This is a genomic window from Tropicimonas sp. TH_r6 (assembly GCF_033101155.1).
Taxonomy (GTDB): domain Bacteria; phylum Pseudomonadota; class Alphaproteobacteria; order Rhodobacterales; family Rhodobacteraceae; genus Tropicimonas.
The window spans coordinates 57672-115342 of record NZ_JAWMPX010000010.1 but is presented as its reverse complement, the minus strand read 5'-3'; the positions used below and the strand labels follow the sequence as shown (position 1 = coordinate 115342).

52 protein-coding genes and 1 pseudogene (2 of these 53 cut by a window edge) are annotated in these 57671 nt (G+C 62.4%); 23 read left to right on the top strand and 30 right to left on the bottom strand.

Annotated features, from left to right (window positions below):
• Positions 1-225 carry the 5' portion of a hypothetical protein gene (locus R3X27_RS11925; RefSeq protein ID WP_317709086.1) on the bottom strand. It extends 93 nt beyond the left edge of the window, so 225 of the gene's 318 nt are visible here — the first part of the coding sequence; its start codon is at positions 223-225; its stop codon lies beyond the left edge, outside the window.
• Between the two features lie 306 nt (positions 226-531).
• Between R3X27_RS11925 and trpA the strand changes: the two genes are divergently transcribed.
• The 10 genes from trpA to R3X27_RS11875 all read left to right on the top strand — a co-directional run bounded on the left by trpA (position 532) and on the right by R3X27_RS11875 (position 12999).
• On the top strand, positions 532-1323 hold the full coding sequence (trpA, locus tag R3X27_RS11920) for a tryptophan synthase subunit alpha (protein ID WP_317709085.1): 792 nt from the start codon (positions 532-534) through the stop codon (positions 1321-1323).
• A 142-nt stretch (positions 1324-1465) separates the two neighbouring features.
• Positions 1466-2635, top strand: coding sequence for an alpha-hydroxy acid oxidase (locus R3X27_RS11915; protein WP_317709084.1), 1170 nt, complete (start codon positions 1466-1468; stop codon positions 2633-2635).
• Positions 2636-3040: 405 nt separating this feature from the next.
• On the top strand, positions 3041-5005 hold the full coding sequence (gene acs / locus R3X27_RS11910; RefSeq protein WP_317709083.1) for an acetate--CoA ligase: 1965 nt from the start codon (positions 3041-3043) through the stop codon (positions 5003-5005).
• Positions 5006-5010: 5 nt separating this feature from the next.
• On the top strand, positions 5011-5688 hold the full coding sequence (locus R3X27_RS11905) for an adenylate kinase (protein ID WP_317709082.1): 678 nt from the start codon (positions 5011-5013) through the stop codon (positions 5686-5688).
• A gap of 175 nt (positions 5689-5863) precedes the next feature.
• Positions 5864-6124 carry a DUF4212 domain-containing protein gene (locus R3X27_RS11900; RefSeq protein ID WP_317709081.1) on the top strand — a complete coding sequence of 87 codons (261 nt, stop codon included), beginning with the start codon at positions 5864-5866 and terminating at the stop codon, positions 6122-6124.
• Positions 6125-6142: 18 nt separating this feature from the next.
• Positions 6143-7951, top strand: coding sequence for a sodium:solute symporter family protein (locus R3X27_RS11895; RefSeq protein WP_317709080.1), 1809 nt, complete (start codon positions 6143-6145; stop codon positions 7949-7951).
• Between the two features lie 118 nt (positions 7952-8069).
• Positions 8070-9905 carry a DUF294 nucleotidyltransferase-like domain-containing protein gene (locus R3X27_RS11890; RefSeq protein ID WP_317709079.1) on the top strand — a complete coding sequence of 612 codons (1836 nt, stop codon included), beginning with the start codon at positions 8070-8072 and terminating at the stop codon, positions 9903-9905.
• A 55-nt stretch (positions 9906-9960) separates the two neighbouring features.
• The gene (locus R3X27_RS11885; RefSeq protein WP_317709078.1) at positions 9961-10488 is read left to right on the top strand and encodes a hypothetical protein; all 528 of its coding nucleotides are present in this window, start codon (positions 9961-9963) and stop codon (positions 10486-10488) included.
• The gene (locus tag R3X27_RS11880) at positions 10485-10901 is read left to right on the top strand and encodes a response regulator (RefSeq protein WP_317709077.1); all 417 of its coding nucleotides are present in this window, start codon (positions 10485-10487) and stop codon (positions 10899-10901) included. Before R3X27_RS11885 ends, R3X27_RS11880 begins: the two co-directional genes overlap by 4 nt.
• Positions 10894-12999 (top strand): exonuclease domain-containing protein, encoded by a 2106-nt coding sequence (locus R3X27_RS11875; RefSeq protein ID WP_317709076.1) that lies wholly within the window; start codon positions 10894-10896, stop codon positions 12997-12999. Before R3X27_RS11880 ends, R3X27_RS11875 begins: the two co-directional genes overlap by 8 nt.
• Before the next feature lie 225 nt (positions 13000-13224).
• Here R3X27_RS11875 and idi read toward each other — a convergent pair whose 3' ends face one another.
• Entirely contained in the window at positions 13225-13758 is a 534-nt protein-coding gene (idi, locus tag R3X27_RS11870; RefSeq protein ID WP_317709075.1) for an isopentenyl-diphosphate delta-isomerase, read from the bottom strand.
• An 849-nt stretch (positions 13759-14607) separates the two neighbouring features.
• Here idi and R3X27_RS11865 point away from each other — a divergent pair.
• From R3X27_RS11865 to R3X27_RS11850, 4 genes are all read left to right on the top strand, one after another.
• Positions 14608-15210 (top strand): VPLPA-CTERM sorting domain-containing protein, encoded by a 603-nt coding sequence (locus R3X27_RS11865; protein ID WP_317709074.1) that lies wholly within the window; start codon positions 14608-14610, stop codon positions 15208-15210.
• 737 nt (positions 15211-15947) lie between these two features.
• A complete protein-coding gene (locus tag R3X27_RS11860) occupies positions 15948-17114 on the top strand; it encodes a hypothetical protein (protein ID WP_317709073.1) in 1167 nt (388 codons plus the stop codon).
• 48 nt (positions 17115-17162) lie between these two features.
• The gene (locus R3X27_RS11855; protein ID WP_317709072.1) at positions 17163-18503 is read left to right on the top strand and encodes a GSCFA domain-containing protein; all 1341 of its coding nucleotides are present in this window, start codon (positions 17163-17165) and stop codon (positions 18501-18503) included.
• 62 nt (positions 18504-18565) lie between these two features.
• The gene (locus R3X27_RS11850; protein ID WP_317709071.1) at positions 18566-19165 is read left to right on the top strand and encodes a superoxide dismutase; all 600 of its coding nucleotides are present in this window, start codon (positions 18566-18568) and stop codon (positions 19163-19165) included.
• Positions 19166-19361: 196 nt separating this feature from the next.
• On the opposite strand, the gene R3X27_RS11845 is transcribed toward R3X27_RS11850, so the two are convergent.
• Genes R3X27_RS11845 through R3X27_RS11835 form a run of 3 tightly spaced genes read right to left on the bottom strand, consistent with a single transcriptional unit; the run spans position 19362 to position 21411 of the window.
• A complete protein-coding gene (locus R3X27_RS11845; RefSeq protein WP_317709070.1) occupies positions 19362-20153 on the bottom strand; it encodes a metal ABC transporter permease in 792 nt (263 codons plus the stop codon).
• Complete coding sequence (locus R3X27_RS11840) at positions 20153-20917, bottom strand: metal ABC transporter ATP-binding protein (protein ID WP_317709069.1); 765 nt, start codon at positions 20915-20917, stop codon at positions 20153-20155. Before R3X27_RS11840 ends, R3X27_RS11845 begins: the two co-directional genes overlap by 1 nt.
• A complete protein-coding gene (locus tag R3X27_RS11835) occupies positions 20914-21411 on the bottom strand; it encodes a Fur family transcriptional regulator (RefSeq protein ID WP_317709068.1) in 498 nt (165 codons plus the stop codon). Before R3X27_RS11835 ends, R3X27_RS11840 begins: the two co-directional genes overlap by 4 nt.
• A 75-nt stretch (positions 21412-21486) precedes the next feature.
• Between R3X27_RS11835 and R3X27_RS11830 the strand changes: the two genes are divergently transcribed.
• The 5 genes from R3X27_RS11830 to R3X27_RS11810 all read left to right on the top strand — a co-directional run bounded on the left by R3X27_RS11830 (position 21487) and on the right by R3X27_RS11810 (position 27338).
• Entirely contained in the window at positions 21487-22482 is a 996-nt protein-coding gene (locus R3X27_RS11830) for a zinc ABC transporter substrate-binding protein (protein WP_317709067.1), read from the top strand.
• Positions 22483-22756: 274 nt separating this feature from the next.
• Positions 22757-23875, top strand: a complete 1119-nt coding sequence (locus R3X27_RS11825; RefSeq protein ID WP_317709066.1) for an ABC transporter ATP-binding protein — start codon at positions 22757-22759, stop codon at positions 23873-23875.
• Between the two features lie 82 nt (positions 23876-23957).
• Positions 23958-25031, top strand: a complete 1074-nt coding sequence (locus R3X27_RS11820) for an ABC transporter substrate-binding protein (RefSeq protein ID WP_317709065.1) — start codon at positions 23958-23960, stop codon at positions 25029-25031.
• Between the two features lie 82 nt (positions 25032-25113).
• Positions 25114-26415, top strand: coding sequence for an ABC transporter permease (locus R3X27_RS11815; RefSeq protein ID WP_317709064.1), 1302 nt, complete (start codon positions 25114-25116; stop codon positions 26413-26415).
• An 11-nt stretch (positions 26416-26426) separates the two neighbouring features.
• Positions 26427-27338, top strand: a complete 912-nt coding sequence (locus R3X27_RS11810; protein WP_317709063.1) for an ABC transporter permease — start codon at positions 26427-26429, stop codon at positions 27336-27338.
• A gap of 30 nt (positions 27339-27368) precedes the next feature.
• Here R3X27_RS11810 and R3X27_RS11805 read toward each other — a convergent pair whose 3' ends face one another.
• The 3 genes from R3X27_RS11805 to R3X27_RS11795 are packed head-to-tail and all read right to left on the bottom strand — an operon-like array spanning position 27369 to position 29672.
• The gene (locus R3X27_RS11805) at positions 27369-28094 is read right to left on the bottom strand and encodes a lysophospholipid acyltransferase family protein (RefSeq protein ID WP_317709062.1); all 726 of its coding nucleotides are present in this window, start codon (positions 28092-28094) and stop codon (positions 27369-27371) included.
• Between the two features lies 1 nt (position 28095).
• Positions 28096-28998, bottom strand: a complete 903-nt coding sequence (locus tag R3X27_RS11800) for a cell division protein FtsX (RefSeq protein WP_317709061.1) — start codon at positions 28996-28998, stop codon at positions 28096-28098.
• Positions 28995-29672 (bottom strand): cell division ATP-binding protein FtsE, encoded by a 678-nt coding sequence (locus R3X27_RS11795; RefSeq protein WP_317709060.1) that lies wholly within the window; start codon positions 29670-29672, stop codon positions 28995-28997. Before R3X27_RS11795 ends, R3X27_RS11800 begins: the two co-directional genes overlap by 4 nt.
• 182 nt (positions 29673-29854) lie before the next feature.
• Here R3X27_RS11795 and R3X27_RS11790 point away from each other — a divergent pair.
• Both R3X27_RS11790 and R3X27_RS11785 read left to right on the top strand, forming a co-directional pair.
• Positions 29855-29950: pseudogene (locus tag R3X27_RS11790) on the top strand (zinc-ribbon domain-containing protein); the annotation flags it as partial.
• A gap of 357 nt (positions 29951-30307) precedes the next feature.
• On the top strand, positions 30308-31162 hold the full coding sequence (locus R3X27_RS11785) for a hypothetical protein (protein ID WP_317709127.1): 855 nt from the start codon (positions 30308-30310) through the stop codon (positions 31160-31162).
• 28 nt (positions 31163-31190) lie between these two features.
• Here the strand turns inward: R3X27_RS11785 and R3X27_RS11780 are convergent, their stop codons facing one another.
• From R3X27_RS11780 to R3X27_RS11690, 19 genes are all read right to left on the bottom strand, one after another.
• Positions 31191-31379 (bottom strand): DUF3329 domain-containing protein, encoded by a 189-nt coding sequence (locus tag R3X27_RS11780; protein WP_317709059.1) that lies wholly within the window; start codon positions 31377-31379, stop codon positions 31191-31193.
• Between the two features lie 94 nt (positions 31380-31473).
• The gene (locus tag R3X27_RS11775) at positions 31474-32490 is read right to left on the bottom strand and encodes an ABC transporter permease (protein ID WP_317709058.1); all 1017 of its coding nucleotides are present in this window, start codon (positions 32488-32490) and stop codon (positions 31474-31476) included.
• Between the two features lie 19 nt (positions 32491-32509).
• Positions 32510-34039, bottom strand: a complete 1530-nt coding sequence (locus tag R3X27_RS11770; protein ID WP_317709057.1) for a sugar ABC transporter ATP-binding protein — start codon at positions 34037-34039, stop codon at positions 32510-32512.
• 108 nt (positions 34040-34147) lie between these two features.
• Positions 34148-35089, bottom strand: coding sequence for a substrate-binding domain-containing protein (locus R3X27_RS11765; RefSeq protein WP_317709056.1), 942 nt, complete (start codon positions 35087-35089; stop codon positions 34148-34150).
• A 686-nt stretch (positions 35090-35775) separates the two neighbouring features.
• Entirely contained in the window at positions 35776-37155 is a 1380-nt protein-coding gene (locus tag R3X27_RS11760) for a MarR family transcriptional regulator (RefSeq protein WP_317709055.1), read from the bottom strand.
• Between the two features lie 124 nt (positions 37156-37279).
• Positions 37280-38935, bottom strand: coding sequence for a peptidoglycan-binding protein (locus R3X27_RS11755; RefSeq protein ID WP_317709054.1), 1656 nt, complete (start codon positions 38933-38935; stop codon positions 37280-37282).
• Between the two features lie 67 nt (positions 38936-39002).
• Positions 39003-40223 carry a phenylacetate--CoA ligase family protein gene (locus tag R3X27_RS11750; RefSeq protein ID WP_317709053.1) on the bottom strand — a complete coding sequence of 407 codons (1221 nt, stop codon included), beginning with the start codon at positions 40221-40223 and terminating at the stop codon, positions 39003-39005.
• A gap of 167 nt (positions 40224-40390) precedes the next feature.
• Positions 40391-41002: an acetate uptake transporter gene (locus R3X27_RS11745; protein ID WP_317709052.1), complete on the bottom strand. Its 612-nt coding sequence runs from the start codon at positions 41000-41002 to the stop codon at positions 40391-40393.
• Between the two features lie 348 nt (positions 41003-41350).
• Complete coding sequence (locus tag R3X27_RS11740) at positions 41351-42310, bottom strand: acetyl-CoA carboxylase carboxyltransferase subunit alpha (protein ID WP_317709051.1); 960 nt, start codon at positions 42308-42310, stop codon at positions 41351-41353.
• A 136-nt stretch (positions 42311-42446) separates the two neighbouring features.
• Positions 42447-42836, bottom strand: a complete 390-nt coding sequence (locus tag R3X27_RS11735; protein WP_317709050.1) for a hypothetical protein — start codon at positions 42834-42836, stop codon at positions 42447-42449.
• A 90-nt stretch (positions 42837-42926) separates the two neighbouring features.
• Positions 42927-44321 carry a dihydrolipoyl dehydrogenase gene (lpdA, locus tag R3X27_RS11730; protein ID WP_317709049.1) on the bottom strand — a complete coding sequence of 465 codons (1395 nt, stop codon included), beginning with the start codon at positions 44319-44321 and terminating at the stop codon, positions 42927-42929.
• A 197-nt stretch (positions 44322-44518) separates the two neighbouring features.
• Entirely contained in the window at positions 44519-45100 is a 582-nt protein-coding gene (locus R3X27_RS11725; protein WP_317709048.1) for a DUF924 family protein, read from the bottom strand.
• A gap of 34 nt (positions 45101-45134) precedes the next feature.
• A complete protein-coding gene (locus R3X27_RS11720) occupies positions 45135-46439 on the bottom strand; it encodes an MFS transporter (protein WP_317709047.1) in 1305 nt (434 codons plus the stop codon).
• 348 nt (positions 46440-46787) lie between these two features.
• On the bottom strand, positions 46788-47606 hold the full coding sequence (iolB, locus tag R3X27_RS11715) for a 5-deoxy-glucuronate isomerase (RefSeq protein ID WP_317709046.1): 819 nt from the start codon (positions 47604-47606) through the stop codon (positions 46788-46790).
• 10 nt (positions 47607-47616) lie between these two features.
• Positions 47617-48522 (bottom strand): myo-inosose-2 dehydratase, encoded by a 906-nt coding sequence (gene iolE, locus R3X27_RS11710; protein ID WP_317709045.1) that lies wholly within the window; start codon positions 48520-48522, stop codon positions 47617-47619.
• Positions 48523-48562: 40 nt separating this feature from the next.
• Positions 48563-50458: a bifunctional 5-dehydro-2-deoxygluconokinase/5-dehydro-2-deoxyphosphogluconate aldolase gene (locus R3X27_RS11705; protein ID WP_317709044.1), complete on the bottom strand. Its 1896-nt coding sequence runs from the start codon at positions 50456-50458 to the stop codon at positions 48563-48565.
• 18 nt (positions 50459-50476) lie between these two features.
• Entirely contained in the window at positions 50477-51265 is a 789-nt protein-coding gene (locus R3X27_RS11700) for a TIM barrel protein (RefSeq protein WP_317709043.1), read from the bottom strand.
• Between the two features lie 129 nt (positions 51266-51394).
• Positions 51395-52405, bottom strand: coding sequence for an inositol 2-dehydrogenase (gene iolG / locus R3X27_RS11695; RefSeq protein WP_317709042.1), 1011 nt, complete (start codon positions 52403-52405; stop codon positions 51395-51397).
• Between the two features lie 69 nt (positions 52406-52474).
• A complete protein-coding gene (locus tag R3X27_RS11690) occupies positions 52475-53293 on the bottom strand; it encodes a MurR/RpiR family transcriptional regulator (protein WP_317709041.1) in 819 nt (272 codons plus the stop codon).
• Between the two features lie 336 nt (positions 53294-53629).
• Between R3X27_RS11690 and R3X27_RS11685 the strand changes: the two genes are divergently transcribed.
• Both R3X27_RS11685 and R3X27_RS11680 read left to right on the top strand, forming a co-directional pair.
• Positions 53630-53842: a DUF1127 domain-containing protein gene (locus R3X27_RS11685; protein WP_317709040.1), complete on the top strand. Its 213-nt coding sequence runs from the start codon at positions 53630-53632 to the stop codon at positions 53840-53842.
• Positions 53843-54052: 210 nt separating this feature from the next.
• Positions 54053-55051, top strand: coding sequence for a LacI family DNA-binding transcriptional regulator (locus R3X27_RS11680; RefSeq protein WP_317709039.1), 999 nt, complete (start codon positions 54053-54055; stop codon positions 55049-55051).
• Positions 55052-55141: 90 nt separating this feature from the next.
• On the opposite strand, the gene R3X27_RS11675 is transcribed toward R3X27_RS11680, so the two are convergent.
• The 3 genes from R3X27_RS11675 to R3X27_RS11665 all read right to left on the bottom strand — a co-directional run.
• On the bottom strand, positions 55142-56278 hold the full coding sequence (locus tag R3X27_RS11675) for a Gfo/Idh/MocA family oxidoreductase (protein WP_317709038.1): 1137 nt from the start codon (positions 56276-56278) through the stop codon (positions 55142-55144).
• Between the two features lie 117 nt (positions 56279-56395).
• A complete protein-coding gene (locus R3X27_RS11670; protein WP_317709037.1) occupies positions 56396-57289 on the bottom strand; it encodes a TIM barrel protein in 894 nt (297 codons plus the stop codon).
• Positions 57290-57323: 34 nt separating this feature from the next.
• A protein-coding gene (locus tag R3X27_RS11665) for a Gfo/Idh/MocA family oxidoreductase (protein WP_317709036.1) crosses the window boundary here: on the bottom strand, positions 57324-57671 show its final stretch. The gene runs 747 nt beyond the window's last position; only the last 348 of its 1095 coding nucleotides appear in the window; its start codon lies beyond the right edge, outside the window; the stop codon is at positions 57324-57326.

Genomic DNA, 57671 nt, shown 5'->3' with positions numbered 1-57671 from the left:
CTGGGTCATCAGCAGGGTCCAGCTCCCGGTATCGGGCGATGCCCAGATCTCGACGAGGCGGTCCTGCGAGTGCAGGCCGATCCCGGCCTGTTCCTCGTCATATTTCACCGCGAGATTCTCGGTGACATTGTCGCGCGCGGCGCATTGGATCCCGGAGGCAAGGGCGGGCGGGGCTGTGGCGGCCATTCCGAAGACAAGGGCGGCGGCGAGGTGGCGCTTGAACATGTGACTCTCCTATCCGTTCAAAAAGACGGGGCGGAGAGGCGCTGGAGCGCGTCCTGCCCCCGGGCGGCAGGCCCATACGGGAAACCTGATCGGCAAATCCCGTTTTTCAAAGCTTTCTGGCGTGCGATCGCAGGGCGATTTTGCGCGAGAATTGGCCATTTGCGCAAAAAGCAGTCGATTCTGTCGGGTCCTGTGCAAGCTCCGGGCAGCGCGACAATGCAGGTGCAGCATTTCAGGAGCGGCTTGCCGGCTTGATCTTCGCGCGCGCATCCGGCAAGGGTTGCCGGACCATTTGCGAGGACCGACATGACCCGGATCGACGATACATTCGCGCGGCTCAAGGCCGAGGGAAAGAAGGCTTTCGTGGCCTATGTGATGGCGGGCGATCCCGACTACGAAACATCGCTTGAGGTCGTGAAGGGGCTTCCGGGCGCTGGCGTGGACATCATCGAACTGGGCATCCCCTTCACCGATCCGATGGCAGACGGCCCGACGATCCAGCTTGCCGGCCAGCGTGCGCTGGAGGCGGGCATGACTCTGGAGAAGACGCTCCGACTCGCAACCGAATTCCGCAAGACGGATAACGAGACGCCTATCGTCGCGATGGGCTATTACAACCCGATCTACAATCGCGGTGTGGATCGCTTCCTTGAGGATGCGAAGGCGGCTGGAATCGATGGGTTGATCGTGGTCGACCTGCCGCCCGAGGAGGATGACGAGCTTTGCATCCCTGCCCAGGCCGCCGGGCTGAACTTCATCCGCCTCGCCACGCCGACGACGGATGACAAACGTCTTCCGACCGTCCTGCAGAACACCTCCGGCTTCGTCTATTACGTGTCGATCACGGGCATCACCGGCGCCGCCGAGGCGCAGGCCAGCGATGTCGCCCCCGAGGTGACGCGGATCAAGGCGCAAACCGACCTGCCGGTCATCGTCGGCTTCGGTGTGAATTCGCCAGAGAAGGCCGAAGCGATTGCCGGTGTTGCCGACGGCACCGTTGTCGGCTCCGCCATCGTCAAGCTCATCGGCGAGGGCCGGCCTGTCCCCGAGACCCTGGCCTTCGTGAAGAGTCTCGCCGATGGGGCCCATCGCGGCTGAGCGCTCCTGCGCTGCGGTTTTATTCGATCATCTGCGCTGATGTGACAGCCTGCCCGAATGGCTATTCGGGCAGATCGGGAATTGCTGCTAACCGGGCAAGTTGGTAAGGAAATGTAACCAATACCCCCGGGAGGCTCTCGACATGTCTGTCATCACCACCATCGACGATCTCAAGGCCATCTATCGGCGCCGCGTGCCGAAAATGTTCTACGATTACGCCGAATCGGGAAGCTGGACCGAGCAGACCTTTCGCGAGAACAGTTCCGACTTCGAGGAAATCCGCCTGCGCCAGCGCGTTGCGGTGGACATGACCAACCGCTCGACCGCTGCCGAGATGGTTGGACAGCCGGTCTCGATGCCGGTGGCTCTGGCGCCGGTCGGCTTGCTGGGGATGCAGCATGCCGATGGCGAGATCGCCGCTGCCCGCGCCGCCGAGCGCTTCGGCGTGCCCTTTACGCTGTCGACCATGTCGATCTGCTCCATTGAGGCCGTGGCGGAGAACACGACCAAGCCGTTCTGGTTCCAGCTTTACACGATGACGGATGCCGATTTCGTCGGCCGCCTGATCCAGCGGGCCAAGGATGCCGGCTGTTCGGCGCTTGTGATCACGCTCGACCTGCAGATGGCCGGGCAGCGCCACAAGGATCTCAAGAACGGCCTCTCCGCCCCGCCCAAGCCGACCCTGAAGAACTGGATCGACCTGTCGATGCGCTGGAGCTGGGGGCTCGGCATGCTGGGCACGAAGCGGCGCGAGTTTGGCAATATCATCGGCCATGCAAAGGGGCTGGACGACCCGACGCAGCTCTATGAGTGGACCGCCAAGCAGTTCGACCACGCGCTGGACTGGAACAAGGTCGCCAAGCTCATCGAGAAGTGGGACGGCAAGGTGATCCTCAAGGGCATTCTCGACCCAGAAGATGCGCGCATGGCCGTGAAGGTCGGCGCGGATGCGATTGTCGTCTCCAACCACGGTGGCCGCCAGCTCGACGGTGCGCTGAGTTCGATTCGCATGTTGCAGCCGATTCTCGACGAGGTTGGTGGCGAGATCGAGGTGCAGATCGACAGCGGCATCCGTTCGGGTCAGGACGTGCTCAAGGCGCTCGCGATGGGCGCGGATTCCACCTATATCGGCCGTGCCTATGTCTATGGGCTGGGCGCCAATGGCGAACAGGGCGTGATGGAAGCGCTGGAGGTGATCCGCAAGGAGCTGGACACCACCATGGCGCTGTGTGGCCGACGCAATGTCAGCGACCTGGACCGTGACATGCTGCTCATCCCGGAAGGGTTCGAGGGGCGCTGGCAACACGGTTAAGGCGACTCGGTTTCGGGCGAGGCCAACTTGGATGAGCAAGAATATTGCGTTTGAGCTGGCCCCCGGCAAACATGTCGCACCGGTCGATTGGGTCTTTTGCGGAAGATTTCGTCCAATCCGGACAGATTCGTGATCACTTGTTTTCAGGGGCTGCCTCACTGGCAAGCCCCTGTTTTTTAATGTGTTTGCGGTCACGATTGAAAACTAATTTACAGATGACGCAAGTGTCAGGTTAACGGCTTCACAGAAAAATCTCTTTTCTGAAAAGACTTACCCGTTTTTTGACGAAAAGCGTTACAGTGCAGTCAAGCCGCGGCCGGGGAGGGACGTGTCTTGTTGGTGCAATGCGCCGAAAGAGCAGTTTCTCCCGTAAGGTTGCAGAAGCCAATACAGGGAGGGAGATCCATGACTGCTAAATCGAAGGCCGCCGAGGTTGGCGCCATCCCCGCCGACTTCAAGAAAAACGCTCATATCGACGAAGCGAAATACGAGGAGATGTATGCCGCCTCGATCAACGACCCCGAAGCGTTCTGGGGCGAGCATGGCAAGCGCCTCGACTGGATCAAGCCTTATACCAAGGTCAAAAATACCTCCTTCGAACCGGGCAATATCGACATCAAATGGTTTGAGGACGGCACGCTGAACGTCGCCGCCAACTGCATCGATCGCCACCTCGCGAAGCGCGGCAACCAGACCGCGATCATCTTCGAGCCCGACGATATCCACGAGCCGGCGCAATACATCACCTATCGCCAGCTGCATAACCAGGTTTGCAAGCTCGCCAACGTTCTGGAAGATCTCGGCATCCGCAAGGGCGACCGCGTCGTCATCTATCTGCCGATGATCCCGGAAGCCGCCTACGCGATGCTCGCCTGTGCCCGTATCGGGGCCGTGCATTCGATCGTCTTCGCCGGCTTCTCTCCCGATGCGCTGGCTGCACGTGTCAACGGCTGCGACGCCAAGCTGGTCATCACCGCCGACTACGCTCCGCGCGGCGGCCGCAAGACCCCGCTCAAGTCCAATACCGATGCAGCACTCCTGCACTGCATTCACGATCCGTCGGTCCTCATGGTGCGCCGCACCCGCGAGCAGACCACCTGGGTCGATGGGCGCGACTACGATTACGGCGAGCTGATGCTCGAGGCCGACGATCACATGACGCCGGCTGAGATTGGCGCCGAGGATCCGCTCTTCATCCTCTACACCTCCGGCTCCACCGGTCACCCCAAGGGCGTGGTGCATACCTCTGGCGGGTACCTTGCCTATGCGGCGATGACCCATGAATACACCTTCGACTATCATGACGGTGACGTCTTCTGGTGCACCGCCGATGTCGGCTGGGTCACCGGCCACAGCTATATCATCTACGGCCCGCTGGCGAATGGCGCCACGACCGTGATGTTCGAAGGTGTGCCGACCTACCCCGATCCCGGCCGGTTCTGGGAAGTGGTCGAGAAGCACAAGGTCAACCAGTTCTACACCGCGCCGACCGCCATTCGCGCGCTGATGGGCAAGGGCACCGAATGGGTCGAGAAGCACGACCTCTCCTCGCTCAAGCTGCTGGGCTCCGTCGGCGAGCCGATCAACCCGGAAGCCTGGAACTGGTACAACGAGAATGTCGGCAAGGGGAAATGCCCGATCGTCGACACGTTCTGGCAGACCGAGACCGGCGGCCACATGATCACGCCGCTGCCCGGCGCGCATAAAGCCAAGCCTGGCGCGGCGACCAAACCCTTCTTCGGCGTCCAGCCGGTCATCCTCGACCCGCATTCCGGCGCCGAGGTCTCCCAGACCGAAGCCGAGGGTGTTCTGTGCATTCGCGACAGCTGGCCCGGCCAGATGCGCGGCGTCTGGGACGATCACGGTCGCTTCGAGAAGGCCTATTTCTCGGACTACAAAGGCTATTATTTCTCGGGTGACGGCTGCCGCCGCGATGCCGACGGTTATTACTGGATCACCGGTCGCGTCGATGACGTCATCAACGTCTCGGGTCACCGGATGGGCACGGCGGAAGTCGAGTCGGCGCTGGTTGCACATGCCAAGGTCGCGGAGGCCGCAGTTGTCGGTTACCCCCACGATATCAAGGGTCAAGGCATCTATTGCTACGTGACGCTGATGAACGATGTCGAGCCGACGGACGAGCTTCTCAAGGAGCTCAAGATGTGGGTGCGCCACGAAATTGGCCCGATCGCCAGCCCCGATGTCATCCAGTGGGCCCCTGGCCTGCCGAAAACCCGCTCGGGCAAGATCATGCGTCGCATCTTGCGCAAGATTGCCGAGAACGACTACGGATCTCTTGGTGATACATCGACGCTCGCTGATCCCAGTGTTGTCGATGATCTCATCGAAAACCGTATGAACAAGGGATAATCGGCATGACCGACGCACAAACCCCGCCCGTCCTTATCCTTCTCGGCCCTCCGGGCGCCGGGAAGGGGACGCAAGCCCGGATGCTCGAAGAGAAATTCGGGCTGGTTCAGCTCTCCACCGGCGACCTTCTGCGGGGCGCAGTGGCGGCCGGGACGGAAGCTGGCAAGGCCGCGAAGGCCGTGATGGAGGCGGGGCAGCTCGTCAGCGACGAGATCGTTATCGCGGTCCTCAAGGACCGGCTCGGCGACGACGACACCCGTAACGGCGTCATCCTCGACGGCTTTCCGCGCACCACGGCCCAGGCCGAGGCGCTGGACGGTCTGCTGGCCGCATCGGGTCAGAAGATCAACGCCGCGATCTCGCTTGAGGTCGAGGACGAGGCGATGGTCGAACGGATTTCCGGTCGCTACACCTGCGCCAAATGTGGCGAAGGCTACCATGACAGCTTCAAGACGCCGGCGGTGGACGGCACTTGCGACAAATGCGGCTCGACCGAGTTCAAGCGTCGCGCCGACGACAACGCCGAGACCGTGCGGTCGCGTCTTGTCGCCTATCACGAGCAGACCGCTCCGCTGATCGACTTCTATCAGGGCCGCGGCGTTCTCAAGGAGGTGCCCGCCATGGGCGCCATCGAGGAGATCGCCGGCGCGCTCAACGCAATCGTAGGCCAGGCCAAGACCTGATCTGACGACTCACTGACAGAGATTGTCGGGCAGGCTCCTGTCTGCCCGTCAGAGCGGGTGTGCCTTCGCGCCCGTTCACAGAACCGGACCGCCCAAGACATGGTTCGGAGAAAAAGACCGCGGCGCGCGGGAGGCACGTCGTGCGGAAAAGGGAAACCAACTCGGGAGGACCGAAATGTCGGACAAACCTGAAACCAATGCGTATTGGGCGACGAACATCAAGATCGTCACCTGGTGCCTCGTACTCTGGGCCCTCGTGTCCTTCGGCTTCGGCATTCTGCTGCGGCCGATGCTTTCCGGGATCGCCGTCGGCGGATCGGATCTGGGCTTCTGGTTCGCCCAGCAAGGCTCGATCCTTGTCTTCCTGGCGATCATTTTCTTCTACGCCTGGCGCATGAACAAGCTCGATGCCGAATACGGCGTTGACGAGCAATAAGAACAGGGACAGGGAATCATGGATCAGTTTGTACTCAACTGGATCTTTATCGGTGCGAGCTTCGTGCTCTACATCGGTATTGCGGTCTGGGCCCGCGCGGGCTCCACGTCCGAATTCTATGCCGCCGGCCGGGGGGTTCACCCCGTCGTCAACGGCATGGCCACCGGCGCTGACTGGATGTCGGCCGCCTCCTTCATCTCGATGGCCGGCCTGATCGCCTTCACCGGCTACGACAACTCGACCTTCCTCATGGGTTGGACCGGCGGCTACGTGCTGCTCGCCCTGATGCTCGCGCCTTACCTGCGCAAGTTCGGCAAGTTCACCGTGTCGGAATTCATCGGCGACCGTTTCTACAGCCCGACCGCGCGCCTCGTGGCCGTGATCTGCCTGATCGTCGCCTCGATCACCTACGTGATCGGCCAGATGACCGGCGTCGGCGTTGCCTTTGGCCGCTTCCTCGAGGTCGACAACACCACCGGCCTGCTGATCGGTGCCGCGGTTGTCTTCGCCTACGCCGTTTTCGGCGGCATGAAGGGCGTTACCTACACGCAGGTTGCCCAGTATGTCGTGCTGATCATGGCTTACACCATCCCGGCGATCTTCATCTCGCTGCAGCTGACCGGCAACCCGATCCCGGCCCTGGGCCTCTTCGGCAATGCTGTCGATCCCGCCACGGGTGCTGACTCCGGTGTGGCTCTGCTTGCCAAGCTGGACCAGATCGTCACCGAGCTGGGCTTCAACGAGTACACGACCCATCACTCCGACACGCTGAACATGGTTCTGTTCACCCTGTCGCTGATGATCGGTACCGCTGGTCTGCCGCACGTCATCATGCGCTTCTTCACCGTTCCGACCGTTGCCTCCGCGCGCTGGTCTGCCGGTTGGGCGCTGGTGTTCATTGCGCTGCTCTACCTCACGGCCCCGGCCGTTGGTGCGATGGCTCGCCTGAACATCTCGCAGCTGATGTGGCCGGAAGGCACGGCATCTGAGCCGGTCTCTGCGGAGATGATCAACTCCGACGAGAAATACGCCTGGATGGCGACCTGGCAGAAGACTGGTCTTCTTGGCTGGGAAGACAAGAATGGCGACGGCAAGATTGCCTACTTCAACGACAAGGACGCCGACAAGGTTGCCGCCATGGAAGCCGCTGGTTGGGGCTCCGAAAACGAGCTGACCAACTTCAACCGCGACATCCTGGTTCTCGCCAACCCGGAAATCGCCAACCTGCCGAGCTGGGTTATCGCTCTGGTCGCTGCCGGTGGTCTCGCCGCCGCTCTGTCGACCGCTGCCGGCCTGCTGCTCGCCATCTCCTCGGCTGTGTCCCACGACCTGCTGAAGGGTCAGCTGACCCCGAACATGTCGGAAGCCAACGAGCTGATGTCGGCACGTCTCGCCATGGCTGGTGCGATTGCGGTCGCGACCTACCTGGGCCTCAACCCGCCGGGCTTCGCTGCCCAGACGGTTGCGCTCGCCTTCGGTCTGGCCGCTGCCTCGATCTTCCCGGCGCTGATGATGGGGATCTTCTCCAAGCGCGTGAACAACAAGGGTGCCGTCGCCGGTATGCTCGTCGGTCTCGTGGTCACGCTGGTCTACATCTTCCTGCACAAGGGCTGGTTCTTCATCCCGGGCACGAACTCCTTCACGGATGCCGACCCGCTGCTGCTGACCATCAAGTCGACCTCCTTCGGCGCGGTTGGTGCGATGCTGAACTTTGCCACGGCCTACCTCGTCTCCAACGCCACCGAGGAGCCGCCGGAAGAGATCGTCGAGCTGGTTGAAAGCATCCGCGTGCCGCGTGGTGCCGGGGCCGCTGCCGCCGATCACTGATCTCGAAACCGGGCGGGGTTCCCCAATGACCTCGCCCGACCGAGAAAGTAAGACCGGCGCGTCCCTTTGCCCGAAGGGGCGCGCCTTTTTGCTTCCAGATCCCTTGAATGGTGTGACGATGACAGAGCTCGACCGCGATACCCGGATCCTAAGGTTCCTCGAACACGTCCACCCCTATGACAGCCTCAAGCGCGAGGTTCTGACCCGGATCGCCTCGGTCTTCATAGAGCGCACGGTCCATCCCGGCGTGATGATCTACACCGCCGGCGACCTGCTCGAAGGGCTCTACCTGATCGAGCATGGCACCGTCGAAATCACCGACGAGAAGGGCGCCCCGGTCTCCATCCTGCATGGCCGCAATTCCTTCGGCGAGCGCGGGCTGACACGCGATGGCCTGGCCGTGACCCATGCCAAGGCGACCGAAGAAACCAGGTTGCTGATGCTGCCGGCCGATGAGTTTCACGACATTCTGCAAAGCTCGAAGAGCTTCGCCCGCTTCTTCGACCGTACCCGCAGCCCCGGACGGGAACAGCGCGGCGATCTTACCACGCAGCGCGTCGCTGACCTGATGGCGCGCAACCCGATCTCCATTTCGCCCGAGACCAGCATCCAGATGGCTGCCGGCATGATGCGCGACACCCACGTGTCCTGTCTCGCCGTGACGCATCCCGAGCACGTGCTTGCCGGCATTGTCACCCTGCGGGACATGACGACCAAGGCGGTCGCCGGAGGCCTCGGCGGTGAGACGCCCGTCAGCCAGATCATGACATCCGAGCCGGTCAGCCTCGCGCCCTCCGCGCTCGGATCGGACCTGCTCCACGTCATGCTGGAGCGCAAGATCGGCCATGTGCCGGTGACCGAGGGCAATCGCCTTGTCGGTGTCCTGACCCAGACCGACCTGATCCGCTTCCAGGCCATCAGCTCCGCCTCGATGGTGCAGGAGATCGCCGAAGCCTACACGGCCGAAGAGATGGCGAAAGTCACTGTCCGCCTGCCCAAGCTGTTGATGCAGCTCGTCGGCGCTGGCAACCGCCACGAGGTCGTCACCCGCCTGATCACCGATATCGCCGATTCCGTGACCCGCCGCCTGCTGGCGCTGGCCGAGGGAGAGCTCGGCGCGCCGCCGGTGCCCTATCTCTGGCTTGCCTGCGGCAGCCAGGGGCGGCAGGAACAGACCGGTGTCTCGGATCAGGACAATTGCATGATCCTCGACGACGCCGTGACCGAGGCGGACATGCCCTATTTCTGCGCGCTGGCGAAATTCGTCTGTGACGGGCTCGACACCTGTGGCTATTTCTACTGCCCGGGCGACATGATGGCGACGGCGGAGCGCTGGTGTCAGCCGCTGAAGGTCTGGAAGCGCTACTTCGCCGGCTGGATCGACAAGCCGGACCCGGAAGCGCAGATGCTGGCCTCGGTGATGTTCGACCTGCGCCCGATTGGCGGGACGCATGCGCTCTTCGACAACCTTCAGGATGAGACGCTGGCGGCGGCCCGCAAGAACACGATCTTTGTCGGCCACATGATCGTCAATTCGCTCAAGCACACGCCGCCGCTGGGTCTGTTTCGGGGGTTTGCCACGGTGCGCTCGGGTGAGCACAAGAACGAGTTGGACATGAAAATGAACGGTGTCGTGCCGGTGGTCGATCTGGGCCGGGTCTATGCGCTGCAGGGAGGGATCACCGAAGTGAACACCCGCGCGCGGCTTGAAGCCGCCGAGGCGCTCGGCACGATTTCGCATTCCGGCGCGCATGACCTGCTGGACGCTTACGACCTGATCGCGGAAACCCGGCTGAAGCGCCAGGCCGACGAGATCAGGGCGGGCCGCAAGCCCGACAATTACATGCCGCCTTCGGACCTGTCGGACCTCGAACGCAGCCATCTGCGCGACGCTTTCGTCGTTGTGCGGACGATGCAATCGGCCGTGGGGCAGGGCAAGGGAATGCTGAGCTGAGTATGTTATCCGCGCGGGCGGGTCTGCCTGCGCTGCGTGGACAAGGGGAGGGGCCATGTTTCTGGAACTGATCGCGGCGGTATTCGCCGCCGCCGCCGCCGCCGGCATCGTGATGCTGCTCAACCACATGACCGGCAAGCGCTTGCCGCGCTGGCTGATGCCGGCGGCTGCGGGGGTGACAATGATCCTCTTCACCATCCGGATGGAGTATAGCTGGTACGAGCGAACTGTGGCTGAATTTCCCGAGGGCGTGGTGATAACGCAGACCCATGAAAGCAGCGCTTTCTGGCGACCCTGGACCTATTTCGCGCCGCTGACCGATCGTTTTGTCGCCATGGATCCGGCAGCCGTACAGAGCAACGAGGCCGTCCCGCATCAACGTATCGTCGAGATGCTGTTCTTTGGCCGCTGGAAGGCGCCGGAGGCGGTGCCGATGGTAATCGATTGCGATACGCGCCAGGGGGCTCCGATGCTCGACTCCGTCACGTTCGACGCGGACGGCGCTGTCGCGGAAGCCAAATGGGCGCCGATCCCGGAGGACGACCTGACCTTTGCCACCGTCTGCAAGGAGACCCGACCATGACCGGCTCTGAAACGGGCGTCGACCGTCCTGCAAGGATCCTGATCGTCGAGGACGAGGACAATATCGCCCTTGCATTGAGTCATGTGCTCGGGCGCGAGGGATGGGCCGTGAAACGCGTGGTCGATGGCGAGGCTGGGCTGGATGCGGTTCGGACCGAGCGCCCCGATCTGCTGCTTCTCGACGTGATGTTGCCCGGCATGTCTGGATATGAGGTCTGTCAGGCGGTAAGGCTGGAGCCTGAACTGGCGGAGGTGAAGATCCTGATGATGACGGCGCGCGGCAACGCAATGGAGCGACGCAAGGGGCTGGCGCTTGGCGCCGACGGTTTCATCGCCAAGCCGTTCGACCTGTCCGATCTGCTCGACCAGGCGCGCGCCCTTCTGGCAGGCCCGGCGGAGGCCAGCAATGCATGAGTGGATGGCGCGCAAGCTGAGCCTGCGGCTTCGGGTCTTCCTCTTCTTCGCCTTCGTTGCCTTTGGCGGGCTGGCAGCGGTCCTGCTTGGGCTCTGGCTCGGTTATCGCCGGGTGGCGGAGGCCGGGGTGGAGAGCGGTTTCGTCTTTGCCGGTCTGGTCGCTTGTTGCGGCATTCTCGGGCTGGTGGTCTGGGTCTGGTTCCTCTTCGACGAGAATGTTGCCAAGGCGATCCAGAAGCTCGCCGGGGGCATGCGCGCCCGGGCACATGCCGATATCGCCGAAGAGCTGGACCACGCGCCCGCGAGATATCTCGGCGATCTCGCCCCGGCCGCTCAGGCCATCACCGGCTCGCTCACCGAGACCAAGAACGCGCTGGCCGAGGCCGTGGAGCGCGAAACCACCCGCCTTGCCATCGACAATGCCCGGCTGCAGGCGCTGCTCGGTGACGTGCCCGCCGGTGTGCTGCTCTGCACGTCGGATCACCAGATTGTCTTCTATAACGGTCAGGCGCAGGAGGTGCTCTCCGGCGAGGTCGATGCGGGGCTGGACCGGTCGCTGCTCGACTATCTTCGGGCCGGACCGCTGCAAAATGCCTATGCGCGCCTCGTTGCCTCGGAAGACAGCGATGCGGCCGGGGATATTCTCTGCGCCGGGATGGTGTCCGGAGAGGTGCTCGCCGGACGGATGCGGCTGGTCCATCTGCCACAACGCAGTGCCGATGATCCCGGCTACGTGCTGACCCTGCGCGACGTGACCACGGATCTGGAGTTGCATGCCGGACGCGAGGAGCTTCTCGAGGAGGTCTTCGAACGCGTCCGCCGACCGGCGGCCAATCTCCAGACGGTGTTGGATTCCGGCGCCGCCGAGGATGGCAACGGCCGTGCGGCGCTGCTGGGCGAGGTTGGCGTACTGACTCATGCGATCACGGATCTCGGCGCACGCTATGACGCGGCCCGCGGCGGCTGGTGGCCGATGGAGGAGATCCGCGCCTCGGAACTGGTTGACTCCGTCGTCGCCCTGACCGCGCGCGAAGGGATCATCCTGACGGCGGAAGCCGAGAAACTGATGCTGCGCTGCGATGCTTTCCAGATCGTCGCCCTGCTGACCCATCTCTGCGAACGTCTCTCCAACGTGATCCGTGCCACGGCGCTCTCGCTGCGAATCTCGGCAGAGGAGGATGGCGGCGCGCTGGTCACCATTGGCTGGTTCGGCGACGTGCTGCAGGTCGGCCTTCTGGACGGTTGGATGGATGTGCAGCTCGAAGTGGGCCTGTCCAATGTGACCGGTCGCACCGTCCTGGCGAGCCATGCAACCGAAGTCTGGCCGGAATCCGGAGCCATTGGGCGCGCGCTGCTGCGCCTGCCATTGCGGCAGGCCATTCCAACAGACCGTGCCCCGGCCGTTGCCCGCCGTTCCGCGATCTACGATTTCGACCTGATGGATCGAGAGCCGACCGGCGCGCTGGCCGAGACACCGCTGCGTGAACTGACCTGCGTTGTCTTCGATACCGAGACGACCGGGTTGCTGCCCTCCTCAGGGGATGAGATCGTTCAGATTGCCGCCCTGCGCTTGCTCGGCGGCAAGCGCATCCCGGGCGAGGAGTTCGAGACCCTTGTGAACCCCGAGCGTCCGATCCCGGCATCCGCGACCGAGGTCCACCACGTAACCAACGAAATGGTTGCGGGTGCCCCGACCATCGCCGTGATCGGCAGGCAGTTTCACAAATTCGCCCATGATGCGGTTCTGGTTGCGCATAACGCACCCTTCGATCTGGAGTTCCTGCGGCGTCACGAGGGCGATATCGGCAAACGCTTCGACCATCCTGTGCTGGACACGGTGCTGCTTTCGGCGGTGGTCTTCGGCCAATCCGAAACCCACACGCTGGATGCGCTGACCGAACGGCTCGGCATCGTGATCCCGCCCGAGGCGCGGCATACAGCGATGGGTGACACGATCGCGACAGCCGCAGCACTGGAGATGATGATCCCGATGCTGGAAGGGCAGGGCTATCGAACTTTCGGCGAGGTCATCGGAGCGGTACGCAAGCACAGCCGTTTGCTCAAAGATGCCAACAGTCCGGACAAAGTACCCGGCTAGACAGGCCGGGCGGGCGCCGCGCAGCGGCGCCCGCCTTCTCCGTCGATCGGGCTTTGCCCGGCGACAAACCTCCTGCCTTTTCAGACCGAGGGCTGTGCCCGAAACAGTGGTGCTCCCGCCCGTCGTCTGCGCATCGGAGATGCGCTCCTCCCGTTGGGGGTGGCCGCGCGCCGACGCGCGCGGCTGTCATGCGCCGTTCGGAACGTTGTCGTGGATGATCCGGTTTCAGTGTCGCAAGAGCGTCCCGAAGATCCGGTCGCTATGCTCTTCGAGATAGATCTGCAGCCATTGCGTGAACCGTTCGGGGCGGCGCTTGACCTCCGCCGTCAGGTCGTAAAAACCGACCCATTCGACCTGAGAGACTTCCTCCGGGTTCGGCTCTACCTTCATCTTGCGCTGTGCCATGGCCATGAAAATGTCGACCACTTCATGCTCGACCATGCCATTGCCGACATCGGCCCGGTATTCGATCCGGTCGCGATGGGCTGGCCAGAGGCCGGTGATGCCGAGTTCCTCGCGCAAACGTCGCACGGCACAATCGGCTGCCGGCTCGTTCCAGTGGGGGTGTGTGCAGCAGGTATTCGCCCAGAGCCCGCCGGAATGATACTTTTCATTGGCCCGGCGCTGCAGCAGCACGTTCTGGCCGTCCATGACAAACACCGATACCGCCTTGTGGCGCAGCCCCTTGCGGTGCACCTCAAGCTTGTCAACCGGTTGAAGGGTCCCATCGACCCAGGCGGGTATCAACTCATCGGTCATCGGCTCTCCGTCCGGGACAGCCTCTCGCGATCCCGTGGCGGCTGAAACGTTTTAGGATAGCCGCACCCGTGAGCACAGGTGCGAATCTGTCCGGATCTAAACGCCGATCCGGCGCCACTTCACCTCGACATGGTGCCACAGGGCCCGCCGAATGCCGATTCTGGCCGTGTGAAGGAGCGAAACCCGTGTCCTGCATCGGGAAATCAAGCTTTGAGACTTTCGGTACGATTAATCTGCGTCGATTTGACCAATCCGTATGCGGGTCGTTCTTCGCCGACCTGTCAAGATAAAAGCGCCCGGTGCATTGCCCGGATGGATCTCGCTTGGCACTTCTCCTGTCACCGCGGGAAAGGGTCTATCCCGATTGCGCGACGACGGGTCGACGTTGGAAGGGCGGACGGGTCATTCCTTTGGCTCGCTCAAAACCGCGTCCGCTCGACCTGGATTGTTGACCTTTCCCTTGCTTGGACGCTCTGCAATTGTGGCACCCCTTTTGGATGCGTGATCTCCAGCCAGCCGCTATTCGTAGAGGAAAACGTATGACGGCGAACAACCCGTTCTTCAAAATGCTGTGGCCTTGATGAACGGGAGGAATGCCGATCTTGTCAGCATATGAAGAAAACCGCCGGAAGTCTCCATGCCAGCCCATCCTGTCGGACGCAGCATCCGAAATGTATGAGAAACAGACGTACGAAAAACAAAGGGAAGGCCAAACCGGCTACCCATCACGGGCTTGCGGGGCAATAAAATGTTGGGCAGATCGCTCTTTATGTGTGTGACATATGTCAGGCATGCCGTATTGGGAGTGCCGTTCGGAAAGGTAAAAGAATGGATATTTGAACCTCTTTTATGGGCATCGCTGCCGCAATCGGGCTGTTGATGACCGGTGCTATATCGGAAGCAGCAGTTGCCGATCGTTCTGACTTTGGTCCAAGCGCCACCGAATTTGGATTTGATGGGTTCGCAGTTGGAACAACTACCGTGAATCCAGGGATTCTGACAATCACGGGTGGCACAGTTCAAGACATCGCTCGTGGCTCGTTGATTGCCCCAACCTATCTTGAAATCGGCAGCGGCAATATCGAGATAGCCTTCTCATCGGCTGTCAGTTCGTTTGGGCTCGACTTTAACTCGCGGAACACGTCCGTTGCACTGTCGGTGTTCGATGCTCTGGACACGTTGATCGAGTCGGTCACGATTGGAGTTGCCGATCAGGTTGCATGTGGTGGCTTCCTATGCGGTTTTGCCGGGTTGGACGTTGGGAGCCTGAGCATTGCCAAGGCGATCATTTCGACAGGAGGCGATCCAACGTTGGATAATGTTTTTGTTGATAATCTGATCTATGACATGGCGGTGGTTCCGTTGCCTGCAGGCTTGGGTTTGCTGATGACAGGGCTTGGCGGATTGGTCCTTGTCCGGCGTCGAGGCCAAAGCGAAGGCAGCCTGACCTGAGTGATCCGTTTTATCTGGGGCATCACGGGCAACGATTCCATCGGGATGATGGTTTCAGCTGCCGGTGGTGTCGCCGCTCGTAACTCCGGGGTGCCGCCTTGGCCGAGATACCGGAATAGCAATTCGATTTCAGAGGGTAATCGGACGCGGACCTACCGAAGCTGTTGCGATAGAATGATTTAAGTCGGCAGCATTCTGCACGGCACAGACATTGGTTGTGCTCACGGGAGAGATGGGCGGCCGAATTGTTTCCCCGCCGGTCAGACATTCCCACCAAGGTTATCGTCGGCTTGAGCAATCGGAGTGTGCGCCCAGAAAGGCGCCGGGTCGATCACTTCGCAGCACTCTGTTCACCGGGCTTCTGGTCGTCGTTCGCCAGCTTCGGTACCGAAATTCGCTTCCGTGAGGCCGCGCGGGCTTTGCATTTCCCGCTTCCTCCGCTTCGAGGATCTTCGTTGGGTTTGGCCCAAGGCAAATCCATTGATTGAAATCGGAGAAATGCGCTCTGGTTCTGACCGTCTCGCATCCGATTGACGTTCAAACCCCGTCTTGCGCTGCGTTGTCGCCCTCCCTTCCCGATCAACCCGTGTCGGATAGGCCACGTCGCCCCGGCAATCTCGTCCCCGGGTCACGGAAAGGCCGTATTTTAGCGAGATCCTTGGGATCGACGCCGCCCCTGGGCGGCCTTTTGGCAGTGCAAAAGGGGAGTTTGAGACGTGGTCGAGGACAGCCGGGATTTGAGTAATTGGGCCGCGCTGGCGTGGTCTGGAAAACCCGCCGCGCCCGAATGCCTTGTTGACGGCACCTATATCCGGCTGCTCCACCGAGATGGCCCTGCTACGCCCGCCCTCGTGATTTTTGGCGATGAAGTGAGCGGCCCCCGCGGCACCGCGGCTCGCGCCCTCAGGGTCGGAGCGCATCCTGAGGCCGATCTCTACGAAATCCTGCCGAACGGTCCGAACTGGTTCCCGGTGACGGAGACCGGACCGATGGTCGAAACCCTCGCGCGCGACAAGATGGACAAGCCGGCCGTGGCGCTTGGTGCGTCCATGGGCGGCTATGGCGCGTTGCGCTATGGGGCGCGGGCCGGCTGCACCACCGCGCTGGCTTTCTCGCCTCAGGCGCGGCTGGATCCGGCAATGGCCGGGCCGGGCGCACGCCACTCAGGGCATTTCCGGGCCGATCTGCATCACGACATGGAAGTGAGCCCCGCACATCTGCCGGAGCGGGCCTATGTCATCGTCGATCCGGAGGATGCGCATGACTTGCTCCATGCCGAATTGCTGCGGCATGAGGCCGGTGTGGACGTGATTCCACTGAAGCGAATGGGGCATCGGACAGAACAGGCCCTGTCCTCACCCAAAATCACCGAGGAGGTCCTTCGGGCCGCGGCGGCCGGGGATCGCGAGGACCTCGCCCGCGCGTTGCGACGGGGGCAGCGCGCCGTGCCGCGCTACCTCGCACGGCTGTCGATGGCCTGTTCGGAGCGCGGGCATGCCCGCTGGGGCGCCGAAATTGCGCAACTGCCGGAGCGGGAGGGCAAACCGCTCGCGCCCGATCTGCGGATGGCTCTGGCGCGGGCGCGCGCGGAACTGGGAGAGCCGATGGCAGCGCTGGAACTGATCGAGACGTTGATTGTCGACACACCGACGAACCCGCGTTTCTGGCGCGCGTTGAGCGAACAATACGAGGCGATGGGCGAAGCGCACGCGGCATGCGACGTGTTGGAACTCGCGCTGGAGGAAACGGAGAATTTTCAGCTCTGCTGGAAGCTGATTCAGATACGTTTCTCACTCGGAAGTCTTGAAGAAGCCGGGCTTCTGGCTGAAATGGCGGGGGAGCTCTGGCCGGAGCGGTTCGGTCAGATCGAACGGATGAAGACGCGGATCGCCAAGGCCGCGTAAGACGGTGAGTGGGCGGTGCGGGCGGAGTCCGGCCGCATTGGAGACGAGATGTCCGAGAGTAATCTTGAGAAACGGCCCGCGCTGGAAGCCTACAAGCTGGCGGCGCGCAACGACCTGCGCCGCTATCCTTCGCCCGACAAGGATGGAGAGCGGCTCTATCCGCTGGCCAGCCCGACGCTGAAGCCGTCCTTCTCGATGAGCCGGACCGACACCGTCTTCACCATCGGCTCCTGTTTCGCCCGCAATGTCGAATCGGCGCTGGCGGGGAACGGGCTCGTTGTGCTCAGCCGCGATTTCGAGCTGGGGCCGATCGGTGACAGCCTCGGATTCGCCGGGAATTTCTTCAACAAGTATTCGATCCACTCGATCACCAACGAGTTTCGCTGGGCGATGGACCGCTCGACCTTCCCGGGGCGCGACCTGCTCTACCCAATGAAAGAGGATGGCAGCGCCTGGCTGGATCTCCAGCTCGGCAGCGCCAAGCTCGACTTCCCGGTCACCGAGGTGCTGGAATTTCGCCACCGTTTTCTCGACGTGATGGCGCAGGCGGCAGAGGCCGATGTGCTCGTGGTCACACTTGGCTATGTCGAGGTCTGGTTTGACCGCACGCTCGGCATCTATCTCAATGTCGCTCCCCCGCCCGCTTTGGCGAAGAAGGAACCGGAGCGGTTCGAATTCCGGGTGCTGAGCTATGAGGATGTGCTTCAGGGGCTGCGCGAGATGCGCGATCTGCTGCTGCGCTACCGGCGCAAACCGTTGAAGATGCTGCTGACCGTCTCGCCCGTGCCGCTGCTCTCGACGTTCCGGGACATGGATGTGCTGGTCGCCAACTCCTACTCGAAATCGGTCCAGCGGGCGGCGATCGACGCGTTCGTCGCCGAGACCGAGGGGGTGGATTACTTCCCCTCCTACGAGTTCGTGACCCTCTCGGATCCGCGTGTCGCCTGGTCGCGCGGCGATTACCGGCATGTCTCGGCCGATCTCGTGGCCCGGATCATGGCGACCGTGCTGCAGCGCTACGTGGAGACAGAGGCGCATTCGCCCGAGGAGATCGGGCAGGCGAGCTTCGAGGCGTCGCTGCGGATGATGCTGAAGCTCGAAGAGACAGAGGAGGCGCTGGCGCTCATGGCGCGCAACGAGGGCTTCATGGCGGCCAATGGCTCGCTGGAGCTGCGGCGCGGTGAGCTTCTGGAGGCGGCCGGGCGGCTGGAGGAGGCGCTTGGCGCGATGGAGCGCGCCGACAGGCTGCTGCCCAACAATCCCGACCCTCTGGAGGCGCGGATTCGCCTCGGCGCAGCGCTTGGGCAGGGAGTGGCGCGAGCCAAGCTGTTGGAAGATCATGCGGAACGATTCCCCGGACGGAGCGATTTCCGCGACGGGTTGGCTTGACGTCGGGCCGGTCGGGCTTCAGAACCTTTCGAGGAAACGTTGCACCGGAAGGAACTCGCACAATGTCTTTTGATCTTCCCGACCTGCCTTATGCCCACGACGCCCTGGCCGATCTCGGCATGAGCAAGGAAACGCTGGAATACCACCACGACCTGCACCACAAGGCCTATGTCGATAACGGCAACAAGCTGATCGCGGGCACTGAGTGGGAGGGCAAGTCCCTCGAGGAAATCGTCAAGGGCACCTATGATGCCGGCGCCGTGGCGCAGAACGGTATCTTCAACAACATCTCGCAGCTCTGGAACCACAACCAGTTCTGGGAAATGATGGGGCCGGCTGGCGCTGCCATGCCGAGCGAGCTTGAGAAGGCGATTGTCGAGAGCTTTGGCTCGGTCGACGAGTTCAAGTCGCAATTCTCCGCCGCGGGTGCCGGTCAGTTCGGATCCGGCTGGGCCTGGCTGGTAAAGGACACCGACGGTTCGCTCAAGGTCACCAAGACCGAAAATGGCGTGAACCCGCTCTGCTTCGGCCAGACCGCGCTGCTGGGCTGCGATGTGTGGGAGCATTCCTACTACATCGACTTCCGCAACAAGCGTCCGGCCTACCTGTCCAACTTCCTTGAGAAGCTGGTCAACTGGGACAACGTCGCCTCGCGCCTGTAAATGCGCTCGCGTCTGGAAAATGGCCCTCGTCAGCCAAGCGCTGGCGGGGGCTTTTTCATTGGCGGTGCGCTCGCTGTCGATCTGGGGCGGGGCGCTGAGTGGAGGTTGAGAGCTGAAAGACCACGCGCGGGTTTGCTCCCCGCGCACAACCGTCTCAGCCGCAAAGCTGCCCTTTCCCAATCTGATCAGACACAGGTCAGCCGGTTTCCTGTCGCCGCAGCAGCAGGGAGGTGAGGAAGAAGAAGGTGGCGATGCAGACGATAGATGGACCGGTCGGCGTGTCGGCCCCATAGGAGAGCCCGAGGCCGCCAAGCGTGGCGAGACTGCCGAGCAGGGCCGCGAGAAGCGCCATGCTCTCCGGCGTGCGCGCGACGGAGCGGGCCGTGGCAGCGGGGATCAGGAGCAGCGCCGAGATCAGAAGGGCGCCGACGACCTTGATCGCGATGGCGATGGTGAGCGCCAGGGCGATGGTGAGGATCATCTGTTCGCGGCGCGAGTCGATGCCGCTGGCGCTGGCGAGATCGGGGCTGAGCGTGGAGGTCAGGAGCGCAGACCAGCGCAGCGTGACCAGCGCGAGGATGATGGCGGCCCCGGACCAGATGATCGCGAGATCGGTTGCATTGACGGCGAGGATATCGCCGAAAAGGTAGCCCATGAGGTCCACCCGGACACCGCTGAGGAAGGAGACGGCGACAAGGCCGATGGCGAGCGCCGAATGGGCGAGCACACCCAGCAGCGTGTCGGTGGCGAAGCCGCGCCCGGAGAGCGTTGTAACGGCGAGGCCCATGACAAGCGCCGTCACGAGGACGCCACCGAAGACGGGGATGTCGAGGGCCAGCGCCAGAGCGACGCCGAGAATGGCGGCATGGGCGGTCGCGTCGCCGAAATAGGCCATGCGTCGCCAGACCACGAAGCAGCCAAGCGGGGCGGCAGCGAGCGCCGTGCCGATCCCGGCCAGCGCGGCGCGGATCATGAAATCGTCGAGCATCAGGGAACGGGGTCCTCGTGGTGGTGATCCGGCGCGGGGTGGTCGTGGTCATGTCCGTGATCATGGGTGTGGCGGTAGAGCGCCAGCGCGCCCTTGGTGCCGTAGCCGAAGAGTGCGCGGTATTCCGGCGCGGTGGCGACGACCTGCGGGGTGCCCGAGCAGCAGACATGGCCGTTGAGGCAGATCACCCGGTCGGAGGCGCTCATGACCACGTGCAATTCGTGGCTGACCATGAGCACAGCACAGCCGAGTGTCTGTCGAACCTCTTCGATCTGGCGGTAAAAATCAGCCGAGCCGCGTTGGTCGAGCCCCTGTGTCGGCTCGTCAAGCATCAGGATATCCGGCTTGTCCAGCAGGGCGCGGGCCAGCAACACGCGCTGGAACTGGCCGCCGGAGAGGGACGACATTTGCCGGTCTTCGAGATCTGGCAAGCCGGCGCGGTGCAATGCGTCCCGCATCCGAGACGTCTTGTGCCGGATCGGTAGGTTGAGGAAGCGGGCAACGGTCAGTGGCAGGCCCGGCTCAATATGCAGGCTCTGCGGCACATAGCCGATCCGGAGCCCGTCAGCGCGGCGGATCTGGCCGGCATCGGGTGTGATGGCGCCGATCAATGTGCGCAGCAGGGTGGACTTTCCGGACCCGTTGGGGCCGACAATGGTGACGATCTCGCCAGGAAAGATCGACAGGTCCACGTCGCGCAGCGCAAGATGGCTTCCGCGTTGAACAGCGAGACCTTCGGCGACAATCAGGGGCTGTGCGGTCATGTGTCGGCTTTCTGCTGGCAGGCGGCGCAGAGCCCTACGGCTTCCACGAGAATCCGTTCGATCGCGAAGCCGCTGGTGCCGGACGTCGCCTCCAGGACAACGGCGTTGGGCAGCGACAGGGATTCGGCCACGCGGTTGCAGTTCCGGCAGATCAGGAAGGCGGGGACGTGGTCCGCGCCGGGATGGGCGCAGGCGATGAAGGCATTCAGGCGCTCGATCCGATGGGCGAAGCCGTTGGCGACAAGGAAGTCGAGTGCGCGATAGGCCGCCGGAGGTTGGGCGCCGAGCCCCTCCTGCTGCAACCGTTCGAGAACCTCATAGGCTCCCATGGCCTTGTGTTCCTCCAGCAGGATCTCCAGCGCCCGCCGGCGCACGGCGGTGAACCGAAGTCCGGTCTCCGTGCACCGCGCCTCGGCGGCGGCCAGCGCTTCGGCAACGCAATGCGCGTGATCGTGACGGGTGAAGCCGAGCGTTTCGGCGTCGGGCGCGGACATGGACACTCCGTTTCCACTTGAATTGTTATAACATTGCACTTACAGCGTCGGCGTCTCAATTGGAAGGACAGCCGGATGAAAAAAGCTATACCCTGCGGGATCGTGGCCGCAATCACGTTCTCGGCGCCTGCCTGGGCGGAGGTGCCACATGTGGCGACGGACATCGCGCCGGTGCATTCGCTCGTGGCGCAGGTCATGGGGGAGCTGGGAGAACCGGACTTGATTCTGCCGCCGGGTGTTTCGCCGCACGGCTACTCTCTTCGTCCGTCGCAGGCGCGGGCGCTTGCACGGGCGGACATGGTCTTCTGGGTTGGTCCCGAATTGACACCCTGGCTGTCAGGTACATTGGACACGTTGGCAGGAGATGCCGAACTCGTCGAGTTGCTGGAAGCGCCGGACACCCGGGCGCTGCCCTTCCGGGAGAGTGCTGTCTTCGAGGTGGAGATGCCGGGGGACGAGCACGACGACCATGATGCGCACGCCGACCACGACGACCATGCTGACCACGACGACCATGCAGAGAATGAGGATCACGACGATCACGCGGGGCATTCGCATGATGGCATTGACCCTCATGCCTGGCTGGACCCGGGCAATGCCGCGGCCTGGTTGACCATGATCGCAAATACTCTCTCGGGGAAGGATCCCGAGAATGCGGTGGCCTATGCCGCGAATGCCAGGGGTGCGCTTGATGAGCTTTCCGCGCTGGAAGTCGAAATCTCCACCCGCCTGGAGCCGCTGCACGGGGTGCGTTACGTGGTCTTTCATGATGCCTACCAGTATTTCGAGACGGCGTTCGACCTTCCCGCAATGGGGGCTATCTCACTGGGTGACGCCACCGATCCCGGTGCGGGGCGGATCGCCGAGCTGCGTTCCATGGTACAGGAGGCCGGGGTCACCTGCCTCGCGGCCGAGCCGCAATTCGACCCGGCAATGGTCGACACCCTGGCCAGTGGCGGCGATATGGCGACGACGGTTCTCGATCCGCTCGGAACGGAGTTTGCGCCCGGCGCCGGCTTTTACGCCGAGATGCTTTCGGGTCTGGCCGATTCTTTTTTGGAGTGCCGCTAGGTAACCTATTGTAGTGGCGAAATGTTTCGAAACTCACCTCCATTTTGGAATATAGTTTCAGGCAGTGAGTTCGCTGTCTGAACGCGGTTTGTCACAACGCGCATTATTGCTGTGCAGCCGCCCGCGAAATAACGCTTAAACGACGGGCAGTTGATGATTTGGGGGGCAGGCATCGCCCGCAAACCCATTGCCAAGTGGAATCCCTGTTGGTTTAGTCCGGGGAACAGGTGCGACGCGAACAAAGATTGCATCATTCAGACCAACAGGAGCTGCCTTGACCGAGACAGCAGGGACAAACGTTGCCTCCTTCGTGGAGTTCCGCAGCGTTCAGAAGAGCTACGACGGCGAAACGCTGGTCGTGAAAGATCTCAACCTCAAGATGCCGAAGGGCGAGTTCCTGACCATGCTCGGGCCATCAGGCTCCGGCAAGACGACGTGCCTGATGATGCTGGCGGGTTTCGAGACCGCCACCCATGGTGAGATTCTCCTGGATCACCACCCGATCAACAATATCCCGCCGCACAAGCGCGGGATCGGCATGGTCTTCCAGAACTACGCGCTTTTTCCGCATATGACCGTGGCCGAGAACCTCGCCTTTCCACTGGAAGTGCGGGGGCTTGGCAAGTCGGAGCGTGAGGCGAAGGTCAAGCGGGCGCTGGACATGGTGCAGATGGGCAGCTTTGGCGCGCGTCGCCCCGCCCAGCTCTCGGGCGGCCAGAAGCAGCGGATCGCGCTGGCCCGCGCGCTGGTCTTCGAGCCGGAGCTTGTGCTGATGGACGAGCCGCTCGGCGCTCTCGACAAGCAGCTGCGCGAGCATATGCAATTCGAGATCAAGGCGCTGCATGACCGCCTCGGCATTACCGTCGTCTATGTGACGCATGACCAGTCCGAAGCGCTGACCATGTCGGATCGGGTTGCGGTGTTCGACGATGGCCGGATCCAGCAACTGGCCCCGCCGGACGAGCTCTACGAACGCCCCAAGAATGCTTTCGTTGCCGGCTTCATCGGCGAGAACAACAAGCTGGAAGGCCGGATCGAGGAGATCCATGACGACAAGGCGCTGGTGCGGCTGAAAACCGGTGAGCTGATCGACGCCACGCCGGTCAACGTGACCAAGCCGGGTCAGGACACGCTTGTCTCGATCCGCCCCGAACGGGTCGAGTTCAAGCCGGAGTTCTTCGACGAGGGCGCTCATACGATCGAGGCGGAGGTGCTGGAGTTCATCTATATGGGCGACACGTTCCGCACCCGTCTGCGCGTTGCCGGCCATGACGATTTCGTCATGAAGTCGCGCAACATGATGGGCCAGCGGCGGCTGGAGCCGGGCGAGAAGATCCCGATCTCCTGGCACATGCAGGACGCCCGCGCGCTCGAAGACGACAGCGCTATCTGAACCATTACACACCCGCACGTGCGGACCCAGCCGCACGGCACATCCAAACAAAAAAACCAAAGTGTCCGACAGGGAGACAACCATGAAAAAGACACTCATCCTCACCACGGCCCTCACCGGCTTCGCCTTCGCGGCAGGCGCCGAAGAGATCACCGTCATGTCCTGGGGCGGCGCCTATGCCAAGTCCCAGATCGAAGGCTATCACAAGCCCTTCACCGAGAAGACCGGCGTCAAGGTTATCTCGGTCGATGCCGACAACCCGGCGACCCCGATCAAGGCCCAGGTCGAGGCCGGTAACGTGACCATCGACGTGGTCGACGTGGAATATCCGGACGCCGTGCGCCTGTGCGACGAAGGTCTGCTGGAAGAGATCGACCCGTCGATCCTGCCCCCGGGCGCGGACGGGACGCCGGCCGCAGAGGACTTCCTCGACGGCGCCATCTCCGATTGTCTTGTGACCACCATCGTCTTCTCGACGCTCTATGGTTACGACTCCACCAAGTTCGAGGGCGACGCCCCTTCGACCATCGCCGATCTCTTCGACCTGGAGAAGTTCCCCGGCAAGCGCGGCATGCGCAAGGCGCCCAAGACCACGCTTGAAATGGCGCTCATGGCCGACGGCGTTGCCCCGGCAGATGTCTACGAACTGCTTGAGACCGATGAGGGCGTCGACCGTGCCTTTGCCAAGCTCGACACGATCAAGGACGATGTCGTCTGGTGGGAAGCCGGCGCCCAGCCGCCGCAGCTTCTGGCCGATGGCGAGGTCGTCATGACGACCGCCTATAATGGTCGCCTGTTCAACGCCGCTATCGGTGAAGGCCAACCCTTCGTCATGGTCTATGACGGCCAGGTCATGGATTACGACGGTTACGCGATCCCGAAAGGCGCGCCGAACAAGGAGCGCGCGCTGGAGTTCCTCGTCTTCGCGACGGAAACCGAGCAGCTCGCCGAGCAGGCCAAGTGGATCTCCTACGGTCCGGCCCGGAAATCCTCCGCGCCTTTCGTCGGCCTCTACCAGGACGGCAAGACGGAGATGGGCCCGCACATGCCCACCTCGCCGGAGAACCTCGAAGGTGCGCTGACCACCGATTACGAGTTCTGGGTCGACTACAACACCGAGCTCTCCGAGCGTTTCAACGCCTGGCTTGCTAAGTAAATCACTCCGAGCTGTCCCGGTTTCCAACCGGGGCAGCTCCCCTTGCGTCTGCCTGACGCAATCCTTCTGCCGGAAAGACACCATGTCCGACGCATCGACCGCTCCCGACCAGACCGGCCCGCTGACCACGGCCGACGGCAAGCCGCTCAAGGCGGCGCTCGCCGCCGCCCAGGCGCACCGAACGCGTCGTGCCTTTTATCTCGTCGCGCCACTATTGCTGTTCGTGGTGATCACTTTCCTCGCGCCGATCGGGCAGATGCTGACCATGTCGGTCAACAACAGCGGCTTCTACTCCTGGCAGAACCGGGACAATGGGGAAACCATACCGCTGATGGTCGAACTGCGCGACTGGTTCGACGCCACGCCGGCCGGCACGGAACCCGACGAAGCCGCCTATGCCGCGCTGGTCGCCGGATTGAGCCACGCGAAAGAGATCAAGGCCGCTGGCCAGATCGGAACGCGGATCAATTACGATGTCTCCCGCTCCCGTTCGCTGTTTACCAAGACGGCCCGGAAGGCGCCAAAGCTCGAACCGCCCTACAAGGACGCGGTGCTGGATGTCGATGAAGACTGGGGAAATCCCCGTCTCTGGGGCGCCATGCGAAACGCCTCGAAAGCCTTCACCATCGATTTCTACCTCTCCGCGCTGGACAGGACCCGCGACGACGCTGGCAATATTGTCAAGATCGACGAGGAACGCGCCGTCTACCTTCTGCTCTTCAAGCGCACCCTGATCATGTCGGCGCTGATCACCTTCCTGACGCTCCTGTTGGGCTTTCCGATCGCGCATCTCCTGGCGATCCTGCCGCTGAGGCATTCCAACCTGCTGATGATCTTTGTCCTTTTGCCCTTCTGGACCTCGCTTCTGGTCCGAACGACCTCCTGGATCGTGCTGTTGCAGAGCCAGGGCGTGGTCAATGACCTGTGGGTCTCTCTCGGCATCATTTCCGACGAGGGGCGCCTGCAGATGATCTACAACCAGACCGGCACTATCATCGCCATGACCCATATCCTTCTGCCCTTCATGGTGCTGCCGCTCTACTCGGTGATGCGCCCGATTGATCCGTCTTATGTCCGCGCCGCCCGTTCACTCGGGGCGACCTCGTGGACCGCCTTCCGTCGGATCTACATGCCGCAAACGATCCCCGGAATTGGCGCCGGCGGGCTGCTCGTCTTCATCCTGTCGGTTGGCTATTACATCACACCGGCCCTCGTCGGCGGTTCTACCGGACAGCTGATCTCGAACCTGATCGCTTTCCACATGCAGAACTCGCTGAACTGGTCGCTCGCGGCCGCGCTCGCGTCGCTGCTGCTCTTCTGTGTGCTGCTGCTCTACTGGCTTTACGATCGCCTGATCGGCATCGACAACCTCAAGCTCGGATAAGGAACGCGCATATGGCCCTGCCGATCTACGCCAGCCCGCTCGAGCGCATCTGGTACTATACCTACCGCATCCTTTGCGCGCTGATCTTTCTGTTCCTGATCGCGCCGATCCTGATCGTGATCCCGCTCAGCTTCAATGCAGAGCCCTATTTCACCTTCACCGAGAAGATGCTCAGTCTCGACCCGACGGGGTATTCGACCCGTTGGTACGACCTGTTGCTGACCTTCGGGATGACCGATCCGGATGCGGCGCGCGACAGCTCCTGGTGGGCGGATGCCTGGGCCAATGCGGCCTGGATCAATGCGGCGAAGAACTCGGTTATCATCGGTTTCTTCTCGACCTTGCTCGCGACCTTCCTCGGCACTCTGGCGGCCCTCGGACTCTCGCGGCCGGAAATGCCATTCCGGCGGGTGATCATGGCGGTGCTGATCTCGCCAATGATCGTGCCGATCATCATCACCGCGACAGGTCTGTTTTTCTTCTACTCCGCCACCGGGCTGGCGAACTCCTATATCGGCATCATCATGGCGCATGCCACGCTCGGCATCCCCTTCGTCATCATCACCGTGACGGCGACACTTGTTGGGTTCGATCAGACGCTGACCCAGGCCGCGGCCTCGCTCGGCGCCAATCCGACCACGACCTTTTTCAAGATCACCATGCCACTGATCCTGCCCGGCGTGATCTCCGGCGCGCTGTTCGCCTTCGTCACCTCTTTCGACGAGGTTGTCGTGGTGTTGTTTGTCGCCGCCCATGATCAGCAGACAATCCCGCGCCAGATGTGGAACGGGATCCGCGAACAGATCTCGCCGGCGATCCTCTCCGTCGCGACGATCCTTGTCATCGTCTCCATAGCGCTGCTGACCACGGTCGAACTGCTGCGCCGCCGCTCGGAAAGACTGCGGGGCATCTCGCCGGGTTGAGTGCTGTTCGGGTGCCCCGCCGCGCAGCTCTCAGTCCGGTGGGTGATACCCCGCTTCTGCCATCAGCCGCAGTGAGGCGCCCTCGACGATGGTCTCCAGATCCGCCATGAACGCGCGATGGTCCTGCCCCGGCGCGATGGCCGGCAGGAATTCCACCACGGCCACCCCCGGCTTGCGCAAGACGCCGAAACGCGGCCAGAAGACGCCGACATTGGTCGCCGCCGGCACGCATTCCTGCCCGAGCTGGTTGTAGAGCACGCCGGTGCCGATCTTGTAGGGCAGCTTTGCGTCGATGCTGACGCGGGTGCCCTGCGGGTAGATGATGAGCTGCCCCGGCGTGGCGCGCCCGGCTTCGACCCGCTGTTTCATTTCCAGGATCGCCTGACCACGCTTGCCGCGATCAACCGGGACACAGCCGATCCATTTCGCATACCAGCCAACAATCGGCACGAAGCGGATCTGTGCCTTCATGATGAATTTCGGCCGCGGCACTTCGGAGACGATCATGATGATGTCGAAGAAGCTCTGATGCTTGGAGGCGATCAGGCACTCGCCCGTTGGCACTTTGCCGCGCAGTTCCGAACGCAGTCCGATCATCCAGGAGGCTGTCCAGCGGACCCAGCGGCAATAGGTGCGGCAGGCGGTGAACGCCATCGGGCGATAGACAAGCGTGATCGGCGTGAAGACCAGCGCCATCAGCGCCATCATCAGGTACATCTGGGTATTGAAAAGCAGCGAACGCAGAAATTGGATCATGTCACGTCGTCTTTCGCAATTGGCGGAAGGCGGCATAGCGGGTCGCTGCAAAGGCGACAAGGGCTGCGATGAGCGGGATGGTCAGTGGCAGCAGCCAGTTTGCGCCGGTGAAGCCGAGTCCGGTCAGAAAGCTGCCAGCCTCGCCAGTGTTTGGCATCAGCGCGATGGCGATCATTCCGAGCCCGGTGCCGAGTGCAGCGCCGGACATGGCGCGCAGCGTGAAGCGGCGCACGAAGGCACGCGCGATGAAGGTGTCGAGCGCCCCGATCAACCGCAACGCGGCGATCACGCGGTCATTGGCAGCAAGGGCCGCCTGTGCGGCGAGCGTGATCATCGCAGCGGTGGCCGCCGAGATCAGAGCCAGCGACAGCATCCCGAGCAGTCGCAACCGTTCCGCAGCCCGCACCAGCGGCGCGCGCCAGCGGGTATGGTCGTCATAGACCGCCCCGGGCGCCTCGCCGGCCAGCCGCGCACGCAACCCGACTGCATCCACCCCCTCGGCGGTTTCAACGATTTCGATCATTTCCGGAATGCGCAGCGCGTCGAGCGGAAGGTCGGGGCCGAACCAGGGCTCCAGAAGCGCGGTGCGCTCAGTGTCGGACAGGGCGCGGGCCGAGGCGATGCCCGGGGTCGTCTCCAGCACGGCGAGCGCATTGGCGAGCTGGGTTGGGGCCTGTTCGAGCGGGGCGGAGATGCGGATCGTGGCAGTGCGTGCCAGCGCTTCGGACCAGCGGATTGCCAGCCGGTCTGTGGCCAGGGACAGGGCCAGCGCAAAGACGGCGAGGAAAGCCATGGCAGCGGCTGTGAAGACGGTGAGGCGGGCGGTGAAGCCGGTGGGCGGGACGACGCGATCCGCGCCGGACGTTCCGGCGAGAAGGTGGCCTGCCTTGCCGAAGACGCTCATAGATCCGCTCCCGCGAGTGTCAGCGTGCCCTGTGCGATGCGCAGCACGCGGGCCGAGACCTGCGCCTTGGCGGCGCGGATCAGGTTGAGGTCATGGGTGGCAACGAGGATCGTCTTGCCCATCCGGTTCAGTTCGATCAACAGTTGCAGCAGCCGCAACGACATCTCCCAGTCGACATTGCCGGTCGGCTCGTCGGCCAGCACGATCTCCGGATCCATGATCACCGCGCGCGCCAGCGCCGCCCTTTGCCGCTCGCCGCCCGAAAGCTGTGGCGGCAGCGCGTCGGCCCGGGACGAGAGCCCGACCCAGACCATCAACTCCTCAAGGTTTTGCGCCTCGGCGCTTGCATCGCGCCCGCTGACATCCAGCGGCAGCGCCAGATTATCGGTCAGCGGCAGGTGGTCGAGGAACTGGCAATCCTGGTGCACGACACCGATCCGTCGGCGAGCACGGGCGACCTCGTCCCGGCTCAACCCGGTCACGTCGCGGCCGAAAATGGAGAGCTGTCCGGAACTTGGGAGGAGTTCCATGTAGCACAGCTTGAGCAAGGTCGACTTCCCCGCGCCGGACGGGCCGGTGAGAAAATGGAACGATCCCGGCGCAAGCTGCAGCGAGACGTCTCCCAGAAGAGTGCCGTTGCCGTAACTGTAGGCAACATCCTGAAGCTCGATCACGAAATCTGTATCCTTGCCATGCGGTTCCGTTGTGCCTGAGCAACGGATGCGTTTCAACGGGGTTCGCAACGACAGGGATTTGCATTTTCTTTGTCATCGCGACAGAGACAATGCATAAACATAGATAAACATAGAAAAGACAGAGCAGTGGGGCGCTTCGAGCGCGCCGGTCGAGAGGGGAAATGCGACTCATCTGTCCGAATTGCGGAGCGCAATATGCTGTCGACGACCGGGTTATTCCGGACGCGGGGCGGGATGTTCAATGCTCCAATTGCGGCAATACATGGTTTCAGCTCCATCCCAAGGATGACCCAGGGCTAGCGGCGGAGATGGGCTATGGCCTGCGAGAGCTGACACGCGCTGCGCCCAAATCGCCAGCGCCCAGCCCGCCGGTTGCGTCGAGCCCGCCTGCGGTGGAGCCTGAACCATCAGGCGCGTCGGAGGCGGTTGCTGAACCCGACCCCTTGCAAGAATCTGCGCCCGCGCCGGAACCTGAGCCCGTGCCGGAGCCTGCGCCCGCGCCGGAACCTGAGCCCGTGCCGAAGCCTGCGCCCGTTCCGGAACCTGAGCCCGAACCTGCGCCTGCACCAGAGCCTGTGTCCGCGTCAGAACCAGCGCGCGAGCCGGAACCTGAGGTGGAGCCAGACGCTGTTTCCTCCGCGTTGCCGGACGTGAGTGCGGCCACCGAAATGGCGGATGAAGATTTCGACGCGAGTTTCGAAGCAGAGGCCTACGAGGCCGAACCGGAGGACGAGTCGCCATATTCGTTCGAGCCGGAGGATGATGCGCCGGATTCCTACGAGCAGGTCGATTTCGTTCCCGACGAGGTGGAGCCAGAGCCGGAAGTGGGCGCGGCCCAGTCTGCGGACGCCCATGCGGGTGACGATGACGACGAAGACGACGATGGCCTGGAAGAAGAGCCGCCACGAGACGTCATGCCACGGCGGGTGCCGGTCGATACAGCAGCGCTCTCGGTTCTGCGCGAAGAGGCCGCGCGTGAGCAGGAAGTGCGTCGCGCAGAGGCCAGTGGGCTCGAATTCCAGGGCGAGCTGGACATGGCAGCGCCCGAAACCGGCGATGCCGAAGGCGCGGCGCGGCTGCAGACCCGTGCGCCAGTCCGGGTCGAGCCGACTGATACCATGCCGCCGGAGCCGACCGATCCCGCCGAACGCCCGGCGCCGCGGCGCGACATGCTGCCGGATGTCGAGGAAATCAACTCGACCCTGCAACCCGTGGAAATGCCCGTCGCTCGGAAGAGTGAGCGGGAGGCAGAGCCTTCGCGCGGCAGCGGACAGCGTTATGGCATGAGTTTGGTCTTCCTTGCTGCCGCCGTGGCAACGATGGTCTATTCGCAGGCCGAGCGGCTCTCCGGGGCGCTGCCACAGGCGGCACCGATGCTGGAGAGCTATGTCGGAAAGGTCGATTCCGGTCGGATCTGGCTGGACGGGATCCTGCGGAACACGGTCGACAAGGTGGACGGCGACGGGTGACCCGTGCCGCCGCCCGATTGTCGGACGGTCAGGAATCCTCACCCGGATCGAAGGTGATGAAGAGCCGGTAGGCGGCATAGATGCCTGCGGCCAGGAACATCATCGCGAAGGCAATCTCGCCCCAAGCCAGCTCCACAAGCCCCCAGCCAATCGCGAACGCTACGGTCGCGATCCGGATCCAGAGCGGCTTGAAGAAGGGGACATCGAAATTGAACATGGTCGGCGGGGCTCCCTGTCGGTCTCTTCTATGGAAAACGGGGCCGTTTCCGGCCCCGTCACTTTCGTCGCAGAATGTCGGGAATGCTAGTGCATCAGACCTTCTTCTTCTGACGATAGGTGTCGATGATCACGGCGCCGACGATGATCGCTCCCTTCATCATCTCCTGGTAGTAGGCGTCGAGCCGCAGGAAGGTGAAGCCCGAGAGGATCACGCCCAGGATGACCATGCCGATTGCGGTGCCGATGATCGAACCGCGGCCGCCGGCGAGGGAGGTGCCGCCGATGACGGCCATGGCGATGGCGTCCAGTTCGTACATCAGGCCCATGCCCGGTTGGGCCGTCTGACCGCGCGAGCAGACCACGATTGCCGCGAGGGCGGAGAGCGTGCCGGCGATCATGTAGATCTTGACCTTCTGACGCTCGACATTGATGCCCGAGACACGTGCGGCGGTTTCATTGGCGCCGAGCGCGTAGGTGAATTTGCCGTACCGGGTGTATTTCATCATGATGTGGAAGATGATCGCCACGATGATGAAGATGATGACCGGGTTCATCCCTTCGCCAATGCGGGCGAAGCTGTCGGTCGGGAAGGAGATCGGCTTGCCTTCGGTGTACCATTTCGCGAAGCCGCGCGCGGACACCATCATGCCGAGCGTGGCGATGAAGGGGGGGATCTTGGTGTAGGCGATGAGCCAGCCGTTTATGAAGCCCGCGCAGGCGCCCACCACGAGGCCGACAACGATCGGGATGATCACCGGCAGGTCGACGAAGGCCGGATAGAGCACCCGGTCGAGACCGTATTCGGAGGTCTGTGCAAAGGACATCGAGACCATGGACACAGCGGCCACAAGCGAGCCGGAGCTGAGGTCGATGCCGCCGGTGATGATGATCTGGGTCACGCCGACCGAGATAATGCCGAGCACGGACACCTGAAGGATCATGATCTTCAGACGGGCGAAGTTGCCGAGGAAGGACTGGCCCTGGAAGACCCAGCCAAGTACCTCGAAGAGAAGGGCGATACCGATCAGCACGAAGAAGATGTTCACTTCCGGTGGCAGTTTTCGGCTTTTGGGTGTGGCGTCTGCCACGTTGACGTCAGTAGTTGCCATTTCGAGCTTCCTCCCGCTCTTAATTCGCTGCCAGTTGCATGACGCTCACCTGGTCGGCATCGGCCCGATCCAGGAAGCCGCCGACGCGACCTTCACGCATAATCATGATCCGGTCTGACATGCCCAAGACTTCGGGCATCTCTGACGAGATCATCAGGATTGCCACCCCCTGGCCGGCAAGCGCCGTGATCAGACGGTGAATTTCGGATTTCGCACCCACGTCGATGCCGCGTGTCGGCTCGTCGAGGATAAGAATTTTCGGGTTGGTCAGGAGCCATCGCGCGATCAGCAGCTTCTGCTGGTTGCCGCCCGACAGGTTCTCCACGATCTCGCCAAGGCTCGGGGTCTTGATCCGGAGTTTCTCGACATAGTCGTTGACCAGTTCGTTGATCTTGCTCTGCTCGACAAAACCGAACTTGTCGGTCATGCCCTGAGTGATCAGCGCCATCTGGATGTTGGCGAGGCAATCGAGGATCAGGAAGCAGCCGCTTTCCTTGCGGTCCTCGGTGAGGAAGGCTAGGCCATGATCCATTGCCTGCGAAGGCTCCGTGATGACTGCCGGGGTGCCGTCGATGATGATTTCGCCAGCGGTTGCTGGCTTCACACCGAAGATCGCCTCGGCCACTTCGGAGCGACCGGACCCGACGAGACCCGCAACGCCGAGGATTTCCCCGCGACGCAGCTCGAAGCTGACATCCTGGAATTCCTTGCCGCGGCTCAGCCCCTTGACCTCAAGGGCAACCTCGCCGATTTCGCACTCGACTTTCGGGAACATGTCGGTGATCTCGCGGCCGACCATCATCTTGATGACGCCGTCCCGGTCGATATCCGAAGAGGGCACGGTGCCCACATATTGCCCGTCGCGGAAGACGGTCAACTCGTCGGCGATCTCGAAGAGTTCGTCCATCTTGTGGGTGATGTAGACGATGCCGACACCCCGGGCCCGCAGGTCACGGATGATGGTGAAGAGTTGGGCGACTTCCTTTTCAGTGATCGCCGAGGTCGGCTCATCCATGATCAGGACGTCGGACTTGTAGGAGACCGCCTTGGAGATCTCGATCATCTGTTTCTGGGCAACGGTCAGGGTATCGACCATTGCTGTCGGATCGAGCGAGATACCAAGTTCGTCGAAGAGCGCCTGAGTCTGGCGGCGCATCTGGCCGTGATCGATCAGACCCAGCGAGTTCTTTGGTTCGCGTCGGATCCAGACATTCTCGGCCACGGTCATCGTGTTCATCAGGTTGAGTTCCTGGTGAATCATGGCGATGCCGGAGTTGAGAGCGTCGATCGGCGTCTTGATGGAGAGTTTTTCGCCAGCGAAGCGTACTTCGCCGCGATCGGGACTGTAGATCCCCGCGATGATTTTCATCAGGGTCGATTTGCCGGCACCGTTTTCCCCCATGAGGGCGTGTACAGAGCCAGGGCGGATCCGGAGTTCAACATCGTCGAGGGCGACAACCCCCGGGAACTCCTTGCGCACATTGTCGACTTCGAGAATGAACTCGCCGGTGAAACTATCGCGCGCTGAACCCGCGCTTCCGTCAAGCATGGTTTTCCTCCCTCACTTGCGCTGAAGGGCGTTACGGGGCGGGCTGGGCGCGCCGTCCCTGGGGAGCGAGGGCGGCGGACCGCCCTCGCGACGAAAGATCTCTTCGGATCAGTTGGTTTCGGCGAAGTCCGCCAGGTTCTCGCTCGTGATCAGCTGGAACGGGATGTAGACGACCTGATCGGCAGCTTCGCCGCGAGCGAGCTTGACTGCGGCATCCACGGCGCCTTTGCCCTGGCCCACGGCGTCCTGGAACACGGTGTGGTCAATCTCGCCGGATTCGATCAGCGCCTTGGCGTCGATCGTGCCGTCCACGCCGGCCACGACCAGCTCGTCGAAATTCGCGCCAGCGGTGCGCAGGGCCTGCGCGGCGCCAACGGCCATTTCGTCGTTATTGGCGAGCACGCCGTCGATGTCCTGGCCAGCGGAGAGCCAGTTGGCGACCATGTCCATGCCCAGCGTGCGTTGCCACATGCCCGTCTGCTTGTCGACGACCGAGATGAAGTTGCAATCATCGCCGGCAAAGATCTCTTCAGCGCCCTGGGTGCGCAGACGCGCGGCCTGGTGCGACAGGTCGCCCATCAGGATCGCAACCTTGACGTCCTCGGTCTTGCCCATGGCCTTGAACAGGTCGCAGGCATGTTGGCCCTGCTGGTTGCCGGCCTCGATTTCCTGAGAGCCGACATAGGCTTGGTTGGCGGGGAGCTTCATCAGGTTGACCGGCTCACGATTCACGTAAACGAGCGGGATTCCGGCATCCTCGGCGAGCTTGGACATCGGGATCGTGGCGTCGGTATCGACCGGGTTCACGATGATCGCGTCAACGCCGGAAGCGACGAAGTTCTGGATCTGGTTGAGCTGCTTGCCAACCTCGTTCTGGGCGTCTTCGGCCTGCAGCGTCACGCCGAGTTCTGCGCCCTTGTCGTTCATGGCGTTGCGCAGGACGGTCAGGAAGTTGTCGTCGAAGGCGGCCATGGAGACGCCGATGTTTTCGGCATAGGCGCCCGAGGACATCAGCGTGGTAAGAACCGCAGCGGTCACGAGTTTTTTCATAGTCTCTCTCCTCCAGAGATGGGTCTTTTACACGTTACTGGAACGATTTGCGGCGACCGGACCATCCGGCTTCCGCTATTGCACTGGCCGGCGTTCGGTTCGCCGGTCCGATCTTGGGCAGGGAAAAACAAGAGGTTTGTCCAGACGCATGAGCTGCCGGCAGGGCGGTTCGCGCCTGGCAGGTTTCGCAGCTCTCATCTCCTCCAAACACGCTGTCTCCTCCCCAGCCTGTTAACCAGACGCCGACCCGTTCGGGGCGCCGACTGGTGTGATACGAATCCGACGATAACCATTTTGCAACCGGTTGCAAAGCCTCTTCATGCTGAAATGAAAATTCCATTCGGGATTTTCAAATAATTAAATTCCATTAGGTGCCTTCGTTCCATGACGCAGGAACCTGTTGAGCTCTTCTGAGTCGGGAGAGTTCGTTCGTGATTTCAGGGGGATGTCGGAGCGGCCGACGCGCGCTGATCAGATGGGATGAGTTTGACCCAGCCGGAGTTCGGCGTGTGATCGGGCCTGAAAAAAAATGCCGTCGTATGCTGCGCGTCGGAAATTCGCCGGTGCCGTGTTTCGACGTTCTATCGGCTTAGGCTGGGTGTATTGTGTTTAAAATCAGTACATTGAGGCAAGAGGTGGTGGTCCCTGCCTCAATTGGAGAATCGGTCTGGAAGAACGCGCCCGGATTATTCGGCGTGTCCGATGCGCTCCTGAAGGATCTTGATGGCGGCTTCGGGAACCGTCAGGCAGGGTTGTTCGATCGCTTGCCCATCCAGTCGCAGCACCAACGTATGGAACTCGCCGGTGGTTCCGTTGGCGGCCGGAATCAAGGAGACATGCGTCAAGTGCTCGTAGGGAACGAAGATGTCGTTCGAAGCGTGCCAGGCCTCACCCCGACGATGCGAAGGTTTGTCCCGATTGACGATCACGAGTTCTTCCGGCGAGTCGAGCAACAATACGCCGGTCGTTTCCGCCTTCTTGCCGTCCGCGCCCATACAGGGTTTTCCCTGCGGTTCGAAATGGATCGGTGTGAAGGGGCCGCGCCCGCGTCGGCGAATCTCCAACAGTGCAGAGCCAAAAAACAGGTCGGAATCGGTGATTTCAATGGGATCAGTCGTCGTGGCGACTTCCCGTGCAGGGCCGACGAGATGGCCGCGCGCGAAGTCCGTTACCTCGTCCATCATCTCCGAGGAGACCTTGTTGAAGGTCACATTGGCGCGGGAACCGTCTTTCAGGTAGGCCGACCAAATGCCTTGCAACCGGTCTCCAAAGTTACCGATGGCCGCAATGTGATCCCAGTTCGACTGACGGGTACTGACGCCGCCCGCATCGAGCTTGGCGATGAATATCCCATGATCGTGAACAGCGAGGACGGCGTCGTAGAGATCCATGCCGGGACGGAGTTGCCGACGGTCGGCATTGCGCGGCACCTTGAAGAGGAACTTGGCGTCCTTGTGCTCTCCATAGAAGGCGAGGAAGCGCGGCGGCATGTCCGCTTCGGACTTCACCTCGCTCAGCCAGGGACCGAAGCCGTCATATTCGCGACGATCCTCCGGGGTGGCGGCGTGGTACCAGTTCAGCGACGCATGGGTCTGATCGTCGTGATTGGTCATCGTCTTCTCCTCCAGTTTTCGAAAATGCGCGGAAATCGTGTCGAGCCCGGTTATCGCGGCGCGGCTGTTGCGAGCGCCCATCGGGCCGAACAAGGCGTGAAGCCCGTTGCGGCGCTGTGCCTCGACCTGCCGGGCGAAATCCTCCCCCTCTCGGGTCAGCTGTGCGATATAGGAGCGGTCATCTTCCGGGTTGTCCCGGCGCCGGATCAGGTCCAGCCCTTCCAGCCGCTTCAACACAGATGTCAGGCTGCCCTTCTGCATGTTCAGCCCGCGGCTGATCGCGGTTGGCGAAAGCGGTCCATCTTCGGCCAGCATCATCACCACCATGACCTCGCTCTCGGGGAGCAGGCGCCCCCGATATTCCGCACGCAGCAAGATCGGGGCGAGGTGGACGGGGACGTGGCGCATGAACTCCGCCACGCTCCTGTCCAGGCGAGTGACGGGAGCGGCCATTGAATTGTCCGAGTTGGTATGATTTCTAACTATATTCCCGATGCCGCGTTTTGTCAATGGAAACGCCGTCCGCCCCGGCCTTTCCGGCAGGGGCGAAGCTGACCTTTCGGGGCCGTCTTAGGGTCTAGCGGCCGGGCGCCAGCAAGCCGCCGAGATCGCTCAGCATCCGCTCGATGACGGCTTGATCAACATAGCCTGTGGGCTCGAGCTCGTTCTCACGCTGGAAACGGCGCAACGCGGCGCGGGTGTCGTCATCGAAGGTGCCGTCGACGAAGCCGGGTTCCAATTCCATCTGGTCGAGGCGCCGCTCAAGCAGGAGGCGGGTCACGGGGTTGAGATCGAGCGCCGCCTCCCCGGCGCGGGCCTCCTGCAAGGTGTCGCTGGAGTCGCGGGCGAGCGCGTCCAGTCTCTCGCCGGCGGCCTCAGCGTGAGCGCCTTCGGGATGGGCTGCGAGATAGGCTTGCAACGAATCCACTGTGCCGGACGCGGCAGCCGCCTCCCAGTCGGACTGTTCTTGCGCGGCGATCCGTTCAGCCTCCGCCTTTTCTTGCGTGTCCAGCCGTTCCTTCGCAATCGGCGCGAAGAGGCCCTTTGGATAGGCGTCGAGATAGGTGCGCAGCGCCGCCATGTCTCCGGCCTCCGAGGCGACGGCCCAGGCTTCGCGGTCCTTCTTCTCCGTTTCAAGCGCCTGCCGGCGGTCCTCCGCCGCGATCTCGGCGCGGCGACGTTCGGCCTGAAGCGCCAGCCGTTCAATCTGGGTGCTGTCGAGATAACTGGTGGTCGGGAAGCCGGCCTGTTGCTGGAATCGCACGATTGCAGCGCGCGAGCCGGCGCCGAAGATGCCGTCAACGCCGCGCGGGTTGAAGTCGAGGAGCGTCAGTTCCTGCTGGATCTTGCGTTGGTCCGCCCGGCTCAGCTCTAGCTCTTCTTCAGCCAGGCGGGCCAGCCGGTTGGGCTCGGTGCGGATGCGTTCGATGGCCTGTCGTGCCTCGGTGACGAAGAAGCCTTCGGGATATCGCTGGAGATAGCCTTCGAACCCTTCGATCGATTCCTGTGCCAATGTCGCTTGCCAGATGGCGCGTTCGACCTCGGCCGCATTGGGCGGGGCGACCGGGCGGTCCTCGTCTTCCGGAAGGAAGGGGAGATGTGGAGACAGGAAACCGGTGCCCAGCAAGCTACGCGCCTTTGCGATTGCCTCGGGAAGCGTCCGGCCCTGTTCCAGCAGCGGACCGGAGACAAATTCGGCGACGGTTTTCGCCGGCCCCTGCACCAGCGTCACCCCCTGCGGCGCGGTCGGATTCGCCAGGCCGACGGTCAAACCCGCTCCGGCTTCAGTCTTGCCCCGCTCCGTTCCGAGCGCGACCACTGCGCCGCCGGGCACATCCTGCGCGATGAACAGGACGGTCTCGACCGAGAGCGCGATGGAGTCGATGGTCGCGATATCGGGGCGCGCGACACGGTCGGCCTCGACCAGCCAGTGCCGCTGTCCGTCATTGAAGAAGGTGCCAGAGAGGTGGATGACGATCCGTTCCTGTGTCGCGAGCCCGTCGAGAAAACGGGAGAGCGCCGTGCGCATCTCCGCGACCGAGCCGGCATCCGCGGTGACAACCTCGAAGCCTGCGTCGCGCAGGGCCTGTGCGCTGTCGACCTCCGAGCCGGTGCCCCAGAGGCCGCGCCGCTCTGCCTCGCTGGCCCCGATGACAAGGGCCCGGTCGGCCTGCGCGAGACCGGCCGGAATCGCCATGGCCAACCCCAGAAGGGCTGAAATCACTCTGCTCATACCCGCCTCCTTGGGCTGTTTCTTGCCCGTGAGTCTACGCCCATGGTGGCGGATATCAACGAGAGACTCAGTCGTAGCTGCGCCGGTCCTCTATCACGATTCCGTCCTTTGGCAACTCGCCCGGGGCCAGCACCTCGACGCTTCCCTTGACCTTGAGCAGGTCCTTGATGTCCTCGCCATATTCGGTCCAATCGCCGCCATCGGCCTCGATCTGGACATGCATCGCGTCCATCTCGCTCTCACGGGTGATGATGACGCGGGCCTTGTGAACATGGCTGTGGCGCGCGACCAGCGCGGCCACCTGTTCCGGGCGCACGAACATGCCCTTGACCTTGGTCGTCTGGTCGGCGCGGCCCATCCAGCCCTTGATCCGGTCATTGGTCCGTCCGCAGGGGCTTTCGCCGGGCAGCCAGGCAGACATGTCGCCGGTGGCGAAGCGGATCAGTGGGTAATCGGGGTTGAGCGTGGTCACCAGCACCTCGCCAACCTCGCCAGGCGCGACAGGGTCGCCTGTGCCGGGGGTAACGATTTCGACGATCACGCCTTCCTCGATGATCATCCCCTCCATGGCCGGGCTCTCATAGGCGATATTGCCGAGATCGGCCGTCGCGTAGCATTGCAGGCAGGAGATGCCGCGATCGGCGTATTCCTGGCGCAGTGAGGGGAAGAGGGCGCCGCCGGAGACCACGGCGCGGGCGAAGCGCAGGGTCTCGCCCATTTCATCGGCGCGGTCGAGGATGATCTTGAGGAAGTCAGGAGTGCCGGCATAGGCCGTCGTGCCGATGTCCACGGCGGCGCGGACCTGCAGATCTGTCTGGCCAGTGCCGGCAGGCAGGACCGCGGCGCCGACCGCGCGGGCACCGTTTTCGAACATCGTGCCGGCCGGCGTGAGATGATACCCGAAGCAGTTCTGGACGATATCGTTCTTGCCGATCCCGGCTGCATGCAGGAAGCGACCCATGCGCCACCAGTCCGCGCTGATCATGCCGGGCTCGTAGAGCGGTCCCGGCGACTGGAAGACATGGGCGAAGCCATGGGCCGGCCGGGTGGTGAAGCCGCCAAAGGGTTCATCGACGGATTGCTTGGCGCCGAGCTCCGATTTTCGCAGGACGGGGAGGGCGGTCAGGCCGGCGGTATCCGTGATCGTTGCCGGGTCAATCTCGGCGAGGCTGTTGGCATAGCCGGGCAGCGCCTTTGCGGCCGCGATCTGCTGCGGCAGCGCTTCGGCGCGCGCGGTCGTACGTGCATCGGCGCTGCGGCGCTCGAGCTTGTCATATGGTTTGGTCATGTCCTGTTCCCTCCCTGGTTTCGGGCTGGCAGCATGTCTTGGCGATGCCGTCGACCGCAGCCCGGACGTGCCGCTATATCACGCCGGGGATGGAGGGATTGCAACCGTGTCCCGGGGGAGGAGGGGCGGGCCAATCCGGCCCGCACCCGTTATCTTGCCGGTGTTTTTCACTCGGCGGGTGTGGTGACCAGGGTGTTTTGCGGACGCAGGTCCTTGAGCCAGGGCTTGCCCATCGGCAGCACCTCGTGGCCATAAACATCCTTCAGGACGATGCCGGCCATCATGTACCAGGCGCCGAGGGCACAGAAAATGAGGTCAATCGCGGCGAGGGTGTTGAAGACAGGCGCGCCGAAATGGCCGATGACGAGGCCGACGAAACCAATCAGCAGGGTCAGGAAGGTGAAGGCCATGGCGCCGTGGATCCGGAACGCGCCGAGGCACATAATCGCGGTGTAAAGGGTCCAGGCGAGCATGAACCAGCCGATATCGGTGGTCGAGGAGACGAAGATGCCGAAATGGTTGGCCAGAAGCAGCATGCAGAGGGCGATCCAGAAGGCGCCGTAGGAGACGAAGGCGCTGTAGCCGAAATGGTTGCCGGTCTTTTGCTCCTGGAAACCGGCGATCATCTGGGCGAGGCCACCATAGATCAGGCCGACCCAGAGGACGGGGCCTGTGCTCATGAGTTCCAGGTTGTGCATTTGCAGAAGAAAGGTTGTCAGTCCGAAACCGCCCAACCCCACGACTGCGGGGTTGGCGGCGATGGCGCCGTTATGGGACATGATCAGGTACTCCGGTGTCTTGTCTGGATCGATTCTTTTGTTTTGGCGCCCGTCTAGTGGAGTTTCTGTCGGGGCGAACGTGTCACTGGCGCCGCAGTAGCAGTGACGTCATAGGTGCTATGAAAGGTGCACATGACATATGGGAAATAGAAGCGCGTCTACCTGCCCCGCGCGCGGGTTCGTATGGACAGAGTCCATGGCCGCTCGAATTGAGGGCAGCAGGTTCGGAAAGAACTGAAGCTGATCGGGACCGGTCGAAACAGAGCGATGATGGGTGCGGACGCGCGCTGACCAGGGCGCTTTCTTGCGACCGCAGCGTAGGTCCGCTCTGTCCGTCAATCAGCCCCGTCAGGCAGCCAGACCCTTGTTGCCAAGGTCGAGATATTTCCGCCGCCGATCTGCAATCAACGCCGCGCGATCCATCCCGTCGAGCTCCGCGAGCATCGCCTCGATCGCCTCGCCGACAGCCGCGACGCTCGACGTCCGGTCGCGATGGGCGCCGCCCACAGGTTCCGCCACAACGCGGTCGGTCACGCCCAGTTCCAGCAGATCCTGCGCCGTCAGCCGCAGTGCTTCGGCCGCTTCGCGCATCTTCTCTGCATCCTTCCACAGGATCGACGCACAGCCCTCCGGTGAAATCACCGAGTAGATGGAATGTTCCAGCATCGCCAACCGGTTGCCCGTGGCGAAGGCCACCGCACCGCCCGAGCCGCCCTCGCCGATCACCACCGAGACCAGTGGCACGCCAATGGTCAGGCAGGCCTGGGTCGAGCGCGCAATGGCCTCGGACTGGCCGCGCTCCTCCGCGCCCTTGCCCGGATAGGCCCCGGGCGTGTCCACAAGGGTCACAACCGGCAGGCCGAACTTGTCCGCCAGTTCCATCAGCCGGATTGCCTTGCGATAGCCTTCGGGGCGCGCCATGCCGAAATTGCGTTCGATGCGGCTCTGCGTGTCATGCCCCTTCTCATGGCCGATCACCACCACGGGCCGGTCATTGAACCGGGCCATGCCGCCCATGACCGCGTGGTCATCCGCGAAGTTCCGGTCGCCGGCGAGCGGTGTGTATTCGGTGAAGAGCGCGTCGATATAGTCGCGGCAATGCGGTCGCTCCGGGTGCCGGGCCACCTGGCACTTCTGCCAACGGGTCAGTTTCCCGTAGAGATCGGCCAACATTGTCTCGGCCTTGGCATCCAACCCGGCGGCCTCGGCGGTCACGTCCATCTCTTCGTTCGACCGGGCCATTGCCCGCAATTCCTCGGCCTTTCCTTCGATCTCGGCCAGGGGTTTTTCGAACTCCAGATAGTTCATGCGACGGCTCCCATTCTGTTCGCTCCCATATGGAACCGGCTGGCGAGATTTGCAACAGACGCCGCAGCGCAGGGCAGGGCAATTGGGCGCGTGCCGGACTGGACATCAGGGATCGCGGGAACGAAGGCCCTTCCGCTCAACCGGCGCCTTCATGCACGACGACGAATTGCGGAACGCCCCCACGCCCATAAACCTGAACGCGGATATAGCGCTGTTCGCCACGCAGCACGGCATCCGGGATGTATTCGGAGCCGGCGCCAATGCGGCAATCGGCCGAGATCTTCTGGCGCGCGGCGAGATTGGTGAACCAGGGATCATGCTCGTCATATTCGTGCCGGATGCCGAATTTGTGGAAATTCGCCCGATCCTGCTGGACGATGGCGCAGAAATTCTTCAGCCGCGCGCCCTTGGAATTGGTCATGTCCTGCGGCCCGATCAGGGCGAAATAACCGCCAATGAGTTCCTGTGCGGCGGCGGGCGTTGCCAGTGCAAGGCAGGTAAGGGCGGTTGCGGCGAAGCGAAACATTCTGGCCTCCAATAAAAAACAACCGCAGCCTGCGCTCTCGCGCGGCTGCGGCCAATGTCGCAAATCGCCCCGTATGGATGGGCGGATCCCTTACATGTGAATGACGCGGTCGAAGGCGTCGAGTACGCTCTCGTGCATCATTTCGCTGAGCGTCGGGTGCGGGAAGACGGTCTGCATCAGGTCCTGTTCCGTTGTCTCGAGCTGGCGCCCGATCACATAGCCCTGGATCAACTCCGTTACCTCGGCACCAACCATGTGCGCGCCGAGCAATTCGCCGGTCTTGGCATCGAAAATGGTCTTCACGAGCCCCTGCTGTTCACCGAGGGCGATTGCCTTGCCATTGCCGATGAAGGGGAAGCGCCCGACCTTGATGTCCAACCCGGCTTCCTTCGCCTGTGCCTCGGTCATGCCGACAGACGCGACCTGCGGGTGGCAATAGGTGCAGCCGGCAATGCTCTCGGGCTTGACCGGATGCGCGTGCAGACCCTTGATCAGCTCGGCCACCATCACGCCCTCATGGGAGGCCTTGTGCGCCAGCCAGGGCGCGCCGGCAATGTCGCCGATGGCATAGAGCCCCTCAACGCCGGTTCGGCAGAACTCGTCCGTGATCACATGCGTCCGGTCGATCTTCACGCCGAGCGCTTCCAGCCCGAGATTCTCGACATTGCCGACGATGCCGACTGCGGAGATCACGGTGTCGAACTCGAGCTTCTCGGTCTTGCCGTTCGACTCGACATGGGCCACGACCTTGGAGGCGGAACGGTCGAGCTGCGTGACCATGGCTTTTTCCATGATCTTCATGCCCTGCTTGACGAATTGCTTCTTGGCGAAGGCGGAGATCTCCGCATCCTCGACGGGCAGCACGCGGTCCATGACTTCGACCACCGTCGTATCGGCACCCAGCGTGTTGTAGAAACTCGCGAACTCGATGCCGATGGCGCCGGAGCCGATCACCAGAAGTTTCTTGGGCATATGCGGGGGCTGCAGCGCGTGCTTGTAAGTCCAGACCCGCTTGCCGTCCGCTTCCAGCCCGGGCAACTCGCGCGCCCGCGCTCCGGTGGCGACGACGATATTCTTCGCGGTCAGCTCCTCGGTGCCCTTGTCGGTCTTGACCGACACCTTGCCTTTGCCGGTCACCGTCGCCTCGCCCATGATCGTCGTGACCTTGTTCTTCTTGAACAGGTGTCCGATGCCGCCGGAAAGCTGTGCGGCCACGGCGCGCGAGCGCTTGACCACGGCGTCGATGTCGTAGCCGAGCTTTTCGGCCTTCAGGCCGAACTCCCCGGCCCGCTCCATCAGGTGGAACACTTCCGAAGAGCGCAGCAGCGCCTTGGTCGGGATGCAGCCCCAGTTCAGGCAGATCCCGCCGAGATGCTCGCGCTCCACGCAGGCGACCTTCAAACCAAGCTGCGCCCCCCGAATGGCGGCCACGTAGCCCCCCGGGCCGGCGCCGATCACGATCATGTCAAAGCTCTGTGCAGCCATTTCCGGCCCCCCGTGTTCACGAATTCAGTCGAAACTGGTTTAGCATTAAACTAATTTCGTTGGCCAGCGAAGCCCCAAGATCCGAGAATCCCGACCTTGGCGCAGAAAGGCTGCCATGTGCCAAGCGCATAACTAGCCTTGTCCCTGGCGCATGGCTGAGCCGTTTCAAGGTCCGAAAAAGAGGCGCCGGATGCTGTTCAGGGCGTCGCCTGGATCTCGCGCAGGACGCTGCCATAACCTTCGTTTTCCAAAAAGGCCTGCTCTGTGGGCAATGTCATCCGACCAAGTGCCACGTTGCGATACGGGAAACGCCCGAAGCGCCGAATGATCTTCCGATGCACCTTCGCATGCAGCACCTGTTTTGCCCCGCCTTGCGGCATGCGCTCGTTCATCAGCCGAATGCAGGCATCCTGGTCCGCGAGATCTTCCGAGTGCATCAGGGGCAGGTAGAAGAACTGCCGTTCCGGCTCGGGCAAGGCGAGATCCCAGCGGCGATGAATCGCCGTCTTCGCAGCGGTTCGGGCGAGGGCGTCCGTGGCGAAGGCGCGCTCGTCACCGCGGAACATGTTGCGGGGAAACTGGTCCGTCAGGATCAGAAAACCAAAGAGGCTGGTCCCCTCCTGGCACCAGTCGTCAAGATTGCCGGCAAAGGCAGCCTCCCAGGCAGGCAGAAAGCGCTGCCGGATGCTCTCATCCAACGCGTCTTCCTGAACATACCAGCGCGACTGGCCGACCTCTTCAATCCAGAATCGTGAAATATCCTCAGCGGTGACCGCCATGGTGATGTCCTCTTCACTGTCTGCAAGACGGAGATCAGCCCTGTTCGCTGCTGCCCGCCTTTTCCTGTTCTTCGGCCTCGGCTTCCGCCTCTGCCTCCGCTTCCTGCGCGGCTTCGATGAATACCTCCTGAGCCACTTCGACCGCAACCGGCGAAGCTGTCGACAGGATCGGGACATAGGACACCGTTTCATCAACCGGCACGGAATCGGTCTGGGTCATGCGCAAGCCCGCATAGCCGGCGAGCAGCACGCAGAGCACGGTCAGGAACAGGAAGAACCCCGACGGCCCGACGATCCCCATCATCCAGCCAGTGATCAGCGGACCGGAAATCGCGCCGATTCCGTTGATGAAGATCAGCCCGCCCGAGGCGGCGGTCATGTCTTCGTAGTCGAGATGATCGTTCACATAGGCCAGCAGCAAGGCGTAGAGCGGGTTGGAGGCGCCGCCGATGATAAAGGCAGCGACGAGCAGTGTTGAGTAGTCATCCGCCATGACCATTGCCAGCGCCGAGGCCACGCCGCCCACCATTGCCGAGGCAAGGATCAGAAGGCGTCGATCCATCCGGTCGGAGAACCAGCCGATCGGGTATTGCATGAACATACCGCCGAGATAGATCACGGCTATGAAGCCCGAGATCTGTGCCACGGTGAGGCCGGCCTCGGAGCCATAGACCGAGGCCATGCCGAACAGGGCCGAGAAAACCCCTCCCAGCAGGAAAAAACCGACGCAGCCGAGCTGCGACACGCTCCAGAGCTTGCGAAGGCTCATCGGCTTGGTCGATTCAAAGGCAGGAGTCGGCTGAATGGCGAGCAGGATCGGCGCGAAGGAGATCGAGACCAGCACCGAGGGGATGACGAAAAGGACGAAGCCGGAGGGGTCGCCGACCAGCAGCAGCCCTTGCGCGCCGACGACGCCGGCCATCTGCACGATGACGTAGAGCGAGAGGGCCTGCCCGCGCCGTTCGTTGGTGACCGCGTTGTTGAGCCAGCTTTCGGCGGTCACATAAACGCCCGAGAGGCAGAAGCCCATCACCACACGTCCGAGCGTCCAGGCGACCGGGTGCAGGAAGAGCGGGTAGAGGATCAGGATCGCCGAGACTAGCGAGCCGAGGGCCGCGAAGACCCTGATATGGCCGACACGACGGATCATCTCGGGGGCCATGCGCGAGCCGCCCAGGAAGCCGAGGAAATACGCCGACATGATGATCGACATTTCAAAGGTCGAAAAACCCTCGATGCCGCCGCGAATGCCCAGCAGCGTGCCTTGCACGCCATTGCCGACCATCAGCAGCAGGATACCGAAAAGAAGGGCCCAGCTGGCCAGGATCACTTGGAACATCGCGCGTTTCCTTATCCGTTCGCGAGTTTCGGAGGGGCCTGTCTAAGTGACTCGCGGGGGACGCTTCGCGTCTCGAAACGACGCGAGGATGTCGCGCCCGATGCATTTTCAGGCCTGCATTGACGGATTCGATTGATGCGGTTCTGCCGTCGGGGAGAAGAGAACCCAGGAATCCGGACTCCTGCGTTGCGTCCAAAGACGGATCGCTTGGGAAGATTGGCGCAAGGCGCTGTTTGGTATCGAAGCATGGCGCAGCCGCCGCGCAGGCGCGGCGACGGTCGTCTCCAATCACACTTCATTCGGACTGCGCCTGTCATGACACCGAGCGGGTTGGCCCCTCCCGGCCAATCAGGCGTCGCGTTGCGCGATCCAGTCATGGTCCGGATGGTTCTCGAACCGCCATTTGCGGAGCGGGCCGGCCATGACGTTCAGGTAATACATCTCGTAACCCCAGGGCACACCGCAGGGATGGTGTCCCTTCGGGACGAGCACCACGTCGTGATTATGGACGCTCATTGTCTCGTCGAGGCTCAGGTCATCGGTGAAGACCCGCTGATGTCCATAGCCCTGTTCCGGGTTCAGCCGGTGGTAATAGGTTTCCTCGAGATAGGTCATCTCGGGGAAGTTGTCCTCGTCATGCCGGTGCGGCGGGTAGGAGGACCAGTTGCCCGAGGGGGTGAAGACCTCTGTCACCAGAAGGCTGTCCGCAACGTCGCTCTCTTCCATAGCGATGGGGAAGATGTAGCGGGTATTGGCCCCCTTGCCGCGCGAGACCTTCTCCGGGCGCGGCAGGACCTGCGCCTTGTAGCCGCCCTTGCCCGGAGCGGTGCAAACACCGATCGTGCAATCCGTCGTGGCGATTGCGTTCCAGTCACTGTCATTCGGCACATAGACTGAACAGGGCGGCAACTGTTCGAAAACGCTCATCCGCTCGCCCTGCTCGCCGAAATTCGCCCCCGCAGCGGAGATCTTCGCTTTGCCCTCGACGAGAACGAGGATCACTTCGCGATCCCCCGTCACTTCCGCCGCGCTCTCACCCGCTTTCAGCCGATAGAGCCCGAAGCCGACATAGCCCCAATCCGGCGAGAGCGGGGTGGTCGCCCCGTCTACCGTGATGTCATGAACCTTTCCGGACAGGCCGGTCGGTTTGCGCAGAAGATCGCCCATCGGATCCCTCTCAGCTTTCGATTTCGAGACCGGACGTGCCGCAGATCTCGACGATATGGTTGTAGCCCATTTTGGAATAGGCGTAAGGCGCGGCCTTGGCCGGGTCCTGCTCGGCCTCGACCACGATCCAGCCGTTATAGTCCGATTTCTTGAGGAAGTCGGTCACGGCCTGGAAGTCGATGCTGCCATCCGGATCGCCCGGCACGGTGAAGGCACCGGCGATGACGCCATCGAGGAAGCTTTTGTTCTGCTCGCGGATCATCTTCGTCACGTCCGGACGGATGTCCTTGAAGTGAACGTGGTTGATCCGATCCCCCCATTTGTCGAGCGTATCCTCGATGCTGGCGCGGCCAAAAACAAGATGGCCGGTGTCGAAGAGCAGGTTCACCTCCGGGCCGGAGCCCTCCATGAGCCAGTCAATGTCCTCCTGATCCTCGATCATCGAGCCCATATGGTGATGATAGGAAAGGGGCAGCCCCTGATCGGCCATCCACTTGGCCAGTTCGGTCAGTCTGGCGGCAAAGCCCAGCACTTCGTCGCGCGAGAGCTTCGGGCGGTTGTTGACCGGCGTGTCGATCTGGCCCTGCACGGTGTTGGAGCATTCGGCAAAGACGATGCAGGGGGCATTCAGCGCCGCGAACTGCGCAACCTGCTGGCGGTGCAGGTCGATCTCGTCGCGCAGGTCATTTGTCATCACCGAGCCCGAACACCAGCCGCCGCAGAGCGCGATGTCGTACTTCTGCAGATAGGCCTTCAGCCCTTCTGTGTCCTGCGGCATGCGCCGCCCGCGCTCGACGCCGACATAGCCAATCTCGCGGGCTTCTTCCAAAGCCTGGTCTATCGTGTAGGCGGCGGTGATGTCCGGCAGATCGTCGTTCTGCCAGGCGATGGGAGAAATCCCGATCTTGACGCTCATCCCGTGTCTCCTTTCGGAAGCAATGTTTCGAAACCCTGTTTCAAGGCCCGGCAGCTTCGTCCCAGACGCTGCAAAGGTCGCGGTAGCGGAAGGCCATTTCAGCAACGGCCTCTTCGTCGCTCATCTTGCCCTTCAGCCAGGCCCGGGCGCTGTCACCGAAGATCGTCCGACCGACGGCGAAACCTTTGACCAGCGGGAATTTCGCCGCCAGCGCAAAGCTTGCCGCCAACTCATCGCGGGGCGCGTCGAGGCCGAGCACGACGATGCCGCGAGTGAACCTGTCATGCGACTCGATGGCATCGCAAACGCGTTGCCAGGCGGCGTCGGTCTTGAACGGCTCCAGTTTCCACCAATCGGGGAAGACCTTTTCAGCATAGATGCGGTGGATGATCTGCGCCGTGGTGTCGTCATCGACCGGCCCGACCTTGGACGGGATCACCTCGAGCAGGAATTCCAACCCGTTGCGGCGCGAGGCGGCGAAGAGTTGTTTGATGACCTTGATCTGCTTGTCCCACATCTCCGCGTCGTCATCGGGGTGGCAGAAGCAGAGGCATTTGATCACATGCTCGTTCGGCCATTCCTGCAATCCGCCGTAATCCGGGCCGATTTCCGGCTCCAGTTCCAGCGGGCGCGAGGTCGGCCATTCGACCGGGTGTCCGATCCAGAGCCCCTGACCGGCGGCTCGATAGAGCGCGTCGCGCCCCAACCGGCTGTCGCAGAGCAGCCCGTAGCCCGGACGGCCTTCGGAGACGGCGAGCGTGGCGTCAACGCAGAGCTGCTTGAAACGGCCGACCTTCTCGGGGCTGAACCCGTCCATCTGCTCGAACTGGATGCGGTGGTCATAAGCGAAAACACGCATGACCGGCCAGTCGCCCTTGCGGTTGGTCGACCAGTGGATCTGCTCCAGCTCCTCGTCCTTGCGCAGCGCCTTCGTCTTGATGCCGCGCTTGAGGAAGAATTGCAGCTCCTCCCAGCTCGGATAGGCCGGTGTGCAGCCGTGCCGGGAGACGGCAAAGGCCCCACAGGCATTGGCGTATTTCAGCGCCGTGGGCCAATCCGCGCCGTCGAGCCAACCCTTGAGCAGCCCGCCCATGAAGCCGTCCCCGGCTCCGAGCACGTTGAAGACTTCGATGGGGAAGCCGGGGCCGGTCTCACCATCGTCCAGCGAGTCTGGGATTTCGCCGGCATAGGCGGTTGCGCCAGCCGCGCCGCGCTTGCAGACCAGCGTGGCGGCGGTGAACTCGCGTACCGTTTTCAAAGCCTGAACCGTGTCCGTGGCGCCACCGGCAATGTGGAACTCTTCTTCCGTGCCAACGATCAGGTCGAAATAATGCAGCGTAGACTGTAGCTTGCGTGTCACCGCCTCGCTTTCGATGAAGCGATTCTCGCCATCGCCATGGCCCGCCAGCCCCCAGAGATTGGGACGGTAGTCGATGTCGAGCGCGGTCTGGATGCCGTGCTCACGGGCGATGCGCAGCGCCTTGATCGTCGCGGCCTCGACTTGCGGGTGGCTCAGATGGGTGCCGGAGGCGACGACAGCGCGGGACTGGCCGATGAAGTCCGGATCGATATCCGCCTCGCAGAGCGCCATATCCGCGCAATTGTCACGATAGAAGATCAGCGGGAATTGCTCCTGGTCCCGGATGCCGAGCAGGACAAGGGCCGTCAGCCGTTCCGGGTCCGTGATCACCCCGCGTGTATCGACGCCCTCGCGCGCAAGTTCCTCGCGCAGGAAGCGACCCATATGCTCGTCGCCGACGCGTGTGATCACAGCTGATTTCAACCCCATTCGCGCCGCGCAGGTTGCGGTGTTGGTGGGCGAACCGCCAACATATTTGCCGAAGGAGTTCATGTCCTCCAAGCGTCCGCCAATCTGCTGGCCATAGAGATCGACCGAAGACCGGCCGATGGTGATAACGTCCAAAGTCTTTTCCATGATGTCCTCTGGGAAGGGTCAGCCAACGGATGTGGCGAAGTAATCCATGCTCGCGCGCAGGGCGGATTCGGGATCGTCCAGCGCCTGTACGTCCGGAGCGAAAGGTTCGAAGGAGAACGGCCCGGTATAGCCGGCCGCCATCAAGGCGCGGATCTGCGGGACGTTTTCCAGCCGATCGGCGGCATCGACCAGCACCCGGTGATCGTCCAGCATCTCGGCGACAGTCAGCGCAGGGTCCGTGACGCCGGAGATATGGACAAGGCCGGTCGCGTCCGCAAAGACCCCGGTTTCACCGGCGAGATGGTGGTGGAACGTGTCATGCACGAGCCGGAAACACGCATTGCCATCGGCTTCTTCGATAGCGGCGACAGCCAGGGCCTTGCTTTGGAGCGAGGAGACCGGGAAACCCAGCGGCTCGAGCAGCCCGGTCAGTCCGCGCTCCGAGAGGATTGGCTTGAGCTGCCCAAGCGCGTCGACAAGCGCGGTCTGCGGAATTTCGGTGCCGTCATTGCGCGGGCACATGACGAGTGCCTTCGCACCGGCTTCGGCGGCATAGTCGGCGAGGTTCAGGGCGCGCTCCGGCAGATCGCCGGACCAGTCATTGAACGGGTAGAGCGCGTTGATCGCGGCAATCTCGACGCCAGCGGCCGCCGCGGAGGCTCTCACCTCGCTGGGCGGCACCTGGCCAACGATATCGGGCAAGTCGTTTCGGATCTCGACCCGCTTCATACCCAGCTTTCGCGCCAGCGCGAAAAAGGCGTCGAGGGGGAGCTTCGGCGTGGTGATATGGTTGAGTGCAAATTCCAAGACAGATCCTCCATGGAACGAATGGAATGAATGTTCCGCGCATGACACACGCGGACCGCGTCCGCCCCCGGAGCTTCGGGAGCGGTGATGGTTGTCAGTCAGACGACCGGCATCAGTGCCGGAGAAAACTCAGGCTTTGCCGAGCATTTCCGCTGTCATTTCGACAGTCTTTCCACTTTTGGCGGAGAGCGTCGCGGCTTCGGCCAGCGCCAGCGCGGCCACGCCGTCACCCATATCGGCGGGCATTGCTGTGCCATCCTTGAGCGCCTCAACGAAAGCGGCCCATTCGATCTCATAGGCGCGCATGTAGCGTTCGAGGAAGAAGTATTGCGGCTTGGCGCCGATATGACCCTCGGTCGTCAGCTTGGTGACAGTGTTCTCCAACTGGTTCGCAGCACTAAGAAGTCCGTCGGATCCCAGCAGCTCGATGCGTTGATCGTAGCCGTAGCCGGCGCGGCGCGAGTTGTGGATCACGGCGATGCGTCCGTCTTCCCAGGTCAGGGTGATAACGGCGGTGTCGAAGTCGCCCTCTGCGCCAATGCCCGGATCAACGAGACAGGAACCGACGGCATGCACTGTCTTCGGTGCGCCGCCATAGAGCCAGCAGACGATGTCGAAATCATGGATCGCCATATCCCGGAAGATCCCGCCCGACTTCTTGACATAGGCCGGCGGCGGCGGTGCGGGGTCGAAAGAGGTGACCTGAAGCAACTCGCCCTTGCCGATCTCGCCGGCGTCGAAGGCGGTTTTGAGTGCGGTGAAATTCGGGTCGAAGCGGCGGTTGAAGCCGAGCATCACCGGTTGCCCCGTCGCGCCGGCGGTCGCCATGCAGGATTTCGCGCGCTTCAGGGAGAGGTCGAGCGGCTTCTCGCAGAGCACCGCCTTTCCGGCGGCCGTGGCGGCTTCGAGCAGATCGGAATGGGTGTCGGTGGATGTCGCGATCAAGACCGCGTCGATGCTCGGGTCGGCGAGAATCTCTTCGATGGTCTTCGCCTCGGCGCCATATTTCGCCGCAAGTTCCTCGGCGGCGGGAGTGTAGATATCGGCGACGGCGGCAATCTCGCTGTCGGGGTTGCGTGAGATGCTCGAACCATGCACCTGACCGATGCGGCCGGCGCCCAGAATGCCTACTCTGACCATGACGAATCCTTCCTGTTGGATGCGTAGAATAAACATTCTAAAAGAGAAAAATGCAATAGCAGAGTTCCGCTACGAGGCGCTTCTCGCGGTGCCGACAGCGACGGCGAGCGCAATGGCGAGGGAGAGGGTCGCGGAGAGTGCGCGGAAGGCTCCGAAATCGACTTCGGAGACCTGGATCGGCAAAAATCCGTCGCGATGAAGCGGTCCGGACGCGGTGTCCGTGATGACGATAACGGGGATATTCCGGCTCGCGCAATGCAGCGCGAAACTCTGGGTTTCCTCACTGTAAGGCGAGAAGGTCACAGCGATCAACGCGTCGCCGTCGCGAACGGCGTGAAGGTTCCCGAGTTTGCCGCTGCGGTCATGGAGAACCGCAGGTATATGCATTTTTTCAAAGGCATATGAAAGATATGCGGCCACAGGAAAGGCCCGCCGCAGGCCAATGATATGGATCGTTCCGGCCTCGACCAGCGTGGCAACCGACTGGTCGAGCACACGCGGCTCTACCGTGTTGGCAAGGTTCTCCAAGGACATTCGGCCGGCATCCACAAACTCTGCCAATATCGCCGAAGGGCTCGCAGCTCCCCGGTCGCGCAGGTTCTGCAGGCGCGTGTCGTAATCTGGCAAAACTGGCACATAAGAGGTGCGAAAGAGCTTCTGTAACTCACTATAGCCGGAAAACCCGAGAATCTGGCAAAAGCGGATGAGGGCGGACGGTTGAACGCCCGCTGCCGCGGCGACTTCTGCAACAGTCGCAATTGGAATTTTCTCACTGTTTACAGAAAAGTAATCCGCACATTGCTTCAGGCGGCGGGGCAGTTCGTCAGAAACTTCGTTTACTCTTTGCTGGAAGGCTTCGATCGTTTCAGGCGCGGTTCGGGTGGTCATGGTCGCCTCCCTGATTGGCGGATGTGGACGGGTTGAAGTGAATGCTATCTGGCGCAGAACAAAAATTCCACACCATTCTGTTTCTGGTGTGTGTGGGCGACGACCGGGTGCAGTTCCGGCAAGACGAGAAAACCTGGAGGCGGTGCGGCGAAAGGCGCTGACCAGACCCTGTTCGATCTCTCGTCTGGAGGAGTTTGCTTGACGTGCCAGTCATGCATTCGGTGCAGGTCTGGATTTCCAACCTGTCGATTGTAGCGCTAACAATCGCCTCTATATTCAATCCCAAGAGCCGTTAGCGATAACGGATACCTGAACACCTGCGAAGGAAACCGAGACATGAGCATGAACGAAGCTGTTTTCGCCCCGGCCTCGCTGCTGGATACCCCCCGCCGCCTTGTGGCTGATTTTTCTGTCTGGCGCCGTCAATACGCCGCTTACCGGAACACGATGCATGAGTTGACCAAACTCGATGACCGTGATCTGGCCGATCTTGGCATGAGCCGCGCCGACTTCCACTACCTGGCCAAGCAATCCGCCGCCAAAGCGTGAATCGGAAACGGGCGCGATTGCCCCTACGTTATCAAAACTTGAACCCGTCCGGATGTTTGAAATCCGGGCGGGTTCTTTCTTTTCAGGGCCATATAAACGTTGAAACGGGCTGCAATCGGTTGCAAAGTCGCGGGGTCCGCCTCATAATCGGCAGCGGCAGACGCTCGAGATGAGGATGCGGCGTCCGCCTGGACGGGCGGAGGAAAATTAATGCCGGTCACTTTGAAGGACGTTGCACAAAGAGCGGGCGTATCGCGGTCCGCTGTTTCGCGAACCTTTACCGATGGGGCGTCGGTTTCACCAAAGATGCGTCGAAAGGTCGAAAAGGCCGCGTCCGAGCTCGGCTACAGCCCGAATGCTCTGGCAAGCTCGCTGACCACGGGGCGGACGAAGCTCATTGGGCTGGTTTCAAACAACTTCCACAACCCGGTCTTCCTCGAGATTTTTGATCTTTTCACCCAGGGCTTGCAGGAATTGGGGCTACGTCCGTTGTTGGTTAACCTGACCGACGAGACCGAGCCGGACGGATCCGTGCAGATGCTGAAGCAATACTCCGTCGATGGTGTCGTGCTGGCCTCCTCGACCTTGCCGCCGGCCTTTGCGCAGGCATATCGCGAGGCGGGATTGCCCGTTGTGCATTCCTTCGGGCGGTATTCGAGCGCGCCGACAGTGCATATTGTTGGCATCGACAACGTGGAATGCGGCCGAATGGCGGCGCGGGAATTGCTGGCGCGGAGATATCGCCGGGTCGGCTATCTCGGCGGACCCGCGGACTCGACCTCGAGTCAGGACCGTCTGGCCGGTTTCCAGGAAGAAATCGAAAAGAATGGCGGGATCGGTTTCAGCCACAGCTTTGCCGGCGCCTATTCTTTTGATGCGGGGCGCGCAGAGATGCAGCGTTTGCTTAAGGCCGATCCGGCGGAGGCCTATTTCTGCGGCGACGATGTTCTGTCGATCGGTGCGCTGAGCGCTGCAGAGGATGCCGGGCTTGACGTTCCTGGGGAACTTGGGCTGATCGGGCTGAACGACATGGAGATGGCGAGGTGGGAGAACATCAACCTCACCACGATTCGTCAGCCGATCCGGCAGATTATCCGTTCATCTCTGGAGTTGATGGTGGCGCTTCTTGAGGATTCAGAGCGCTATCCGGAAGCGCGGCTCTTTTCTTGTTCGGTGGTTCAGCGCGGAACCCTTCGCCCGCTCCCCTGAGATACGTCCTCTCATACGAATAGAGCCGGGCAGATTGCCCGGCTCTTTTTGTTTTGCGACGGAGGGACCCGAAAGCCCCTCCAGATGATATTAGCGGAACATCGGCGGACGGGCATCGACCCATTCGCCACCATTCTTGGCCGAAGCCACCGAATAGTGGACAGCCGCCATCGACCGGGCACCGGCTTCAGCCGTCGGCAGGTCCTTGCGCTCTTCGCCGCGGATCGCCGCGGCGATGTCGCAATAGATATTGGCAACGGCCAGCGGGAAGCCTTCCGGGTGGGCGATGCCCACGCGCTGCAGGCGCTCGGCTTCCGGATAAAGACCACCTTCACCTTTTTCGATGATCTGCGTGCGACCACCGACCGGCGTGTAGATCAGCTGGTTCGGTTGCTCGGAGAACCACTTGAGCCCCCCGGTCTCGCCGAAGATCTGGATCATGAAGCCGTGCTGGCGTCCGATGGCAACCGAGGAGGTCCAGAGACGACCAACCGTGCCGCCGGCCATGCGGAAATTCACCATCGCGTCGTCTTCCAGCTCGCGCGAGGCGATGCAGGAGGCGAAGTCGGCGGAGAGCTTCACGACTTCATCGTTGCAAATGAAGCTGGCCATGTTCAGCGCATGGATGCCGCAATCGGCGAACTGGCCCGAGACACCGGCCATGGCCGGGTCGTAACGCCAGCGCACGCGCGGGTTCTCGGCATCGGTCGCGTCGCCATGGTGGCCGTGGCTGAACTCGGTGACCACGCAGCGCACCTTGCCGATCTCGCCATTGGCGACCATCGCGCGGGCCTGACGGACCATCGGATAGGCCGTGTAGCAGTAGTTCACCGCGCAGACCTTGCCGGTCTTCTCGGCGATCTTGACGATCTCCTCGCCTTCTTCGACGGTCACCGTCATCGGCTTCTCGCACAGTACGTTGAAGCCGGCCTCAAGGAAGGCCTTGGTGATCTCGAAATGGGTCGAGTTCGGCGTGGCGACGGTCACGAGATCAATCGCGTCATCGCCGCGCTTCTTTTCGCCTTCCAGCATCTCTTTCCAGTCGCCGTAAGAGCGATCTGCGGCGATGCCCAGACGCTGGCCGTACTCGCGACCCGCTTCGGGGCGGTGGTCAAGCGCGCCGGCGGTAAGGTCGAAAAGGCCGTCAGCGAGGGCGCCGAGACGGTGAGCCGGGCCGATCTGGCTGCCTTCGCCGCCACCGATCATGCCCCATTGCAATTTTGCCATGATGATTTCCTCCGAGAGCATGTTGCGCAAAATCGGGATCCGGTTTTGCGGTCCTCAAACATGCGAACCAAAAAAGGGGGGAGAGCGTGCCGCGATACGGCACGCCCCGGGGCGAGATTACTTGAACCCGACGGATTCGAGATATTCGCGGTTGTAGCGGTTATCGGCCAGCGGGGTGACGTCGAGCGTCGGGTCGATATCCTGCTCCACGGTGCACCAGCCTTCGAAGCCAGCGTCGAGCAGCACCTGGCGCACGGCCGGGAAGTCGACATCGCCGAGGCCCAGCTTGCAGAAGATGCCGCGTCCGCAGGCATCGTAGAAATCGGCGCGATCCTCGATGACCTTGGCTTTGACGACGGGGTCGATGTCCTTGAAGTGCATGTAGGAGATGCGGGACACATTGCGCTTCATGAAGGCAACCGGGTCGAAGCCGGCATAGGAGTGGTGGCCGGTGTCGAAGCAGATCTTCAGGATCTTCTCGTCGACCTCGGAAAGCAGGCGCTCAAGCTCGGGCTCGAAATCCATGAAGCCGCCGGCATGGGCGTGGATGGAAACGGTCAGGCCGTATTCCTCGGTGCCGATCTTGGCCGACTCGACGATCCGGTCACGGAAGGCAACCCATTCTTCCTTGCCCATCTGCTCGGCTTCGGTCGCACGGCCGGCAGTGGGGGCGCGGCGCTTGGCGATCGAGTCGATCAGCACCATCTGCTCGGCGCCGTGGGCCTTGAGGGCCTTTGCGGTGCGGTGGGTGGCGTCCAGCACGTCATCCCATGCGTCGGGGTCGTGATAGGGGCGGAAGACCACGCCGCCGATCAGCTCCAGGCCGTATTTGGCAAGGCCGTCGCCGAGGATCGCCGGATCTTCGGGCATGAAGCCGACCGGGCCAAGTTCGATGCCTTTGTAGCCGGCCTCGGAACATTCCTTGAGGACGGTTTCCCAGGTCGGATTGCGGTCGTCTTCAGCAAACTCAACACCCCAGGAGCAGGGCGCATTACCGATGCGGATAGTCATGATGGTGCCTTTCAGCAGCTCAGTTTCAGGTAGGTCAGACTTTTTGCCAGGACTTCGCTTCATGCGAAGCAACGGCAGCATGCACGATGCGGGCAACGTCGAGCCCGTCGCGGAAGGTCGGCCATTTCGGCGTCCCGGAATCGATGGCTTCCAGGAAGTCCTTCGACTCGATCACGATCATGTCGTGATAGCCGGTGCCGTGGCCCGGGCCGAGGCAGAACGGCTTGTAATCGGGGTGCGCCGGGCCGGTCAGGATCCGGCGATAGCCGCGTTCTGCTTCCGGATCGTCCATGCGATAGAGATAGATCGAGTTCTGGTCTTCCTGGTCGAACTTGATCGCACCTTTTGTGCCATGGATTTCATAGCAGTAGCCCATTTTGCG

Bases quoted from the DNA above. Each gene is read 5' to 3' on its own strand.
- trpA (WP_317709085.1), top strand. From the start codon at position 532: ATGACCCGGATCGACGATACATTCGCGCGGCTCAAGGCCGAGGGAAAG.
- R3X27_RS11915 (WP_317709084.1), top strand. From the start codon at position 1,466: ATGTCTGTCATCACCACCATCGACGATCTCAAGGCCATCTATCGGCGC.
- acs (WP_317709083.1), top strand. From the start codon at position 3,041: ATGACTGCTAAATCGAAGGCCGCCGAGGTTGGCGCCATCCCCGCCGAC.
- R3X27_RS11905 (WP_317709082.1), top strand. From the start codon at position 5,011: ATGACCGACGCACAAACCCCGCCCGTCCTTATCCTTCTCGGCCCTCCG.
- R3X27_RS11900 (WP_317709081.1), top strand. From the start codon at position 5,864: ATGTCGGACAAACCTGAAACCAATGCGTATTGGGCGACGAACATCAAG.
- R3X27_RS11895 (WP_317709080.1), top strand. From the start codon at position 6,143: ATGGATCAGTTTGTACTCAACTGGATCTTTATCGGTGCGAGCTTCGTG.
- R3X27_RS11890 (WP_317709079.1), top strand. From the start codon at position 8,070: ATGACAGAGCTCGACCGCGATACCCGGATCCTAAGGTTCCTCGAACAC.
- R3X27_RS11885 (WP_317709078.1), top strand. From the start codon at position 9,961: ATGTTTCTGGAACTGATCGCGGCGGTATTCGCCGCCGCCGCCGCCGCC.
- R3X27_RS11880 (WP_317709077.1), top strand. From the start codon at position 10,485: ATGACCGGCTCTGAAACGGGCGTCGACCGTCCTGCAAGGATCCTGATC.
- R3X27_RS11875 (WP_317709076.1), top strand. From the start codon at position 10,894: ATGCATGAGTGGATGGCGCGCAAGCTGAGCCTGCGGCTTCGGGTCTTC.
- idi (WP_317709075.1), bottom strand. From the start codon at position 13,758: ATGACCGATGAGTTGATACCCGCCTGGGTCGATGGGACCCTTCAACCG.
- R3X27_RS11865 (WP_317709074.1), top strand. From the start codon at position 14,608: ATGGGCATCGCTGCCGCAATCGGGCTGTTGATGACCGGTGCTATATCG.
- R3X27_RS11855 (WP_317709072.1), top strand. From the start codon at position 17,163: ATGTCCGAGAGTAATCTTGAGAAACGGCCCGCGCTGGAAGCCTACAAG.
- R3X27_RS11850 (WP_317709071.1), top strand. From the start codon at position 18,566: ATGTCTTTTGATCTTCCCGACCTGCCTTATGCCCACGACGCCCTGGCC.
- R3X27_RS11845 (WP_317709070.1), bottom strand. From the start codon at position 20,153: ATGCTCGACGATTTCATGATCCGCGCCGCGCTGGCCGGGATCGGCACG.
- R3X27_RS11840 (WP_317709069.1), bottom strand. From the start codon at position 20,917: ATGACCGCACAGCCCCTGATTGTCGCCGAAGGTCTCGCTGTTCAACGC.
- R3X27_RS11835 (WP_317709068.1), bottom strand. From the start codon at position 21,411: ATGTCCGCGCCCGACGCCGAAACGCTCGGCTTCACCCGTCACGATCAC.
- R3X27_RS11830 (WP_317709067.1), top strand. From the start codon at position 21,487: ATGAAAAAAGCTATACCCTGCGGGATCGTGGCCGCAATCACGTTCTCG.
- R3X27_RS11820 (WP_317709065.1), top strand. From the start codon at position 23,958: ATGAAAAAGACACTCATCCTCACCACGGCCCTCACCGGCTTCGCCTTC.
- R3X27_RS11815 (WP_317709064.1), top strand. From the start codon at position 25,114: ATGTCCGACGCATCGACCGCTCCCGACCAGACCGGCCCGCTGACCACG.
- R3X27_RS11810 (WP_317709063.1), top strand. From the start codon at position 26,427: ATGGCCCTGCCGATCTACGCCAGCCCGCTCGAGCGCATCTGGTACTAT.
- R3X27_RS11805 (WP_317709062.1), bottom strand. From the start codon at position 28,094: ATGATCCAATTTCTGCGTTCGCTGCTTTTCAATACCCAGATGTACCTG.
- R3X27_RS11800 (WP_317709061.1), bottom strand. From the start codon at position 28,998: ATGAGCGTCTTCGGCAAGGCAGGCCACCTTCTCGCCGGAACGTCCGGC.
- R3X27_RS11780 (WP_317709059.1), bottom strand. From the start codon at position 31,379: ATGTTCAATTTCGATGTCCCCTTCTTCAAGCCGCTCTGGATCCGGATC.
- R3X27_RS11775 (WP_317709058.1), bottom strand. From the start codon at position 32,490: ATGGCAACTACTGACGTCAACGTGGCAGACGCCACACCCAAAAGCCGA.
- R3X27_RS11770 (WP_317709057.1), bottom strand. From the start codon at position 34,039: ATGCTTGACGGAAGCGCGGGTTCAGCGCGCGATAGTTTCACCGGCGAG.
- R3X27_RS11765 (WP_317709056.1), bottom strand. From the start codon at position 35,089: ATGAAAAAACTCGTGACCGCTGCGGTTCTTACCACGCTGATGTCCTCG.
- R3X27_RS11760 (WP_317709055.1), bottom strand. From the start codon at position 37,155: ATGGCCGCTCCCGTCACTCGCCTGGACAGGAGCGTGGCGGAGTTCATG.
- R3X27_RS11755 (WP_317709054.1), bottom strand. From the start codon at position 38,935: ATGAGCAGAGTGATTTCAGCCCTTCTGGGGTTGGCCATGGCGATTCCG.
- R3X27_RS11750 (WP_317709053.1), bottom strand. From the start codon at position 40,223: ATGACCAAACCATATGACAAGCTCGAGCGCCGCAGCGCCGATGCACGT.
- R3X27_RS11745 (WP_317709052.1), bottom strand. From the start codon at position 41,002: ATGTCCCATAACGGCGCCATCGCCGCCAACCCCGCAGTCGTGGGGTTG.
- R3X27_RS11740 (WP_317709051.1), bottom strand. From the start codon at position 42,310: ATGAACTATCTGGAGTTCGAAAAACCCCTGGCCGAGATCGAAGGAAAG.
- R3X27_RS11735 (WP_317709050.1), bottom strand. From the start codon at position 42,836: ATGTTTCGCTTCGCCGCAACCGCCCTTACCTGCCTTGCACTGGCAACG.
- lpdA (WP_317709049.1), bottom strand. From the start codon at position 44,321: ATGGCTGCACAGAGCTTTGACATGATCGTGATCGGCGCCGGCCCGGGG.
- R3X27_RS11725 (WP_317709048.1), bottom strand. From the start codon at position 45,100: ATGGCGGTCACCGCTGAGGATATTTCACGATTCTGGATTGAAGAGGTC.
- R3X27_RS11720 (WP_317709047.1), bottom strand. From the start codon at position 46,439: ATGTTCCAAGTGATCCTGGCCAGCTGGGCCCTTCTTTTCGGTATCCTG.
- iolB (WP_317709046.1), bottom strand. From the start codon at position 47,606: ATGGGCGATCTTCTGCGCAAACCGACCGGCCTGTCCGGAAAGGTTCAT.
- iolE (WP_317709045.1), bottom strand. From the start codon at position 48,522: ATGAGCGTCAAGATCGGGATTTCTCCCATCGCCTGGCAGAACGACGAT.
- R3X27_RS11705 (WP_317709044.1), bottom strand. From the start codon at position 50,458: ATGGAAAAGACTTTGGACGTTATCACCATCGGCCGGTCTTCGGTCGAT.
- iolG (WP_317709042.1), bottom strand. From the start codon at position 52,405: ATGGTCAGAGTAGGCATTCTGGGCGCCGGCCGCATCGGTCAGGTGCAT.
- R3X27_RS11690 (WP_317709041.1), bottom strand. From the start codon at position 53,293: ATGACCACCCGAACCGCGCCTGAAACGATCGAAGCCTTCCAGCAAAGA.
- R3X27_RS11685 (WP_317709040.1), top strand. From the start codon at position 53,630: ATGAGCATGAACGAAGCTGTTTTCGCCCCGGCCTCGCTGCTGGATACC.
- R3X27_RS11680 (WP_317709039.1), top strand. From the start codon at position 54,053: ATGCCGGTCACTTTGAAGGACGTTGCACAAAGAGCGGGCGTATCGCGG.
- R3X27_RS11675 (WP_317709038.1), bottom strand. From the start codon at position 56,278: ATGGCAAAATTGCAATGGGGCATGATCGGTGGCGGCGAAGGCAGCCAG.
- R3X27_RS11670 (WP_317709037.1), bottom strand. From the start codon at position 57,289: ATGACTATCCGCATCGGTAATGCGCCCTGCTCCTGGGGTGTTGAGTTT.